At 60.9% G+C, this 56,731-nt stretch carries 53 protein-coding genes (2 of these 53 cut by a window edge); 23 read left to right on the top strand and 30 right to left on the bottom strand.

The genetic code is table 11. The features are described from left to right. The 3 genes in view from GGD57_RS19465 to glpD are tightly spaced (at most 43 nt apart) and all read right to left on the bottom strand, a layout consistent with a single transcriptional unit that may run on beyond the window. Positions 1–967, bottom strand: the 5' portion of a protein-coding gene (locus GGD57_RS19465) for an ABC transporter ATP-binding protein (protein ID WP_184471932.1). 104 nt of this gene lie to the left of the window's left edge; only the first 967 of its 1,071 coding nucleotides appear in the window; the start codon lies at positions 965–967; the stop codon falls past the left edge of the window. A 9-nt stretch (positions 968–976) separates the two neighbouring features. After that, positions 977–2,053, bottom strand: coding sequence for an ABC transporter ATP-binding protein (locus tag GGD57_RS19460; RefSeq protein ID WP_184471931.1), 1,077 nt, complete (start codon positions 2,051–2,053; stop codon positions 977–979). Positions 2,054–2,096: 43 nt separating this feature from the next. Then, positions 2,097–3,611, bottom strand: coding sequence for a glycerol-3-phosphate dehydrogenase (gene glpD, locus GGD57_RS19455; protein ID WP_184471930.1), 1,515 nt, complete (start codon positions 3,609–3,611; stop codon positions 2,097–2,099). A gap of 304 nt (positions 3,612–3,915) precedes the next feature. On the opposite strand from glpD, the gene GGD57_RS19450 reads away from it, so the two are divergent. Continuing rightward, on the top strand, positions 3,916–4,173 hold the full coding sequence (locus GGD57_RS19450) for a ribbon-helix-helix domain-containing protein (RefSeq protein WP_184471929.1): 258 nt from the start codon (positions 3,916–3,918) through the stop codon (positions 4,171–4,173). Next, positions 4,173–4,544, top strand: a complete 372-nt coding sequence (locus GGD57_RS19445; RefSeq protein ID WP_184471928.1) for a type II toxin-antitoxin system RelE/ParE family toxin — start codon at positions 4,173–4,175, stop codon at positions 4,542–4,544. The genes GGD57_RS19450 and GGD57_RS19445 overlap by 1 nt, the downstream gene beginning before the upstream one ends. A gap of 75 nt (positions 4,545–4,619) precedes the next feature. Here GGD57_RS19445 and GGD57_RS19440 read toward each other — a convergent pair whose 3' ends face one another. The 4 genes from GGD57_RS19440 to GGD57_RS19425 all read right to left on the bottom strand — a co-directional run bounded on the left by GGD57_RS19440 (position 4,620) and on the right by GGD57_RS19425 (position 10,568). Then, positions 4,620–5,393 (bottom strand): DeoR/GlpR family DNA-binding transcription regulator, encoded by a 774-nt coding sequence (locus GGD57_RS19440; protein WP_184471927.1) that lies wholly within the window; start codon positions 5,391–5,393, stop codon positions 4,620–4,622. Positions 5,394–5,611: 218 nt separating this feature from the next. Next, complete coding sequence (locus GGD57_RS19435) at positions 5,612–5,872, bottom strand: DUF4242 domain-containing protein (protein WP_184471926.1); 261 nt, start codon at positions 5,870–5,872, stop codon at positions 5,612–5,614. Between the two features lie 40 nt (positions 5,873–5,912). After that, a complete protein-coding gene (locus GGD57_RS19430) occupies positions 5,913–9,440 on the bottom strand; it encodes an ATP-binding protein (RefSeq protein WP_184471925.1) in 3,528 nt (1,175 codons plus the stop codon). A gap of 210 nt (positions 9,441–9,650) precedes the next feature. Beyond that, on the bottom strand, positions 9,651–10,568 hold the full coding sequence (locus GGD57_RS19425) for a DMT family transporter (protein ID WP_184471947.1): 918 nt from the start codon (positions 10,566–10,568) through the stop codon (positions 9,651–9,653). 73 nt (positions 10,569–10,641) lie between these two features. On the opposite strand from GGD57_RS19425, the gene GGD57_RS19420 reads away from it, so the two are divergent. Continuing rightward, complete coding sequence (locus GGD57_RS19420; RefSeq protein ID WP_184471924.1) at positions 10,642–11,571, top strand: LysR family transcriptional regulator; 930 nt, start codon at positions 10,642–10,644, stop codon at positions 11,569–11,571. A gap of 14 nt (positions 11,572–11,585) precedes the next feature. On the opposite strand, the gene GGD57_RS19415 is transcribed toward GGD57_RS19420, so the two are convergent. Both GGD57_RS19415 and GGD57_RS19410 read right to left on the bottom strand, forming a co-directional pair. Beyond that, positions 11,586–12,059, bottom strand: coding sequence for a GNAT family N-acetyltransferase (locus GGD57_RS19415; protein WP_184471923.1), 474 nt, complete (start codon positions 12,057–12,059; stop codon positions 11,586–11,588). Between the two features lie 93 nt (positions 12,060–12,152). Beyond that, positions 12,153–12,674: a DUF992 domain-containing protein gene (locus GGD57_RS19410; protein ID WP_184471922.1), complete on the bottom strand. Its 522-nt coding sequence runs from the start codon at positions 12,672–12,674 to the stop codon at positions 12,153–12,155. A gap of 577 nt (positions 12,675–13,251) precedes the next feature. Here GGD57_RS19410 and GGD57_RS19405 point away from each other — a divergent pair. Both GGD57_RS19405 and GGD57_RS19400 read left to right on the top strand, forming a co-directional pair. Continuing rightward, positions 13,252–13,500, top strand: a complete 249-nt coding sequence (locus GGD57_RS19405) for a hypothetical protein (RefSeq protein WP_184471921.1) — start codon at positions 13,252–13,254, stop codon at positions 13,498–13,500. A gap of 18 nt (positions 13,501–13,518) precedes the next feature. After that, entirely contained in the window at positions 13,519–13,875 is a 357-nt protein-coding gene (locus GGD57_RS19400; protein ID WP_184471946.1) for an EF-hand domain-containing protein, read from the top strand. Between the two features lie 75 nt (positions 13,876–13,950). Here the strand turns inward: GGD57_RS19400 and GGD57_RS19395 are convergent, their stop codons facing one another. The 3 genes from GGD57_RS19395 to GGD57_RS19385 form a co-directional block, all read right to left on the bottom strand. Continuing rightward, on the bottom strand, positions 13,951–14,115 hold the full coding sequence (locus GGD57_RS19395; protein WP_085739096.1) for a DUF1328 domain-containing protein: 165 nt from the start codon (positions 14,113–14,115) through the stop codon (positions 13,951–13,953). A gap of 96 nt (positions 14,116–14,211) precedes the next feature. Then, entirely contained in the window at positions 14,212–14,802 is a 591-nt protein-coding gene (locus GGD57_RS19390) for a hypothetical protein (protein ID WP_184471920.1), read from the bottom strand. Between the two features lie 76 nt (positions 14,803–14,878). Then, on the bottom strand, positions 14,879–16,501 hold the full coding sequence (locus tag GGD57_RS19385) for an ABC-F family ATP-binding cassette domain-containing protein (protein WP_184471919.1): 1,623 nt from the start codon (positions 16,499–16,501) through the stop codon (positions 14,879–14,881). A gap of 146 nt (positions 16,502–16,647) precedes the next feature. Here GGD57_RS19385 and GGD57_RS19380 point away from each other — a divergent pair, with 146 nt between their 5' ends. Next, on the top strand, positions 16,648–16,977 hold the full coding sequence (locus tag GGD57_RS19380) for a DUF6665 family protein (RefSeq protein ID WP_184471918.1): 330 nt from the start codon (positions 16,648–16,650) through the stop codon (positions 16,975–16,977). 96 nt (positions 16,978–17,073) lie between these two features. Beyond that, positions 17,074–17,943, top strand: a complete 870-nt coding sequence (locus GGD57_RS19375; RefSeq protein WP_184471917.1) for an aldose 1-epimerase family protein — start codon at positions 17,074–17,076, stop codon at positions 17,941–17,943. Positions 17,944–18,001: 58 nt separating this feature from the next. Here the strand turns inward: GGD57_RS19375 and GGD57_RS19370 are convergent, their stop codons facing one another. Next, positions 18,002–19,609 (bottom strand): DHA2 family efflux MFS transporter permease subunit, encoded by a 1,608-nt coding sequence (locus GGD57_RS19370; RefSeq protein WP_184471916.1) that lies wholly within the window; start codon positions 19,607–19,609, stop codon positions 18,002–18,004. Between the two features lie 23 nt (positions 19,610–19,632). Then, positions 19,633–20,820 (bottom strand): HlyD family secretion protein, encoded by a 1,188-nt coding sequence (locus GGD57_RS19365; protein WP_184471915.1) that lies wholly within the window; start codon positions 20,818–20,820, stop codon positions 19,633–19,635. A 135-nt stretch (positions 20,821–20,955) separates the two neighbouring features. On the opposite strand from GGD57_RS19365, the gene GGD57_RS19360 reads away from it, so the two are divergent. After that, positions 20,956–21,603 (top strand): TetR/AcrR family transcriptional regulator, encoded by a 648-nt coding sequence (locus GGD57_RS19360; RefSeq protein ID WP_184471914.1) that lies wholly within the window; start codon positions 20,956–20,958, stop codon positions 21,601–21,603. Positions 21,604–21,647: 44 nt separating this feature from the next. On the opposite strand, the gene uxuA is transcribed toward GGD57_RS19360, so the two are convergent. From uxuA to GGD57_RS19345, 3 genes are all read right to left on the bottom strand, one after another. Continuing rightward, positions 21,648–22,835 (bottom strand): mannonate dehydratase, encoded by a 1,188-nt coding sequence (uxuA, locus tag GGD57_RS19355; RefSeq protein ID WP_184471913.1) that lies wholly within the window; start codon positions 22,833–22,835, stop codon positions 21,648–21,650. 45 nt (positions 22,836–22,880) lie between these two features. After that, positions 22,881–23,600 carry a GntR family transcriptional regulator gene (locus tag GGD57_RS19350; RefSeq protein ID WP_184471912.1) on the bottom strand — a complete coding sequence of 240 codons (720 nt, stop codon included), beginning with the start codon at positions 23,598–23,600 and terminating at the stop codon, positions 22,881–22,883. Positions 23,601–23,805: 205 nt separating this feature from the next. Continuing rightward, on the bottom strand, positions 23,806–24,186 hold the full coding sequence (locus GGD57_RS19345) for a DUF5086 family protein (protein ID WP_348645990.1): 381 nt from the start codon (positions 24,184–24,186) through the stop codon (positions 23,806–23,808). 285 nt (positions 24,187–24,471) lie between these two features. On the opposite strand from GGD57_RS19345, the gene GGD57_RS19340 reads away from it, so the two are divergent. After that, positions 24,472–25,746, top strand: coding sequence for an O-antigen ligase family protein (locus GGD57_RS19340; protein ID WP_184471910.1), 1,275 nt, complete (start codon positions 24,472–24,474; stop codon positions 25,744–25,746). 135 nt (positions 25,747–25,881) lie between these two features. On the opposite strand, the gene GGD57_RS19335 is transcribed toward GGD57_RS19340, so the two are convergent. The 9 genes from GGD57_RS19335 to GGD57_RS19295 all read right to left on the bottom strand — a co-directional run bounded on the left by GGD57_RS19335 (position 25,882) and on the right by GGD57_RS19295 (position 36,459). Then, positions 25,882–27,876, bottom strand: coding sequence for a polysaccharide biosynthesis protein (locus GGD57_RS19335; protein WP_184471909.1), 1,995 nt, complete (start codon positions 27,874–27,876; stop codon positions 25,882–25,884). 122 nt (positions 27,877–27,998) lie between these two features. After that, entirely contained in the window at positions 27,999–28,565 is a 567-nt protein-coding gene (locus GGD57_RS19330) for a sugar transferase (protein ID WP_184471945.1), read from the bottom strand. 183 nt (positions 28,566–28,748) lie between these two features. Continuing rightward, a complete protein-coding gene (locus GGD57_RS19325) occupies positions 28,749–29,342 on the bottom strand; it encodes a shikimate kinase (RefSeq protein WP_184471908.1) in 594 nt (197 codons plus the stop codon). A gap of 248 nt (positions 29,343–29,590) precedes the next feature. Beyond that, positions 29,591–30,883 (bottom strand): plasmid replication protein RepC, encoded by a 1,293-nt coding sequence (repC, locus tag GGD57_RS19320; protein WP_184471944.1) that lies wholly within the window; start codon positions 30,881–30,883, stop codon positions 29,591–29,593. Positions 30,884–31,032: 149 nt separating this feature from the next. Beyond that, positions 31,033–32,085, bottom strand: a complete 1,053-nt coding sequence (gene repB / locus GGD57_RS19315; RefSeq protein ID WP_184471907.1) for a plasmid partitioning protein RepB — start codon at positions 32,083–32,085, stop codon at positions 31,033–31,035. A 42-nt stretch (positions 32,086–32,127) separates the two neighbouring features. After that, entirely contained in the window at positions 32,128–33,342 is a 1,215-nt protein-coding gene (repA, locus tag GGD57_RS19310) for a plasmid partitioning protein RepA (RefSeq protein WP_184471906.1), read from the bottom strand. Positions 33,343–33,652: 310 nt separating this feature from the next. Further along, positions 33,653–33,892 (bottom strand): hypothetical protein, encoded by a 240-nt coding sequence (locus GGD57_RS19305; protein WP_184471905.1) that lies wholly within the window; start codon positions 33,890–33,892, stop codon positions 33,653–33,655. Positions 33,893–34,021: 129 nt separating this feature from the next. Further along, entirely contained in the window at positions 34,022–35,974 is a 1,953-nt protein-coding gene (locus tag GGD57_RS19300; protein WP_184471904.1) for an SARP family transcriptional regulator, read from the bottom strand. A gap of 26 nt (positions 35,975–36,000) precedes the next feature. After that, positions 36,001–36,459: a helix-turn-helix domain-containing protein gene (locus GGD57_RS19295; RefSeq protein ID WP_085739255.1), complete on the bottom strand. Its 459-nt coding sequence runs from the start codon at positions 36,457–36,459 to the stop codon at positions 36,001–36,003. Positions 36,460–36,818: 359 nt separating this feature from the next. On the opposite strand from GGD57_RS19295, the gene GGD57_RS19290 reads away from it, so the two are divergent. The 5 genes from GGD57_RS19290 to GGD57_RS19270 all read left to right on the top strand — a co-directional run bounded on the left by GGD57_RS19290 (position 36,819) and on the right by GGD57_RS19270 (position 41,674). Beyond that, entirely contained in the window at positions 36,819–38,021 is a 1,203-nt protein-coding gene (locus GGD57_RS19290) for an MFS transporter (RefSeq protein ID WP_281423759.1), read from the top strand. A 195-nt stretch (positions 38,022–38,216) separates the two neighbouring features. Next, the gene (gene msuE / locus GGD57_RS19285; RefSeq protein WP_184471902.1) at positions 38,217–38,777 is read left to right on the top strand and encodes an FMN reductase; all 561 of its coding nucleotides are present in this window, start codon (positions 38,217–38,219) and stop codon (positions 38,775–38,777) included. Between the two features lie 245 nt (positions 38,778–39,022). Next, the gene (locus GGD57_RS19280) at positions 39,023–39,862 is read left to right on the top strand and encodes a MetQ/NlpA family lipoprotein (RefSeq protein WP_184471901.1); all 840 of its coding nucleotides are present in this window, start codon (positions 39,023–39,025) and stop codon (positions 39,860–39,862) included. Positions 39,863–39,951: 89 nt separating this feature from the next. Next, positions 39,952–41,040 (top strand): methionine ABC transporter ATP-binding protein, encoded by a 1,089-nt coding sequence (locus tag GGD57_RS19275; protein ID WP_184471900.1) that lies wholly within the window; start codon positions 39,952–39,954, stop codon positions 41,038–41,040. Continuing rightward, entirely contained in the window at positions 41,021–41,674 is a 654-nt protein-coding gene (locus GGD57_RS19270) for a methionine ABC transporter permease (protein ID WP_184471899.1), read from the top strand. The genes GGD57_RS19275 and GGD57_RS19270 overlap by 20 nt, the downstream gene beginning before the upstream one ends. A 1-nt stretch (position 41,675) precedes the next feature. Here GGD57_RS19270 and GGD57_RS19265 read toward each other — a convergent pair whose 3' ends face one another. Continuing rightward, a complete protein-coding gene (locus GGD57_RS19265; RefSeq protein WP_184471898.1) occupies positions 41,676–43,034 on the bottom strand; it encodes an LLM class flavin-dependent oxidoreductase in 1,359 nt (452 codons plus the stop codon). Between the two features lie 97 nt (positions 43,035–43,131). Here GGD57_RS19265 and scpA point away from each other — a divergent pair, with 97 nt between their 5' ends. Then, positions 43,132–45,270: a methylmalonyl-CoA mutase gene (gene scpA / locus GGD57_RS19260; RefSeq protein WP_184471897.1), complete on the top strand. Its 2,139-nt coding sequence runs from the start codon at positions 43,132–43,134 to the stop codon at positions 45,268–45,270. Between the two features lie 58 nt (positions 45,271–45,328). On the opposite strand, the gene GGD57_RS19255 is transcribed toward scpA, so the two are convergent. Continuing rightward, positions 45,329–46,489, bottom strand: a complete 1,161-nt coding sequence (locus tag GGD57_RS19255) for a fumarylacetoacetate hydrolase family protein (protein WP_184471896.1) — start codon at positions 46,487–46,489, stop codon at positions 45,329–45,331. Positions 46,490–46,848: 359 nt separating this feature from the next. Between GGD57_RS19255 and GGD57_RS19250 the strand changes: the two genes are divergently transcribed. Genes GGD57_RS19250 through GGD57_RS19240 form a run of 3 tightly spaced genes read left to right on the top strand, consistent with a single transcriptional unit; the run spans position 46,849 to position 49,377 of the window. Next, complete coding sequence (locus tag GGD57_RS19250; RefSeq protein WP_184471895.1) at positions 46,849–47,859, top strand: Gfo/Idh/MocA family protein; 1,011 nt, start codon at positions 46,849–46,851, stop codon at positions 47,857–47,859. 10 nt (positions 47,860–47,869) lie between these two features. Further along, the gene (locus tag GGD57_RS19245; protein ID WP_184471894.1) at positions 47,870–48,964 is read left to right on the top strand and encodes a Gfo/Idh/MocA family protein; all 1,095 of its coding nucleotides are present in this window, start codon (positions 47,870–47,872) and stop codon (positions 48,962–48,964) included. A 17-nt stretch (positions 48,965–48,981) separates the two neighbouring features. Continuing rightward, positions 48,982–49,377, top strand: coding sequence for a VOC family protein (locus GGD57_RS19240; protein ID WP_184471893.1), 396 nt, complete (start codon positions 48,982–48,984; stop codon positions 49,375–49,377). Positions 49,378–49,393: 16 nt separating this feature from the next. On the opposite strand, the gene GGD57_RS19235 is transcribed toward GGD57_RS19240, so the two are convergent. Further along, a complete protein-coding gene (locus GGD57_RS19235; RefSeq protein ID WP_184471892.1) occupies positions 49,394–50,314 on the bottom strand; it encodes a helix-turn-helix domain-containing protein in 921 nt (306 codons plus the stop codon). A gap of 86 nt (positions 50,315–50,400) precedes the next feature. On the opposite strand from GGD57_RS19235, the gene GGD57_RS19230 reads away from it, so the two are divergent. From GGD57_RS19230 to GGD57_RS19210, 5 genes are read left to right on the top strand one after another with little or no spacing between them, the layout of a single operon-like run. Beyond that, positions 50,401–51,675 (top strand): extracellular solute-binding protein, encoded by a 1,275-nt coding sequence (locus tag GGD57_RS19230; RefSeq protein WP_184471891.1) that lies wholly within the window; start codon positions 50,401–50,403, stop codon positions 51,673–51,675. Between the two features lie 59 nt (positions 51,676–51,734). Beyond that, positions 51,735–52,595 carry a carbohydrate ABC transporter permease gene (locus GGD57_RS19225; protein WP_184471890.1) on the top strand — a complete coding sequence of 287 codons (861 nt, stop codon included), beginning with the start codon at positions 51,735–51,737 and terminating at the stop codon, positions 52,593–52,595. Next, positions 52,592–53,428, top strand: coding sequence for a carbohydrate ABC transporter permease (locus GGD57_RS19220; protein ID WP_184471889.1), 837 nt, complete (start codon positions 52,592–52,594; stop codon positions 53,426–53,428). The genes GGD57_RS19225 and GGD57_RS19220 overlap by 4 nt, the downstream gene beginning before the upstream one ends. A 13-nt stretch (positions 53,429–53,441) precedes the next feature. Then, complete coding sequence (locus GGD57_RS19215) at positions 53,442–54,524, top strand: ABC transporter ATP-binding protein (RefSeq protein WP_184471888.1); 1,083 nt, start codon at positions 53,442–53,444, stop codon at positions 54,522–54,524. 37 nt (positions 54,525–54,561) lie between these two features. Continuing rightward, positions 54,562–56,565 (top strand): aldo/keto reductase, encoded by a 2,004-nt coding sequence (locus GGD57_RS19210; protein ID WP_184471887.1) that lies wholly within the window; start codon positions 54,562–54,564, stop codon positions 56,563–56,565. 44 nt (positions 56,566–56,609) lie between these two features. On the opposite strand, the gene cydX is transcribed toward GGD57_RS19210, so the two are convergent. Continuing rightward, positions 56,610–56,731: the 3' portion of a cytochrome bd-I oxidase subunit CydX gene (gene cydX, locus GGD57_RS19205; protein WP_184471886.1), read on the bottom strand. 1 nt of this gene lie beyond the right edge of the window; the window shows 122 of its 123 coding nt (coding positions 2–123); its start codon straddles the right edge of the window (only 2 of its three bases are visible, at positions 56,730–56,731); the stop codon is at positions 56,610–56,612.

Raw genomic sequence — 56,731 nt, 5'->3', positions numbered from 1 at the left:
CGATCGCGATCGGCTGGCCGGCAAATTGCGCGCGGACGATCTTCTGCCGGCCGATATCTTCCACCTTGCTGACCGTCACAGGCATGCCCTCGCGGCCGACCCGGATAAATTCGGGCCGGATACCAAGCTCTACCTTGGCCGTGGCGGAAGTCTTGGGCGCATAGTCGAGCGTCAGCGTGTGCTCGCCGACCCGAACCGTGCGGCCTTCAACCTTGGCCGGCATGAAGTTCATGCCCGGAGAGCCGATGAAGTAGCCGACAAAAGTATGGCTCGGACGCTCGAAGAGTTCGGCCGGCGTGCCGATCTGCACGATCTCGCCATCGTACATCACCACGACTTTGTCGGCGAAGGTCAGCGCCTCCGTCTGGTCATGCGTGACATAGACCATCGTAAAACCGAACTGCTTATGCAGCCGCTTCAGCTGCGACCGCAGCACCCATTTCATATGCGGATCGATAACAGTGAGCGGCTCGTCGAAGAGAATCGCGTTCACATCCGAGCGCACGAGGCCGCGGCCGAGCGAAATCTTCTGCTTTTGGTCCGCCGTCAACCCGCGGGCGCGACGCTTGGACCAGTCTGCAAGGTCGATCATCTCCAATATTTCGCGGACACGACGATCAACATCGGGCTCCGCGACGCCGCGGTTGCGCAACGGGAAAGCCAGATTGTCATAGACGGTCATCGTGTCGTAGATGACCGGAAACTGGAAGACCTGCGCAATATTTCGCTGCTGTGTCGGCAGGTTCGTCACATCCTGCCCGTCGAAAAGAATTCGCCCTTCGGACGGCTGAATAAGGCCCGAAATGATATTGAGCAGCGAGGTCTTTCCGCAGCCTGAAGGTCCGAGCAGCGCATAGGCGCCGCCATCGTTCCACTCGTGGTGCACTTCCTTGAGAGCGTAGTCTTTCTCGCTCTTCGGGTTCGGCCCATAGGCATGGCGAATATGATCGAGGGTGATGCGTGCCATGATCTTCTCCTAGCCCCTCTGCCCGGCGGTAATCGCCCGGCCGTCCGCGCCGAACGCCATCAGGTGGCGCGTATCGATGAAAACGGAGAGGTCCGTGTCCGGCTCGATATTGTGGATGCCGTGCGCGAGCATCACCCAGCGGGTGTCGGCAAATTGCAGATGCACGAAACTTTCCGACCCGGTGATCTCCGAAATCTGCGTCCGTGCCGTCAGCCGGGCCGAATCAGCCGTCTGGGCAGTTGGTGCAAGGTGATGCGGGTGAAACGCGATCGTTGCCGGCCCGTCCGGTACGTTCTGAAGATGCGGCGGCACGGCAAAAATAACAGCGCCATCGCGCAGGAAATTGCCTGCCGATTTGACCAGATCGATAAAATTCAGCGGCGGATCGGCAAAGGTTTTCGCCGTCGTCAGATCGAGCGGATTGCGATAAACCTCGATCGTCGGGCCGAACTGCGTGACGCGGCCTTCGTTGAGCGCTGCCGTATTGCCACCCAGCAACAAGGCTTCGGAGGGTTCCGTCGTAGCATAGACGAAGATCGCGCCGGACTGAGCGAAGATGCGCGGCAATTCCTGCCGCAGCTCCTCGCGCAGCTTGTAATCGAGATTGGCGAGCGGCTCGTCCATCAGCACCAGACTGGCATTCTTGACGAGGGCGCGGGCAAGTGCCGTACGCTGCTGCTGGCCGCCGGACAGATTGAGCGGCGTGCGGTCGAGATAGGGCGTAAGCTTCAGAAGCTCGGCAGCCTTGCGCACCTCGCGGTCGATCGTCGCGGCATCCTTGCCCGAGATACGCATCGGCGAGGCGATGTTCTCGTAGACGGTCAGCGCCGGATAGTTGATGAACTGCTGGTAGACCATGGCGACGTTGCGCTTCTGCACCGGCATGCCGGTGACATCGACGCCGTTGAAATGAACGGAGCCGCCTGTGGGACGGTCGAGCCCGGCCATCAGCCTCATCAGCGACGTCTTGCCAGACAGCGTCGGCCCGAGCAGGACGTTCAGCGAGCCGCGCTCGAGGACCAGATCGGTCGGATAGATATGATAGTCCGCCCCCACCATCTTGGCGGCGTTTCGCAGTTCCAGCATTCCGATTCCCCTGCCTCCACGCAGCCGGGACCACACGCCGCCTCTATCCGGCCATCGCCGGTCTGGCAGCCATGTACTCCTCCAGTGACTGAGCCTGCTCCTTGGAAAGGCGCAGACCATCCTTTGTTCTCCTCCACAGCACGTCTTCGCCGTGCCGGGCCCATTCATGTTCGACGAGATATTTGACTTCTGCCTCGTAAAGATCGCCGCCGAACAGCCGTCCGAGATCGTCGATCCCGCGGGCGTCGCCGAGCAGCACCCCGGCCTTCGTGCCATAGCGGCGCACCAGCCTGCGGGCATGCGGATCTGCAAGGAACGGATAACGCCGCTTCAGCTTGGCGACCTCGGCCTCATAACCCTTGACCGGAAAATCGCCGCCCGGCAGATGGCTCTTTGCCGTCCACGGCGCGCCCTTGACGCCGATCGCAGCGCCGATCTTTTCCAGCGCATGTTCGGAAAGCCGGCGATAGGTGGTGAGCTTGCCGCCGAAGACGTTGAGCAGCGGTGCCGCCTCACCTTCGCCTTCCAGTTTCAGCACGTAATCGCGCGTTGCCTCCTGCGCCTTCGAGGCGCCGTCGTCAAAAAGCGGCCGGACCGCCGAATAGGTCCAGACGATATCCTCGGGCCTCACCGGCTCCTTGAAATATTCAGACGCCGCATTGCAGAGATAGACGGTCTCCTCCTCGGAGATCCGGACATCCTTGGGATCGGCCGTATAATCGCGGTCGGTGGTGCCGATCAGGGTGAAATCCCCCTCATAGGGGATGGCGAAGATGATGCGGTTGTCGGGATTTTGGAAGAAATAGGCTCTGGGATCGTCGAATTTCTTCCTGACGATGATATGGCTGCCCTGAACGAGGCGGACATGGCGAGCTTCGTTCTGACCGAAAGCAGCGCGGATGACGTGGTCGACCCAGGGGCCGGCAGCATTGATCAGCATGCGGGCCTGATGGCTGTCATTGCGGCCGGTGACCGTATCGGTCGTCTCGATATGCCACAGGCCATTCTCACGCCTTGCCGACACCACTTTGGTGCGCGGCATGATGGACGCTCCCTTGTCGGCGGCGTCGCGGGCATTCAGTACCACCATGCGGGCGTCGTCGACCCAGCCATCGGAATATTCGAAGGCCTTGGCAAACAACGCCTTCAGCGGCTTGCCGGCCGGATCCCGGCGCATGTCGAGCACTGATGTCGCCGGCAGCAGCTTGCGGCCGCCGAGATGGTCGTAGAGGAAGAGGCCGAGCCGGATCAGCCAGGCCGGGCGGATACCGCCCTTGTGGTAGGGCAACACGAAACGCAGCGGCCAGATGATGTGCGGCGCCATCGCCCAGAGGATCTCGCGCTCCATCAGCGATTCACGCACCAGGCGGAACTCGTAATGCTCGAGATAACGCAGGCCGCCATGGATCAGCTTGGTGGCGCCCGACGAGGTGCCGGAGGCGAAATCGTTCATCTCCGCCAGAGCCACGGAATAACCGCGCCCAACGGCATCGCGCGCAATGCCGCAGCCGTTGATGCCGCCGCCGATGACGAATATGTCGTAGATCTCCCGGCCCAATATCCCCTCCGAGCCCGCTGCGGATTTCGCATCGCACAAAACCTGCGCAATTGCGAAAGTACCATCAGTTAAAACGAAAGCAATACGAATGTCAAACGAATGCTTCGAAGATCCACACTTGGACGACCCTGGCAATGTGCGTCGCGGCTTTGTGGCTGCTTTGCCTGTAAACAACCAAGAAAAACGCCAAGGCCTGTAGGGCGCCGCCTTACGGATCGGCAGGCACTGAACGGAATGTCAAATATTGACATCGCAACTCGAATACAGAACAATTCATTCAGCAATCTCGATCAGGAGGGCGGTTATGACCAGCAGCCTGCATGTCAGCTTGCCCGATGAAATGCGCGCCTTTGTCGATATGCGCGCCAACGGGAAGAGCCAATACACGACGCCGAGCGAATATGTGCGCGCCCTTATTCGCGAAGATATGGCTCGCGAAGAAGATCGACGCTACGCCATCCGCTCGCTGCTGCGGGCGGAAGAGGAATTCCGGCGTGAGGAGATGCTGCCGCTCTCCGCGCTGGACGCCGTCGATGCCGAGTTGGATGAAGAGCTGCGTTAGTGGCTCCTCGCGTTCTCATCCTGCCGACCGCACTCGATAACTATCGTCTGGCAGTCCGCGAAACAGCGCGGAAATGGTCTAGCGAACAGGCAAAGGCATACGGCCGCCTGCTGAGGGCGGGATTTGAAGGCATCCCTGAAGCCCATGCTCGCGTGAAGACAAGGAAAGACGAGCGTGTCGGGAAGTCACTCTTCCGGCTCCACAAGATCGAGCATCATTATGCCGTCTACATTGTCGTTGACGATGCAACCTTCGTCATTGCCGCGGTCCTGCACGAACGAATGGACATTCCCGCACAGCTGCAAACAATCGAACGATTGACCGACAGAGAGTATAAGGCGCTGATGGGACATCCCCGGCCGAAGTCCTAATGCAGGTTGCCCCGGAGTACGCAAAACGAAAGACCGGAAGTGTGGGCCAAGCGGCTCTGAAAGATGGCGACGCGCTTAGCGCGATCTACCGTTCGTTTCGATCAGTTTCACATTGTTTTCGAGGCAGAGATTGCGGATCGAGGCCACCGGACAGTGGTCGGTAATGAAGGTGTGAACCTGCGAAAGCTGGCCGATCCTGACCGGTGCGGTACGTTCGAACTTGGTGGAATCGGCAACGAGAATGACGTGTCGAGCATTGGCGATGATTGCCTGGGCGACCTTGACCTCGCGAAAGTCGTAGTCGAGCAGCGCACCGTCCATGTCGATCGCCGATGCGCCGATGACGGCATAGTCGACCTTGAACTGGCGGATGAAATCGACCGCCGCTTCGCCGACGATGCCGCCGTCCGAACCGCGCACGACGCCACCGGCGATCACCACCTCGATCGCCGGCAGCAAGCGTAACCTGTTGGCGACATTGATATTATTTGTGATAACCATCAACTCGTGATGATTGGCGAGCGCTTCGCCCACTGCCTCGGTCGTCGTTCCGATATTGATGAATAGCGAGGCTCCGCTCGGGATCAGCTCGACCGCAGCCATGCCGATCGCCTGTTTCTCGGACGCAGCGATCTGGCGGCGCGCCTCGTATTTGACGTTCTCGGTGCCGCTCGGGAATGTGGCGCCGCCATGGATGCGCGTCAGTACCTGCGCATCGCAGAGATCGTTCAAGTCCTTACGGATCGTCTGCGGCGTCACCGAAAAGCGGGAAGCGAGTTCTTCGACCAGGACCCTGCCGCTCGATTTCGCTATCGCCACGATTTCAGTTTGCCGGTCGGTCAAGAACATGAGCACGCACCTTTCGATCTGCTTTCGTTTTAAAGAAAGCGAACGCCTGCGCAATGCTTATCTGTTATCTGATCTCGCCTTCCATTTAATTTCAGACTGACCACCCGAAATTCTGGACCTGCAGCCTCTGAAAGGAGACAAGGCGGATGTCGACCGGCGAGCAGTTCGTCCCGTCAGCCTTCGCGGTAGCGCCTACGCCGATGCTTGGCGCAGGAGCGCTAAGCAAACATATTGGGACCGATCTCCTCGCTGACCTCGATGATGACATCCGCGGGGACATTGTTCCTCCGGGCCGCGGCAAGAATGGCTTCGGTACTCGGCGCCTCGTAAAGGCAGTAAGTCTTTTTTCTGTCCGCGCTGAGGAACGAAAAGATCCACTTCACTCCCTCCTGGTCGTTGATCAGGTTGATCTGCTCGACCCCCTCTTTCGATAGCTCGAGTTGTTCTGCAAAGTTTCGTTCGATGATGTAGCGTGGCATGAGGAGACCTTCTTCCCACCAAAGCAGCGAATTGTTGGTTCTAATGAATCGTCGATTTCAGTCGCTGTTGCAGCCGGGCCATTCCCAGTTCGGCCGCGGTTGACCAGGCATGCTCGGATAGCGACATTGCTCTCTTTATCGCGGCCGGGCTACCTTTTTTCATTAGCAACTCCGCATAATCTGCCTGCGTGTGCGCGAGCCACGGCCGCGAGCCGATCGCCGCGTTCATCTCGAGCGCGTGCTCAAAGTGCTCCGACGCTCTGTCGAATTCACCCAAAGCCGCTGCCAACACTCCCAGATAGCGGCTTGCCGCGCCGAAGCAAACGGTTGCCATCCCTATGGTGACGGTCATCTCCTTGTAGTCGAGCATAAGCTTATAGAGGGTTCCGGCAGCATCCGCGTCGCCGAGACCGGCGGCGACTTCTGTCAGGAACGAGAGAGACGCGCTCCGCTTTCCGTCAAGTGGAAGGGCAAAACGGGCGCGGGCAAGTTCGCTCAACCTTCGTTGGGCCGCTTCCCGATAGCCCAAGTCAAAGGCAACCAACGCAAAACCCGGCAACCAGGTGGTCTCCTCCGGGTTTTCCTCAATCAGCAGCTTCATGACCGGTGCGACCTCCGAGAGACGGCTCTGCTCCCGTCGGATCGCGAACATCTGCATGCCGTAAACGCCCTCAGGCGCAGCACCAAGGGTCCGCATGCCCAGCTTCAGCGCGTCTTCGGCAAGCTCCTCGGCGGCGGCGAACCTTCCATCGAGGATAGCCATCATCGCTCTCGCGATGCGAGCGTAGAACTGGATATTGAGATGCTGCCGGTTGGTACCAATTTCATCCAGCGCGTCAACCGCCCGATCGGCGCGTGCGCGATCGCCGAGCTCCGTGGAGACATAGGCTTCGACCGAAAGCGCTCGGCTTTGCACATCGTCATCATCGATCTCAGCCGCGAGGCGTCTTATTTCATCCAGGCGAGCAATCCGCTCGTTTCTCTCCATAACGGACTTGACCGGTGCCGGCGTCAGGAATGGCAGTGCGGAGAGCTCCAGGAGGGAAGTCTTGTCGCCAACCCGTCGGGCCAGTTCGATACCTTCGTCATGGCATTTTGCGGCGTTCTTGCTGTCGCTCAGGTAGGTATATGCCCGCGCAAGGCGGCTGAGAAGCTGGCACCGTGAACTCTGGTCCGCTGGTTCAACCATCTCGAGGGCTTCCTCGAGAAGCGGCACCGTTTCGATAAGCGAATTCGAGGAAACGAATTTGGAGCCGTCAAGACCGACCACCGCGCGAACAAAGGCTTGCGTGTCGGCTGCCTTTCGCGCCAATGGGGCGGCCAGTCTGTATTTCGCCAGCGAATCCGTCATGCGGCCCGCAGCGAACAGGGCGTCGCCGAGTTTCAGGATCGCGGCGAGCAGGTCCCTCTGCCGCTCAGGTCCTTCAGGCAACTGCTCTGCGATTGCCAAGGCGTTCTGGAAATGGTCGACCGCCTCGTAGTTGGCTGATCGTGCGAGAGCGCGTTCTCCGGCCTTCACCCAGTAGGGAAGAGCGAGCTCAATGCGTTGCGCTTTCTCGTAGTGCTGGGCGATCAGCTCGGGCTGCGTGGCGGCGACATCGTCATACTGTTCGACGAGAGCCCTGGCGATCTTCTCGTGGAAATGGCGCCGGCGCCGGTTGAGGAGCGATTGGTAGGCCGCATCCTGAATGAGCGCGTGTCGAAAAACGAGAGCATCGTGCAAGACGCCGCCTTCGACGACAATCTGGCTGGACTCGAGCTGGTGCAGCGCTTTCTCGAGCGCTCGATCGTCGAGGCCTGCGATCTTCGAAAGAAGGCCGCGATCGAATTCCCTGCCTATGACGGCGGCAATTTGCGCAACCTCCTTGGCCGTCGTCGCCAAACGGTCGAGACGTGTCATCAGGGAGCCTTGCAGACTGTCCGGGATTTCTGCGTCGAGGCCCGATGGTTTGCCGCTCTCCACGACCGAGCGGGTCAACTCCTCGGCAAACAGCGGCACTCCGTCTGTTCGCTCTGCAATTTTTTCGGCGAGCTGTTCGGGAATGTCGCAAGCCATGGATTCGATCAGCTCGCGCATCTGCGACCTGGTCAGGCGCCCAACGGAGAGTGTCGTCGCCTGCGCCAGTCCGCTTGCCCAGTTCGCGCTCCATTCCGGGCGGTGGGTCACAACGACAAGGGCGGCAGCGCCGTGAAGACGGCTGACGAGTTCTCTCAGCACTTCGCCGGTGGACGGATCCATCCAGTGCGCGTCTTCGAAGACCATGAGCACCGGTGCGATCCTGGCCGCAAGCAGCAAACGGTTCACCAATGTACGGACGAGAAGTTCCTTGCGCTGGTGGGCGGAGAGATCCGGCGGCCTGAACTCGTCGCCGACGTCGAGCGAAAGCAGCTCGGCATAGATCGCGCCAACTTCGGAGGGATCTTCGCCGTAGCGGCGAACAAGGGTGCGAAACTTTTCGACGCGCGTGTTCCGGTCATCTGCCGGCGCAAACGACGCGACCCGGCTCAGTCGCTCGACGATCGGGTAAAAGGCCGATGTAAGGTGATAGGGTGAACACTGCAATCGGATGAGTTCATGCTGTGAGCCTTGCAGATGTTCTTCGAAAGCCTCGATAAGGCGCGATTTTCCGATGCCAGCCTCCCCCGACAGGAAGACCGCCTGGCCTTGCCCGGCCTTCGCCAACTCCCACCGGTCGAGCAGCAGGCCGATCTCGCTCACGCGGCCGACAAATTTCGAAAGTCCGCTCGCATGCGCAGCTTCGAAACGACTATCCATCTCGCGCTCACCGCGGACTTCGAACAGCGCAACAGGCGAGGTGAAGCCTTTGAGCTCCTGCGCGCCAAGGCTCTCGATTTCGAACGACTGCCCGGCGAGCCGGCGGGTGCTGTCGGAGATCACGATCTGGCCCGGGGCGGCCGCGGCCTGCAGGCGTGCGGCCAGGTTGGGAGTGTCGCCCGCGATCGACGCACGCTCCTTGGCGCCGCCGTCGGTGTTGCCAACGACCACGCGACCGGATGCAATGCCGATGCGAGCCTTCAATCGCTGTGCATCGGGCGACTGCAGGGCGTCGACGGCGGCCATCGCCTCAAGGCCGGCCCGGATTGAACGCTCGGCATGGTCCTCGTAGGCCATCGGCCATCCGAAGTAGGCCAGCACGCCATCTCCGAGATATTTTGCGACATAGCCCCCGAAGCGCGTGACTGCGCCGGCGACGCTATCCTGATAATGGCGTGTCAACTCGTGCATGTCTTCCGGGTCGAGCTGCGCGGACAGCGCTGTCGACCCGACCAGGTCGCAAAAGAACACGCTGAGCAGCCGCCGGTCAGCCCCGGCTTCCGATCCGGCCTCGGCAGCGGCTGAGCCAGGAGGCTGTTCGTCCGGGCCCTGATGCGCAAGCCCGTTTATAGCAGCGAGAAGAATCTTCCGGTGCCCAAGCGAAACGCCGAGCGCCTGGAGATCGGATTCGGCAAGATGAGGGAGCGCTCTCAGATCGACGTCATTCTCGGCGAAGGCGTCGGCGTACTTGCCGAGTCCGAGTTGACCTAGCCAATCCTCAATCGTCTGCATCGACGTTGATCCCGCTCCACCGTTCTCAAAAAATACCACGAACGCCGGCGTCGTACCACGCTGTGGCGCAGGAGCTGTTCGTTTTGGCGGGGGTCGAGGAGGTCGACATATAAGCGCCGTGACCTCGTCAAAGAAACGCCCGCAAAGCGACGGGATTGGGAAGAGTTTGGAGGAGACGGGCTGCTCCGCCAGGCCCAGCAGAATTTGTGTCTATCGCTTCCGCATCACATTGACGACGAGCACGCCGAGGATTGCCATGACGCCGCCGACCGCGCCCAGTAATGTCGGCGTCTCGCCGAGCCAGACGAACCCGATCAGCGTTGCGACCGGCGGAACGCCATAGAGAAAATTCGAAGCGCGCGCGGCCGACAGCCGCTTCAGCGCGATCGCCCAGGTGAGATAGCCGATCGCCGTGGGGAAGATGACGAGATAGGCAACGCCCCAATTCACGTCGGCGGGTGCGGCCGCCAGCGCATGGATCGTCGCCGGAACAGCCGGAAACAACGGCACGGAACCGATCAGCAGGATCCAGGCGGTGACGGCAAGTGCAGGCAGCCGCCCGAGCAGCGGCTTCTGCAGCACGCTGGCGATCGCCGAGCAGAGCGCCGCACCAAGGATCATGACGGCATTCGGATCGAGCTTGAAGCCGTCGTCGGAGGCGACCGCAATCAGCGCCACACCGCCGAAGGAAACCGCAGTCCCCACCCAGCCCCAGCGGCCGAAGCGCTCGCCGAGCGCGAATGTCGCAATGAGAGCGGTGAAGACGGGCATGGTGTTGATGATGAAGCTCGCCGGTCCTGCCGAGACGGTCTGCTCGCCGGTGTTCAACAGCACCGCATAGGCGGCGATGAACAGCACGGCGGCAATGGAGAGGCGGGCGAAATCGCGTTTTTTCGGCATCGGCCGGTAGATGACGAGATAGACGAGGGCTATGGCGCCGGCTGCCACATAACGCGCCGTCGCCAGTTCGATCGGTGTCAGCGGCCCGAGACAGATGCGGATCACCACGAAGGAGGACGCCCAGAAGAGGATGGTGACGATGATCGCCGCAAAGGCCACCAGATCGAACTTGCCTTGCTCTTTCGCCGAAACCGGTGCGCTTGCCGCCATGCTCATCGTCCCCTCCATATGTGCTTGCGACAACGGTTTAGGCCTTCGATGCGTGCTTGAAAAGCATCGCAATCGATGATCAACTGTGCTTATGGTTCACAGCTCACCCGTGCTTCCGCCCCTCGACACGCTCGAGACCTTTGCCCGCGCCGCCCGACTCGGCTCGTTTTCCGCCGCGGCCGAAGAAAGCGGCATCACCCATGGCGCGGTGTCGCGACAGGTCTCGCGGCTCGAGCGCTGGATGGGCGTGCGCCTGTTTGCGCGCGAGGCCCGCGGCGTTCGCCTGACGCCGGAGGGCATCCGGTTTTTCGCGCGGGCGGAGGAAGCGCTTGCCCTGCTCGGCAATAGCGGCGAACGCTGGCTGCCTCGGCCGAACAAAGCGGTGGTGCGTCTTTCGGTGACGCCGTCCGTCGCTTCCCTGTGGCTGTTTCAGCGCCTGGCGAAACTCGAAGGAAACGAACTGCATGTCGAACTGACGCTGGAACACCGGCTGGCGGATTTCGGCGAAGGCACGGATCTCGCCATTCGCTGCGGCAAGGGGCCGTGGGCCGGCGTACGCGCCCTGCCGCTGTGGCAGGAGAAGTCGTTTCCGATCGCCGCCCCGACTTTGGCGGACCGGCTCGGGCAGCGCTCCGACGCCCTTTCGCTGCTCGACCTGCCGATCCTCCACGATTCGAATATCGAAGGCTGGCGCCGCTGGCTCTCCCGCGAGGGCGTCGACTATACGCCGCGCGGCCAGGACCGGCGCTTCGAGGATTATAATCTGGTGATCGATGCCTGCGTGCAAGGGCTCGGCATTGCGCTTGCACGCCCACCGCTCTCGGATGCCGCACTGGTAGCCGGGTGCGTCGTCGCCGTGTCGGAGCGGACGCTCGACTATCACGTGGCCTTTCACCTGATCCGGCCGGACGACGCACTCAGAAGCCCGGCCATCGAATTTGCCGGCCGCTTCCTGCGCGAGGCCGGCCATGACGAGGCGACGATCGCCGCCTTCACCGCGCCCGGCCGGGCAAAAGCCTAGAGCGCCGTGCGTCCTTAGCTCGACTCCGGAAACTTCAAGCGCATTTCCTTCGCCAGTTCGAAACCGACGGTCCGGTAGACGGGTTCGCCGGCATCCGAGGCGTGGATGACAACGGTCGTGCAGCCGATCGATTTCAGATAGCCGACCGCTTTGTCGGTCAGCGCCTGGGCGATGCCGCGCCGGCGGAAGGCGTCCGCGACATAGACGGACCAGATGTAACCGTGCAGCCGCTGCTCTTCCCGGATGACTTCGGGAAACGGCGATTGATGCAACTGGCAGGAGACGGAACCGGCGATCTCGCGGTCGACGACGGCAAGGAACGTGGCCAGGCGACGCTCCTCGCGGCCGCTTCTGATGAAAGACAATATCCGCACCGCCGCATCCGGCCGGTAATGCTCCGGCGGCGTGCCGTAGCTGTCCCAGATCTTCAGATAGTGCCCTACCAGGACCTCGTCCTCGCCGGGCGTTGCCATTCGAATATCGATCATGTCGTGATCCGGCTGAGCTACGAGGGCGGGAAATCGCCCTCAACGAGGTAACGCCCCCTGCCGCGATCCGGCAGGGAGCGTCAAAGGGACATATCAATTGTCCGCCGTCAGCGTCATCGATGCACTGCCGGCGGCAACGTTGAGGCCGAGCTGGCCGGTCAGACTGACCGTCTGCAAATGGATCGAGCCCGAGGTCCCGCCGACGAGGAGATTGGCGCCGACGCCGGCACCGAGTGTCGCTTCGGCGGTGGCGCCGACATAGAGGCCGGCGAGCGACCCGCGATGATAACCCGCCGTCGGCGCGAACACGGCCCAGATCAGCCGGCTGCGCGTGGTGAAGCCGAGGTCGATGCCGAGCTTTCTCACTTCGCCGATATAACGATCCGAAAGCTCATAGCCGACCGTCGACTGGAAGATGCAATCGGCCTCCTTGGATGAACCGAGCACATAACCCGTGCCGCCGCCAATATCGCAGGTGAGGTAACCGATCTTCACGCCGTTGCGCAGGTCCGGCTCTTCATAGGTCCTGGTGACGGGGTCGGCGGCATTGACCGCCCCCGCGCCGATGAGGCTCAACGAAACCGCGGCAAACGCCGTTGCAAAAGTCTTTTTCATAAGGGTCTCCTTCTCAAATCGTGACGGGAGCAAATGCCCGGCTACTCGCCACCAGATTCGGCTACAGACAACGGATGGAACCGCAAAACGATCCCGAACCGGCATCCTTTTCGCATCGCCTGTCGAAGCGCATGGGAGGGCACAAACGACAAGCATGCCTACGGTTCAGCCCCCATTGGGACATTTCGAAGGCACTAATTCACGTCATCCGGTTATTTCATGATCTTGTCAGGAATGGTTGCCAGAAAGGCACGGTCGCGATTGCCGTCGTCTTTCCGGACAAAGGCTGGCGCCTTACTGCATAAGCGATCGATGACCGTGCAGGTTGCCATGCTGTCTCTATAGCTGTACTATTTGGCAATAATTCCCCTCGCAAGACTGTAACGGAGAGGGAAACGGCATGACTGCTTTGCATTGCCACAGAATGTCCGGGTGTTTTCCGGAATTCTCCTTCTGTTCGAACAGAAATAAAGTCTGAACTCGAGAAATATAATCAGGCGATATTTTCGCAGGGGCCGAGCAATCGTACGCCTACCGATCTCTATTGGAGATGGCGGGCCATTATCGGGAGGAAAAAATGCGTTTACGCACGACAAACATCACACTGGCGGCATGCCTTGCCGTCTCCGCTTGCCAGTCCGCGCCGACATCCCAGAGCGTCTCGGATCACAATTCCGAATTCGGCTGTATTGCGGGAACCGTCGGCGGCGCGATTGTCGGCGGCCTGATCGGCAGCACGATCGGGGCTGGAACCGGGCAAGTGCTTGCTGTCGCCGCCGGCATCGGCGGCGGCGGTTTCGTGGGCAATCGCCTGGCTTGTCGATAGTTGGAGGGATATCGAGTGATGAAAATCTCGGCTTTAGCGACGACACTCATCCTGTGCCAATGCTTTGGGGCAGCGGCGCAACAACAGCAGCCCGGATCGATGTATCAGGGTCAGATGGACCGGCTCGACGGCAATGGCAGCAAGACGGTCGATCGCTCCGAATACGAGACCTTCATGGGCACGGCCTTCGGGAGTCTCGACAAGAACAAGGACGGCAGCCTGCAGTCCGATGAGACGGTTCAGATCCTGACTGTCGAGCAATTCACCTTGACCGACGCCGACCACAACGGCCGCATCAGCCGAAGCGAATTCATGCAGCGGGTCATGGCGGATTTCGCGACGGCCGACCACGACCGCAACGGAAATCTTCAGTGATGGTGACGCCGGATGCGGCAACAAGAAAAACCCGGCGATTCGATTTCGCCGGGCCTTATAGTCGATCTCTGCGCACTATACTCTTCGCATCAGGCGCATGACGATCGATACCACGAAGAGCACCAGGAAAATAAAGAACAGAACCTGGGCGATGGAAGCTGAAGCCCCTGCTATACCGCCAAATCCGAGGACGCCGGCAATCAAGGCCACAACGAGAAACACCAGAGCGTAATAAAGCATCGCAATCTCCTTTTACGTTGCTGCGGAGATAACGGAAGCCGCCCGATTTGGTTCCCTGCCTGCCCTCACGGCCGGCACATGCAACGTCGCAGCGGCTCAGCCGAAATGAAAGGCGCCGCTATAGGTTCGGTCGCCTTCATTCGGCTCGGGAGGCTCGGCCGCATCGAGATAGGCCTTGAGCGGCCCGGTCAATACGAACCAGATGCTTGCTCCCAGCATGAAACAGGCTCCCACCGGATCGTCGATGCGAGCGATGAAGGGAAGACAGGCGGAGGAAAACAGGACGATGATCCGCACCGACCACTCCGCCTCACGTTTGGCGATGGCGCGCGCTCTCAGCGACTTGTATTCCCGAGCGCCATAATTGCCGCCCCTCACCTTCATCGCTGAAAGCAGTTTTCGCGCCGATGGCAGCGCCAGCATGATCAGCGCCGCAACACTCAACGCAAAAGGTCTGCCGGCCATGACCTGCCCGCTCGCGATCAGGAGAACGGAGAGAACGACGAGATTCCATGTCGGCTCCAGCAGCTCCGGCGGCTGCCGCGTGCGGATGTGCCAGCCCCGCAACAAGCCCGCCGCCCCGTGCAGCAGCGGCTGATCGATATAGCGATTGATCCAGTCCATGCCGATATGCGCGTCCCCGATTGCATGAAGAGGGCTCCGAACACCACGGAATTTGGTCATCATCGTGGCGACGAGCGCCGAATCCGTCCTTCGGACCGTCGAAGCCGCCTGACGGCTTCGACGGTCCGAAAAATATCGGTCAGCTCCGCAGACCCGGCGCTTCCTGGCCGGTGCGCGCCACATATTCGGTATAGCCGCCGCCATATTGGTGAACGCCTTCGGGCGTCAGTTCCAGCACGCGGTTGGAAAGGGCGGCCAGGAAATGCCGATCGTGCGAGACGAACAGCATGGTGCCCTCATATTGCGAGAGCGCCTTGATCAGCATTTCCTTGGTGTCGAGATCGAGATGGTTCGTCGGCTCGTCGAGGACCAGCAGGTTCGGCGGATCGAAGAGCATCATCGCCATGACCAGCCGGGCCTTCTCGCCGCCCGAAAGCACACGGCACCGCTTCTCCACATCGTCGCCGGAAAAGCCGAAACATCCGGCGAGCGCCCGCAAGGGCCCCTGCCCTGCCTGGGGAAACCGATCTTCCAGCGATTGGAAGACGGTGTGCTCCCCGTCGAGAATATCCATGGCGTGCTGGGCGAAATAACCCATCTTGACACTGGCGCCGAGCGCGACACTGCCTTCGTCAGGCTCGGCAGTGCCGGTCACCAGCTTCAGCAGCGTCGATTTGCCGGCGCCGTTGATGCCCATGATGCACCAGCGCTCCCGCCGCCGCACCATGAAATCGAACCCTTCATAGATGCTTCGGCTGCCGTATTTCTTGTGCACATTCTTCAGGCTGACCACATCCTCGCCGGAGCGCGGGGCCGGCTGAAATTCGAAGGCGACCGACTGCCGGCGCTTGGGCGGCTCCACCCGATCGATCTTCTCCAGTTTCTTCACGCGGCTCTGCACCTGCGAGGCATGCGAGGCGCGCGCCTTGAACCGCTCGATGAACTTGATTTCCTTGGCGAGCATCGCCTGCTGGCGTTCGAACTGGGCCTGCTGCTGCTTTTCGTTCTGCGCCCGCTGCTGCTCGTAAATTTCATAATCGCCGGAATAGGCCGTCAGCGTGCCAGCGTCGATCTCGATGATCTTGGTGACGATGCGGTTCATGAATTCTCGGTCGTGCGAGGTCATCAGCAGCGCGCCTTCATACCCCTTCAGAAATTCCTCCAGCCAGATCAGGCTTTCGAGATCCAGATGGTTGCTCGGTTCGTCGAGCAGCATGACATCGGGCCGCGCCAGCAGAATGCGGGCAAGCGCCACACGCATCTTCCAGCCGCCCGACAGCGCACCGACATCGCCATCCATCATCTCCTGGCTGAAGCTTAAGCCCGCAAGCACCTCGCGGGCACGGCCTTCGAGCGCGTAGCCGTCCAGTTCCTCGTAGCGCGCCTGCACCTCGCCGTAGCGCTCGATGATCTCTTCCATGTCGTCGGCCCTTTCGGGGTCGGCCATGGCGGCTTCGAGTTCGCGCAACTCGCCGGCAACGATGCTGACCGGACCGGCGCCATTCATTACCTCGGCAACGGCGCTATGGCCCGCCATCTCGCCGACATCCTGGTTGAAGTAGCCGATGGTGACGCCCTTCTCGCAGGAGACCTGGCCTTCGTCGGGCAGCTCTTCCCCGTTGATCATCCGGAAGATCGTCGTCTTGCCGGCGCCATTCGGGCCGACGAGACCGATCTTCTCGCCTCTGTTCAGGGCCGCCGATGCCTCGATGAAGAGGATCCGGTGACTGAGCTGCTTGCTGATATTCTCGATACGAATCATGATGTGCGCTGAGCCTGGGGGAAAGTTTTTTCGGCGCCCTTATGCCACGCATGGAAATGCCGGGATAGGCCCCGTTTCGCACCCTCTCGATCTGTCGAGCCGGATTGGCTAAGATTAAGGCCTTCACTGACAAGGAATCCGCGCCAATGAGCGTTCGTCCGCCGCAGTCCTTCAGACAATCCCAGCAGGATAGAAAGGGCTTCAACGTCCTCGAATACGAGCTGATGTCGGAACGGGCCGATTCACTCGGGCGTCACGGGCTGAAGGTGGAGGCGGCGCTCGCCGGCCTGAAGGCCTGGACTCCCGAGCGCCAGAGTGCCGAGGAACGCGAGAAGCTTCTGAATGAAGCGTCCGACGCCGTCTGGGCATTCTTCATCCAGCGCGAGATGTGCGGGCTGCGCAACAATCGCGACGCCGTTCAGCGCTACGGCATCCCGAATGAGGTGATCGCACGATTGGGCGCGGTGCGGAAATAGCCTGTCGCCGGTACCCGGCCCTTCCACCTATTGGCTGGAAATCCCCGCTGGGGAAAGGTATGGCTTGGTACCGAACCAGTGCGAAAGGGAATTGCGATGCCAACCTTGATCCGGATCGGTAATCAGGACCTCACCGTCGACATCTCTCCTCTCGGCGCCGAGATGCAGGCGCTCACCTCAAGCGACGGACGCTCCTGGTTGTGGACGGGCGATGCAGCCTTCTGGACCGGGCGGTCACCGATCCTGTTCCCGATCGTCGGCAAGGCTCCGGATGACAAGACCGCGATCGACGGCACGGTCTACCCGATGGCCCAGCATGGTTTTGCCCGCCGGAGCGAGTTTACGCTTGCAGCATCCACGGCAACGATGTGCCGGCACGAGCTGGTCGCCTCCGAAGCCTCGAGAGCGGTGTATCCATTCGATTTTCAGCTGGCCCTGGAGCATGCGGTCGAAGGCCGCGCTTTGACGGTAACGGCAGAGGTGAGCAATCGCGACCAAAAGGCGATGCCGTTCGGGCTCGGTTTTCATCCGGCCTTCGCCTGGCCGCTGCCCGGTGCTGCCGGGCAGGCCCACACGATTATGCTCGAGAATGCCGGCGAGCCCGTGCTCGTGCGGCTGGAGGGTGGTCTCATCAATCCTGCGGCGCTGCCCTCGCCGTTCAAAGCCGGCCGGCTGGTGCTGGATCACGCAATGTTCGAGCAGGACGCGATGATCTTCCCGCAAGGCGCAGGCGAAGGGCTGCATTACGGCGCCGAAGGCGGGCCGAGCTTGCGGTTTGGCTTCAAGAACCTGCCCAATCTCGCCTTGTGGACCAAACCGGGCGCCCCCTTCATCTGCATCGAGCCCTGGCATGGAACGGCTGCGGAAGCTGGAAGTTCGAACGAACTGTCGAAACGTCCCTCCACGACGATTCTGGCGCCGGGTGCCGTGGCAAGCTTCGCCTTTACGGTCGAGATTCCGCAATAGGCTTGCGCTGAAAAGCCCTCCTTCGCGCGAAGAAGGGCTTTCTCTGGAAAAGAGGTCGTCAGTGGGCGCCGGCGCCCCCGCCTGAGCGTGGCTTCTGGGCAAAGAGCAGGGCGATCGCAGCAATGGCAAGCACGGTCCCGATAACGGCGAAGGTATCGCTGAAGCCCATGATCAGAGCCTGGCGTTTGACGATCTGCCCAAGCGCCACGACCGCTTTCTGCGTTGCGACCGCGTGGTCGGAGACCCCGTGCGACATGAAGTAGCCGGTCACCTGGTCGAGACGGTTGCGGACCTCGTCGCGGCCGAGCGTCACCGACTGGCCGATGATGTTGGAGTGGAACTGCTCGCGTTTGGTCAGCACCGTGCCGAGCGTTGCCGTGCCGACCGCGCCGCCGAGATTGCGCAGCATGTTGGTCAGGCCCGAGGCGGCGGCCGCATCGGCGGGCGCGATGTCGGCTGTGGTGATGGCGGTGATCGGCGTCAGCACCAGCGCCTGGCCGATGGCGCGAACGATGTTGGGGATCCAGAACTGGTCGCCGGCGGTATCGGCCGAAAGCATGACGTTCATGAAGCAGCTGATGGCGAAGATCGAGATGCCGAGGAAGCCGATGTAACGGGCATCGAAGCGCTTCATCATCAACGGCACGAGCGGGATGAGCAGCAGCTGCGGCAGGCCGGTCCAGGCCAGCACATTGCCGATCTGCTCGGCATTGTAGCGCTGCGCCTGGCCGAGATATTGCGGCAGGATATAGACGCTGCCGAAAAGCGCGACGCCGACCAGAACGTTGACCGCAACACCGATGCCGAAATTGCGCTGCTTCAGTAGGCTAAGCTTGACCAGCGGTTTCTTCACCGTCAGCTCGATCCAGATGAAGGCGGCGAGAAAGACGAAGGCGACGAGACTCAGCTTGACGATGAAGGGCGAGGAGAACCAGTCCTCCTTGTTGCCTTCTTCGAGCACCGTCTGCAGCGCCGAAAGACCGATCGCCATGGTGAAGATACCGGCCCAGTCGCCTTCCCTCAGCAGACCGAGCTGCATCGGCTGCTTGTCGAGCGTCAAGGCAAGCGCCGCTACCATGATCGCACTCGGGATGGCGTTGATGAAGAAGATCGTCTGCCAGCCATAATTCTCGGTGAGATAACCGCCGATGGTCGGGCCGATCGCCGGTGCGAAGGTCACCGAAAGCGCGAAGATGGCGAGGCCGAGCGCCTGCTGCGATTTGGGCAGCTTGGTCAGAACCATGGTGAATGCCATCGGGATCAGCACACCGCCGGCAAAGCCCTGCAGGCCGCGCAGCACGATCATCGTGCCGAGATCGTGGGCGAAGGCACAGGCGATCGAGAACAGCGGGAACAGGACCGAGTTGACCAGGATATAGCGGCGGAACGAGAAGACGTTGCTGAAATAGGCCGTCAGCGGAATGACGATGATCTCGCCGATGAGATAGGAGGTCGAGATCCAGGCGCCGTTGTCGACGCCCGTTCCAATGCCGCCCTCGATCTCAAGGAGCGAGGCATTGGTGATCTGGATGTTGAGGATCGCCATGAAGGCGCCGATCATGCCGGCGAGAACGGCGATCCATTCCCTGGTGCTCGCCCCGGTGCTGGACCTTGTGCCGACGCGCGGCTGCGATGTGGCTGAGGCTGTTGCTGCGATGGTGGACATGACACGATCTCCTGGCCCTGCGCTTATGTGCGGTCGGCATCGGCCTTGGTGTCGATGCTCGGCTGTACGGACATGCCGGGGCGCAGGTCGCCGCTCACGGCGGCGTCGCCATCGAGCACGATCTTGACCGGGATGCGCTGGACGACCTTGGTGAAGTTTCCGGTGGCGTTGTCGGGCGGCAGCAGGGCAAATTCCTGGCCGCTTGCCGGAGCGAGGCTGTCGACGCGGCCGTGATAGATACGGCCCGGGAAGGTATCGACCTCGATTTCCACCGGTTGGCCGGCGCGGACGTTGGTGAGCTGCGTTTCCTTATAATTGGCAATCACATAGACCGCGCTCGTCGGCACGACCGACATCAGCTGGGTGCCGGCCTGGACATACTGGCCGACACGCAGCGTCCGGTTGCCGACGGTGCCGTCGACAGGTGCGGTGATCGTCGCATAGGAGAGATTCAGCTCAGCCTGATGTTGAACGGCCTGGCTGCGGGCAAGCGCCGCCTTCGCCTGGGCAAGCTCGGCGTTCAGGAGATCGACCTGCTTGACGGCGGCGTCGAGCGAAGCGCTGTCGCGAACAATCGTGGCTTGGGCGGCAGCGATCTGCGAGGCGGCCTGCTGCGCCGTCTGGACGGGGGCATAACCGCTGGTGGCAAGGTTCGAATAACGCTTGTTGTTCTGCTCGGCGAAAGTCTCGTTCGCGCGGTCGACGTCGACCGTCGCGCGGGCAGCGGCGATCGTCGATTGCTGGATATCGAGCGAAGCCTGCTTGGCGTTGAGCGTCGCTTCCGCCGCGGCGACATCGGCCCTGGCCTGGTCAAGGGCAGCCTTGAAGTCGCGGTCGTCGATGCGAGCAAGCGGCTGACCAGCCTTGACCACCTGGTTATCGCTGACGAGCACTTCGGCGAGATAGCCCGAAACCTTCGGTGCGACGGTCGTGTTGTCAGCCTTCACATAGGCATCGTCGGTCGAGATGTGGAAGCGGCCGACCGTCCAATAGTCGTGGCCGAAATAGGCGCCCGCAGCGATCAGGACGATCGCGGTTGCACCCAGCAGCAATCCGCGGCCGCGGCCCTTGCGAACGGCAGGCTCCGATACGACGGCAGCCTCAGTGATGCGCGGCGTGTTGCCGGCGTCAAGGGTTGCGGGTGCGGCTTCCGCCGTGGTTTCCGAGGCAGGCGCGTTGTTGTTCAGAGCCTGCAGCGTTTTGATGGACATTGTCTCTCTCCTGGGAGTGGTCGCTGTCGCTATCGGCCGCGGCCTTTGAATTCGTTGGAATGGACTTTAGGAAACTTGATATTTTCCAAAATATGTATTAGAAAATGGATGTCAATCAGAATTTGGAAAATAACCATGGTCCAAAATCACGAAATCGAGAAAAGGCCGCGAGGCCGGCCGCAGGTCCGTTGCGATGACGATACGAGAAGCGTGATTATCGAGGCGGCCAACCGGCAATTTCACGAGAACGGCTATGCGGCGGCAAGCATCGCCGCGATCGCCCAGGAGGCGGGTGTCTCGACCAAGACGCTCTACCGCCTGTTTCCGACGAAGGCGGACCTCTTTTCCGAGATGGTCACGGAGCGGACCGGGCGCTTTCTCATGGCGCTTGACCCCGGCACGCTCGCCGTGGCGGATCTCAGACAGGGGCTGGAACGTATGCTGACGGCCTATGGCATGTTGACGCTGTCACTGGATACGATCACCGTCACCCGGCTCGTCATCAGCGAGTCCGACCGCTTTCCGGAGATCGCCAACAGCTTTTATGAAAAGGCGATCGTCAGAACCAACACGCTGATGGAAGATTGGCTGCGCAGGCAGATCGACCGTGGGCTGATTGCGCTCGACGAACCGCATGCGGCCTGCGGCATGCTGCGCGGCATGATGATCATGGAGCCGCAGCGCGCCGCGATGCTGCGCCAGGAGCCGCCGCCGAAGATCGACGCGATCGCGGCGCGGGCAAAGATGTGCGCCGATCTATTTTTGAAGGGATGCGCGCTCTAAAGTGCTGCTTGAGCTCCAGAGCGCGACACCGCCTGGGAACGCCCTCAGTTCGGCGGGGCGCCCAGCGCGTGCAGGATGCCGCGCAGTTCGGCAAGGCCGCGCATGCGGCCGATGGCGGGGTAACCGGGCGTGACTGTTTTATCGAGATCGTCGAGCATCCGATGGCCGTGGTCCGAGCGGAAGACGATCGTGTCGTCAGGGCCGCGGCGGCGGTCTTCCGCCACCAGTTCCCGGAGAACCGCGACCATATCGACGTCACCTTCCAGATGCGCGCTTTCATGGAACGTGCGGCCGTCCCCCTCGCGCGTCGTGGCGCGCAGATGGGCGAAGTGGATGCGCGAGGCGAAGCGCCGGGCAATCGCCGGCAGGTCGTTGTCGGCGCGCACGCCGAGGCTGCCGGTGCAATAACACATGCCGTTCGCCGCCGACGGCACCGCATCGAAGAGAGCGGCATAATCCTCGGCCGACGAGGCGATGCGCGGCAGGCCGAACAGCGAACGCGGCGGATCGTCGGGATGCAGCGTCAGCTTGACGCCGCGCGCTTCGGCAGCCGGCGTCACCGCTTCCAGGAATTCGATCAGGTGGCGGCGCAACCTTGCGGCATCGATACCGCTATAGGCGACCAGCTTTTCCCGGAAGGCCGGAATGGTCAGAGGTTCGGTCGTCGAGCCGGGCAGAGCCGAAGTGATGATCCGGGTGATGTCGGCGATCTCGTCGTCCGACATGGCTTCGAAGACGATATGCGCCCGTTCGCGGTCTTCCGCGGAATAGTGCTGTGCCGCATCCGGCCGTTCCAGAATGAAGAGGTCGAAGGCTGCGAAACGCTCGTGATCGAAGCGCATGGCGGTCGCACCCGTCGGCGTCACGAAATCGAGTTCGGTGCGGGTCCAGTCCACGACAGGCATGAAATTATAGCAGACGATCGGAATGCCGCAGGCGGCGACCGCTTCGAGGCTGGCGATCCACGCTTCGATTTCGGCCCTCGCCTCCCCACCCTTGCGCTTGACGGCATCGGGGATCGGGATGCTCTCGACCACCGACCAGACGAGCGGCGAACGATCGCCGGGCGTCGTCTCGATCAGCGACTGGCGGTCGCGCACTTCCTTCTCCGTCCAGGCCCTGCCGATCGGCACCTGGTGCAGCGAAGAGACGATATTGGTCGCGCCCGTCTGACGGACATCATCCAGCGTCACCGGCGCTTCCGGCCCGAACCATCTCCAACCTTGCCGCATTTGTCTTCCTTCTCTCGCCTTTTCGTTTCGTGTCTGGATCTGCCGTCAGCAGAAATAATCGGGATAGCGCGAGCGCAGCTCGTCGACATCGGGAATGACGGCACTCAAATGATGGATCATCGCGTTGCGCGCAGCCGTCGCATCATGGGCGGCGAGCGCATCGCGGATGATCATGTGTTCGTGCACCACATTGTCCATCCGCGCCAGCACCGGCAGCGTCAGCCGCCTCGCCCGGTCGATCTGCACCTTGACCGTTTTCAGAATCGTCCAGATTCCGGGATATCCCGATATCTGTGCGATCGCCTCGTGAAAGGCCTCGTCTTCCTCATGGAAGCTTGACGTATTGCCGGTCGCGGCATGCGAGTGCTGGCGGGCGATGATGCTATCGAGACGGGCGATGTCCGCAGCGGTGGCGATCAGCGCTGCAGTCTCGACGGTCGTGCCTTCGAGAGCCTTGCGCACCACGACCGCCTCGGGAATCGCAGAAACCGGCACCCGCGACACGACCGTACCCGATTGCGGGTAAATATCGACCAGTCCGCCTTCGGAAAGCCTAAGCAGCGCCTCACGCACCGGCGTGCGGCTGACACCGAAATCGTCGGCGATGCGTTTTTCCTGCAGCAGCATGCCAGGCGGCATTCGCAGCGACACGATATTGGCATGCAGGCGTTCATAGATGGCTCCGGCCGTGGTGACACGACGCAGCCTGCCGGTCTCCTGCGTCGCCGGGCCGAGCAAACCTTCGCTTTCTGATGCGTGTCGCATGGGGATACCGGGGCGAGGAAATTTCTGGAATACTAGTATACCAGTTATTTCGCTTTGCCAATATGTGCGGCCGAGAGTGACGGAAGGCCCTCCGGTGGCCGCAGGCGCCGCAGATCGAAAACAGGAGCCCGCCAATCGCGCGTCAGAATTCCCACATGCCGATCGCCCGGCCAAGCCACGTGGGAAATGCGTTCAGCTTTTGTCGTCATCTCCTCAGACAACTCAAAATGTCGGTGATGCAAACTGGAGTTCTGGCACGTACCGTAGGATCTTCGAGCCAGTGACGGTAGGCAATGCGGAACTCGACGTCCTTATAAGCGTAGATCTTCGCGTGCTGTTTGGTGCGGCTGGCCGCCAATGCCTCAGGGGTGACGACCAGATGAGGAGCCCGTTCCCTGAAGGCCCAAGGCGGCGTACCTTTGTCCTTCTCAAAAACCCGTACATGAAAATAGGGATCCGCCAGCCTCGATCCGGCGCCTTTGTAGACGTCGGCCCATCGCACCGTCTTCGGGGATACAGACAGGATGATGCTGTCCATTTGTTCCTGCGGCCGCGCGGATGTGGAAGCCAGCAGGTAAACCAGCACCAAGCATCCAAAAATCCTCGAATAACCTTGCATCTTGTCCCTCGCCCCTCATCGGCTATTGATTATCACCCAGGCTTCCTCGGTCGGATTGTCTCAAAAAATATTGCCAAATAAATTCGCGAAACTCATGCGGTTCCTTCGCTCAGGGCGGGGTCATGCGTGCATCGTTTCTGTTGCCGGAATACCACGACGAATAAAGCCATAGATTGCATCCAATCCCCGGTCGCTTGACAGCAGTGATTGCGATCCTTAGCGAGACGGCATCGGCATGGTCAGGATCGGCACGTGAAATACCTGAGACAACTGAAAATAGCAGTGCTTTATCCCGACAATGGGGCGGGAAGCGCGCTCGATCGAAACAACCGCATCGCGGTCTTTCTCTTTGCAATCCTGCCCGGACTTTCGCCGAACTTTAACTCCTTCATTCTTCTGGCGTCGATGGTGTGGGGAATCTACTGTCTGGCGACGGGCCGCCTGGCCTTGAACCTGTCGAGATCCGACCGGCTGGTTGCCATTGGCATGTCGGTCTACCCTCTGGTGATGATCGCAAGCATATTCATCAATCCGCCCTACTCCGAAGAACTGAACTGGATATTCCGGCTGCTGCCTTTCTTTTCGGTCTGGCTGATATTGCCGCGAATGCGCCAGTCTCCCGATGGCCGCCTGGTGCCGCTGTTTATCCTCAGCGCCGGGATCGGCATGATCGTGACCTTTCTCTTCAGTCTGCTGCAGATCATGTTTCTGATGGAGAGGGCAGAGGCCGGGACGTCGAACGCCGCACTGCTCGGCGTGATAGGCGTTCTTTTCGGCGGTATTTCGCTTCTGAACGTTCAATCACCCAAGAGTGTCGAGCAAAGAATTGCCATACTGGGATATGCCGCCGGTCTGGGCTGCGTCCTGCTTTCCGGAACGCGCTCGGCCTGGCTGGTCATCCCCGTCCATATCGTCATCTTTCTCTGGTATTTTCGCAAACACAGCTTCCATCTGAGTTTACGCAGCCTCGCCATCACCGGCTCTTTGCTGTTTGCGGGACTGATTGCCCTCGGCAGCGGCCAGATCCTCCATCGCATCGAGGCGTTGCAGGACAATATGGCATCGCTCGAACGCAGCGACGGCGAAGTTACATCGCTGAGTGCACGGTTTGCTCTGTACAAGGGTGCAGTGTCAGCGATCAGCAAGGACCCGCTGACCGGTTATGGCCCGCAAAACCGGATGGCTTCCGTGCTGGCAGAGCTGCCCGAGAGCATAAGGCCGCAACTGACCTATTCGCATGTCCATAATGGTTTTCTCACCGCGGGGATCGACGCTGGCATTTTCGGCATTGCAGCGCTTTCGCTGATGCTCGCGACACCTCTGATCGGCGCGTGGCGAAAGGAAGCCGGGCCGGGCCGGGACTTGGCCATCGCGCTCGCTCTTCTGCTCGTCAGCAGCTACGTCATAACCGGCAGCTTTGGCATCATGTTCAATCAGAAGGCCTTGGACCCGATCTTTGCCTATCTGGTCGCCCTGATTTGCGTAGATCGCGGCAGCACAGGTTTTGCGCCCGTTGTTCGCGACTGACGCGATGGACTAAAGCGCGTCGCGCAAAAGCGTGCAGCGGTTTTGCGGCAACGACATGCGGAAAACAAAGACCTAAAGCGCGAAGAGCGAGTTTGGAAGATCGCGACGCGCTTTAGGAGCACGATGCTCGATTTCTCAGGCAGCCGTAGTGGTTTCAGCGCCGGTGAACGCGAGGTCCGAAACCTCGCCTGTTGATGAATAGCCCGAAACAAGCTCCGCCAAGGTCGCCCGTGCGGCGATCATATCGTTCCGATCCAATGCTGCATTGAGGGCGTTGAGCTTTTTCAAAAGCTCCGGCCAGAACAGGAAATCCTCACGCGCTTTCATGATCCGCGGATGTTCGGTTGTTTCCGGATTATCCCCGATCAGCAGCTCTTCATAGAGCTTCTCGCCGGGTCTGAGACCGGTAACGGAAAGCTCGATATCTCCTTCGGGATTGATCTCGTCGCGGACGGTCAACCCGGAAAGCTCCACCATCTTGCGGGCAAGATCTGCAATGCGAACGGGCTCTCCCATATCGAGCAGGAAGACATCGCCGCCGTCAGCCATCGCGCCGGCTTGTATGACGAGCTGCGAGGCTTCCGAAATCGTCATGAAATAGCGGGTTATCTTGGGGTGTGTCAGCGTAACGGGGCCGCCATCCTTGATCTGCTGCCTGAAAAGCGGCACGACGGACCCGGAGGAGCCGAGGACGTTTCCGAAGCGGACCATGGAAAAATTCGTCCGCATTCTGTCGGTCGTCAGTTCAGCTGCGAGCGCCTGCAGAACCATCTCCGCCAGCCTCTTGCTGGCGCCCATCACATTAGTCGGCCGCACGGCCTTATCCGTACTGATCAGCACGAAATTCGAGACGCCGCATTTATGCGCCGCGCGCGCGGTGACCAGCGTGCCCATGACGTTGTTCTTGATGCCTTCCACGGCATTATGTTCGACAAGCGGTACATGCTTGTAGGCGGCAGCATGGTAAAGCGTCTGAGGTCGCCAGCTCTGCATGATATGCTCCATACGATCCTGATCGCGGACGGAACAGAGGATCGGCACGATCTGCAGATTTTCATGTTCGTACAGTTCGGCCAGCTTCAGCAATTCGGCATGGATGTTATAAAGCGCAAACTCGTTCTGATCGAGGAGGATCAGACTGGAAGGCTTGTTGCGCAGAATCTGGCGGCATAACTCGCCGCCGATCGAGCCGCCGGCGCCCGTGACCATCACCACCTTGTTGCGCATTGCCTTGTCGAGCAGCTCCTGGCGCGGCGCAACAGCTTCTCTCCCCAGCAGATCTTCGATCTCCAGCTCACGAATGTCGGAGACGGCGACCCGTCCCTGAGCGAGCGCCGTGAGGTCCGGCAATGTGCGCACATTCACCCTGGCTTTGCGGATATGCTCCAGGATTTCGTTGCGCCGCTGCCGGGAGGCCGATGGAAGAGCAAGAAGCACATTGTGCACCCCAAGCGCTTCGGCAAGCACCGGAAGATCCGAGGGATCGTAGATCGGCAAGCCGCCCATGACGCCGCCCTTGAGGCGCGGATCATCATCCAGATAGCCGACGACATTGAGTTCGGCGCTGTTCGTCAAGGCGGCGGCCAGTTGCCGGCCGGCCTTGCCCGCCCCATAGATCAGCACCTTCGCGAGCATATTTTTGTGAAGGATCCGCTGGTAGGCATCGCCCAGCCAATAGCGGATGCCCAATCTCGACAGACCGATTCCGATCAGCAGCAGGAAGGGCTGGAGAATACCGACGGTTCTCGGAACACCCGGGACGCTCAGCGCCGTAAATATCGTCATGAAGGCGAAGCCGTAGATTGCAATCGCTTTCAGAACAGTAATGAAGGCAGCCAGATTGGCATAACGGAAGATCGCCCGATACATGCCCATGACAATGAAGATCGGAAGGGCCATGCACAGAGAGACGAAGACCGGCAGCCACTGCACGCCGGTCAGCACCGTCCATTCGTTCAGCCGGAAGCAATAGGCCAGCCAGATCGTCAGAACACAAAAGCTGGAATCCACCAGCAAAGCCAGCGCGCGTTTGGCAACCCGCGGCATCGCCAGCAAGGGAGCGACGAGCGCTTGCATCGGCACTAAGAACCATCTTGAGCGCGGTGTCTCAGAGGGAGAATGTTCGGACATTGCTTACCAGCGTCTCGCAGATCAACAGACAACCACCTTCTTGTCGCTTTCTGCAATGAGCGCAACTGAAATAATCGGAAATCAAGGCCTTCCGTCCCGCTTATCTATCAGAAGTAGGTCGGTTAATGCCTGATTCCCTTACGGCGTATGACCTTCTCTGCGGTCAGAAAGAGGATGCGCATATCGAAGCCGAATGAACGCCGCGCGAGATATTCGACGTCGAATTTCACCTTCTCCGGAATCGGCAACTCGTCGCGGCCGTTGATCTGCGCCCACCCGGTCAATCCGGGCAGGAGCTGATCGACGCCATGGGCCGTCCGCAGCTCTATCAGGTCATCCTGATTATAGAGCGCCGGCCGGGGGCCGACGAAGCTCATTTTTCCCTCGAGGATGCACCACAGTTGCGGCAGTTCGTCGAGGCTGGATTTGCGCAGGAACGAGCCGATGGGGGTTAAAAACCGATCCGGATTTTCGAGCAGATGCGTGGCAACCGTCGGTGTGTCGACGCGCATGCTGCGGAATTTCGGCATCAGGAAGATCTGATTGAAACGGCCGACGCGTTTCGACCAATAGAGGATCGGTCCGGGCGAGGTTAGGCGAACGCAAAGAGCGACGATAAGGATCGGAACGAGCAGGATCACCGACGCCATCAAAGCCAGGAAAAAATCCACCGCCCGTTTCAAACCCATGCTCCGCAGCTCCCCCTGCCCCACGGCGGTTCCCGCCAATTGCGCTATCGCCTGCCGTATCGTCAAAAACCATTTCGCGTCAACTGCAGCACATCGTGTCGAGCGCCGACAACCATCGGTCCAACATTTCGATCCATGATCGTAGTCTTCACGTCCGGCACCGCCGATCACGCCGACGTACATTCATGGCATTTTGCCTTCTGCTGCCTTCCCCTCGACGATGGCAGCCAGGATTTCCTTGACCATGATGTCCTTGCCCACGTTGCGGGAGAGAACCGTGAGATCGGCTTCCTCATAGATCGGATAACGCGCATTCATCAGGTTCTCGAGGGTTTGCTTCGGATTCTCGGTCTTGAGCAGCGGTCGTTCGTCATGTTTGTTGACGCGGTTCCACAACACGTCGAGATCGGCCTTCAGCCAGACGGAAAGGCTGCCGCGCTTGACGTGCTGGCGCGTGCTCTCGTTGATGAAGGCGCCGCCCCCGGTCGAAACAACACGTGGGCCACCCTCAAGGAGGCGCTTGACGACACGCGTTTCCAGCGCCCGGAACTCCGGCTCGCCATAGGCGGCAAAGAGTTCGGTGATCGTCATATGCGAAACACGCTCGATCTCGACATCGGTATCGACGAAGGGAATGCCGAGCTGCTGTGCAAGAGGCCGGCCAATCGAGGACTTCCCGACCCCCATCAGTCCGACCAGGACAAGATTACGCTGACCCAGCGCAAGGCGGGCCTGATCTTTGAGACTTTCGGCAGGAGTCAAAACTTGTTCACTCATCGGCCCATTCGCAACGTCTTAAAAGAGATCATCAAATCAGTCCATAGCGTCAAGGCGCCGGCGGAGAATACGCAAGAGAAGCAATCGAACCTGCTCCAGTGGCCTTTTCCCTCCGGCTTCACGGATCCGCGCAGCCATTTAACTCCGTGATCTTAAAGCGAGAAGCCCCCAATCAGAAGTTATATCCGCCTTCATTTCCGTCACATTTCATTAACCATAACAGTTACCCACAGACCCGAAGCGAACCTTCACCCCACCTTCCCTCTCACCGGCGAATTGGTGCGGGCAAGGGCCATCAACATTGGACCGATGGCAAATTCTCCTCTCTCGGCGCGGCGTGTCAGATCGCGCAGGTAACCGCCGGCGGAGTTGATATGCCCTGCCCTTTCGAGGACACAGGCCATGACGGTGGCGGCATTTTCCGCGCCCATGATTTCGCAGGCCTGCTCATAGGCCGATGGGCTGACGCCGAGCATCGAACGAACGACCACAGCGGCCGCCATCAGATCGCGCCAAGTGCCGACCGAGCCCTGGGGTCCATAGGCCGCAATCTCGGGGCAGGCCTGCAGTACCAGCCCCAGCGGGAAGGACTTGAGCGTACCATGAGCAGCGGAGGCAGCGCGTGCGCCCGAGACATGCTCGTTCTTCTCCCCAACTTGCTGTATTTCAGCTATCGGTTCGGCCCGACCTGCCGATCGATCATCCGCCGTTGCGCCCTGCTTCGGTTCGAAGCTTGGTTCAAGTTCAGTAATGGAGTGTGGATTTGAATTCTGTATGTGCCGCTCAGAATGTTGGGCATTGCCGCTTTGATTTTGAGTTTTAACCTGCATTTCCAACTGATTGGTGATCTCTTCGCGCAGCAGCTCCAATTCGTCGAGCGCGGCTGCGATCTGTTCGGCGGATGGCGACCGCGGCAGGTGTTCGACGACATTGCGAAAATGTAAGTGAACAGCACTCCAATCGCCGGCAGCCCCCTCCTCCAACGCCATCTCGATAAGCTTGGCGACGTCGCGGCGGCACAGTGTCAGACGCTCTCTGAGCCGTTGCAGGTGCAATCGATCCGCAACCACCTCCGCCGCCAGCCGCTCGATCTCCTCAGCGCGCGCAAGCAGCGGCGCCAGCGAGAAACCGAAAGCCTCGCGCAGTTCCCCACCCTGCTGCTTGCGGGCATAACGCTTGCCATTCGGGCTATCCCTACGGATCAGCAATCCGGCCTCGATCAAGGACGCCAGATGCCGACGGATCGTCTGCTCCGCCATTCCATGCGCACGCAGGGAGAGCTGCGCATTAGAAGGAAACACGACAAGCCCGTTGTCTTCGGAAAGCTCCCCCTTCGGATAAAAGCTCAGCAAGGCGTTCAAGATGGCGAGCGCCCGATCGGTAACACCGAGCAGCGGCCTGGCTTCGCACAAGGCACGATAGAGTTTCCACTTATCAATCGATTGGCCTGGCTCGATTTTTCGAGCCGCCGCCTGGCTTGCCAACATGCCAAACGTCATCGGCCGCCGCCCGAAGGGCGTCGTCACACTTCCGCTTTCCATTTTCTTCGCCTTCTTCAAGGCAAAAGATCACGGCTCACCAAATTCGGTGCCAAAGACTCTTGACTATGATTCGCGGAAATGTGATTCTCTGGGTGTCTAGATCAGAGAGGGCTTCCGCGACGGCAACGTTCGGGGGCCTTTTCTTTTGCTTATTGATCTCCGTTCTTCGTCAAATCCTGTGTCTTCTCGAACGCCTCGTAGAGACGATCCAGATTGCTGGCGATATAGGCCCCAAAGGCAGACGCCTTTTCCGCCTTCAGCGCGATGGTGAACTGTTTCCCGTCATCCCTAATCTTCGCCTTGACCGCTCCGTCCTTGCGCTGCCAGGCGCGTGCCGCGGGCTGAAGCGCCGCGATGGACGAGGCCGCTTGCTGCCTCCTGCTGATGAAGGCAACCAGCATATCGAAGCGGGCATCCGGTTCCGCCGCCTTGAAATCCGCCGAGCTGCTGAACTCGATCGCCCGAGCGGAGATGTTTTCGGTCTCGAATTTGACCGACAGATCATGCCAGCGGTCACGGCCGGTGGTCTTCGCCGCACCGATCGCGGTCAGGACTTCGGCCGGGATTCGCTTCGTGACGGACAGCATCTTGGAAACCGTCGTCTTGTCGGCGCTCAAGGCCGACATGATCGTTTCCCTGTCGAAGCCAAGCGTGTCGAGCTTGTCGGCGAACATCGTCCTCTCGATGAAGGAGAGATCGGCGCGCGCCGAATTCTCCTGTCCCTGCGCAATGACGTGATCGCGATCGTCGAGCTTCTTGACCACGGCGCGGACAGGTCTGCCGAGTTCTTTGGCGGCCCGTGCGCGGCGATGGCCGAAGGCAATCTGATATCGGCCGTCCTTCTCAGGATGCGGGCGAACGAGAATCGGCGAGTCCTGGCCACGCAGGCGGATCGCCTCGACCAATTCACGAAACTGTTCGTCGGTATGTGCCAGGCGGTCCGTCACGAAGGAATCTTCGATGAGGGCAGGGTCGAGGTCGATCACCGTCTCGCCGGTCGCCAGCTTCTCCTCGATCGCTTTGGCCGCATCCGCCTTGGCAGCCAGCGCATCGATGCTGCGCGTGACGGCGCCGAGAGCGCCAATCCCCTTATAGGTGATCTGCTGTTTCTCGTCCCGATGGAGGGCTTCGTCCTCATTGTTTACCGCAGTAAACTTCTTGGAATCGTCCATCAGTCCGGAAAGGAGATTCTTACGCGCCATCGGCCCGCTCCTTGCCTCGGTTTACCGCAGTAAACTTCTCGCTCATTTCCGCCCCCAGGCCTTGTGAATGAGATCGCCGATCTCATTGTTGACGGCATCCATCGCCTCCATGGCGCGGTCATAGGTCGCGCGGGTAAACTGGCTCCGCTCGACCTCATAAAGCGTCTGATTGGTCATCGCCGCATCGGAGATCGCGACGCTGCGCAACATCGGATTGGTCAGCACATGGTTCTTGAACATCGAACGCATGAAGGCGACCATCTGCGTCTGCGGCCCGTCCTGCGGGTCGTAGCGGGTAACGAGATAACGCAGCCAATCGAGGTTCATGTCGCCGCCGGCGCCTTTCAGCGTGTTCAGCACCTCGCCGAGCATCTGCAGGAATTGGCACATCGACATGACATCGAGCATCTGAGGATGGACGGTGATCAGAACCGCCGTTGCGCCGCAGATGGCGCTCATCGTCAGAAAGCCGAGCTGGGGAGGGCAGTCGATGATGACGACATCATAGTCGTCGGCGACCGAGGACAGCGCTTCGTCCAGCCGGGCGAAGAAGACGCGCCCATAATCGCCTGCCTTGCCTTGAGCAAGCACGCGCGGCGTATCATGCTCGAATTCCATCAGTTCAAGATTGCCCGGCACCAGATGCAGGTTCGGGAAATTCGTCGGCCGGATGATCTCTCGGAGCGGCCGCCGTTGATCGTCATAGCGGATGGCGGCGTAGAGCGTCTCATTCTCGTTGACGTCGAACTCAGGTTGAAAGCCGTGGATCGCGGAGAGAGACGCCTGCGGGTCGAGATCGACGGCCAGGACACGGTGGCCGGTCAGGGCAAGGTGCTGGGCAAGATGTGCCGCACTCGTCGTCTTGCCGCTGCCCCCCTTGAAATTGACGACGGCAACGACCTGCAGATGCTCGTTGCCGCGGCGACGAGGCACATAATGTGTTCCGGCCCGGGCGTTGTGCTCCAGGAAGGTGCGCATCTCTCCCATCTGCTCCGCCGTATAGGATCGACGGCCCGACGGTGTGACCTGAGGAAGGGCACCCTTGCCTTCCAGGGACAGATTGCGAAGATAGCCGCTGGTCACGCCGAGAAAACGCGCCACTTCGGCAAGCTGAAATTCCCTGAGACCCTTCAGCGCGCGCGGCGGAAACATTTCGAGCCGATGCTGCTTCAGCTTGTCGGATAGTTCCTGCGCCTGACCAATGATCAGTTGGTCAACATCGGAAATTGCTTTTTCTATCTGCGGTGCCATATTCATGGAAATCTCGAAAATGCGATTTAAAAGCTCTACGCGCTTTGAAACCGCATTTAGCGCCGATTCTGGAAGAGTGGCAAGGCAAATAGGGTTAACAAGACCCTACTGCGGGGTTGTCCAATCTTTTTCAAAGGCTTGGACATGCCTTCGGGTGGCGTTGCCCACGCAGCAACCGGGTATTGACGGACCGAATCGCCAGCACCGGGACCGCATCGGCATCATAGCCGATCGGAAAAAGTAAGAATCGAAATATCGGTGCGTGCCGCTCTGCGAGGCGGGCCTGCAACGGCGAGGCGTCGACGGCAACGGCCGTTCAGTGCCGCGTGCCGAGCAGATAACCGTCCTGGCCGCTTTCGTGGGAAAAGGACACGCCGCTTCTGTCGAGGTCCTGCAGCAGGGCGCCGAGCGCAAGGTCGAGACAATAGGCGGAGAATTCGGCGTTCAGATCCCTGGCGTTTTCTCGGGCATAGGCAACGAGTCTGGCGAGCGATACCAGTTCCTTGAGCTCTTCATCACTTTTCGGCGTGGGCGTTGCTTCGGCTGCGTCGTGCATTTGAGAATTCTCCGCTTCCCCTGCCAGGCGCATGCCGACAGAGCAAAGGCAGTTTAATCCTCTCGAACGAAAGACGCGCGTGACACAGGCGTGACAGGATTTGTCGGCGTACACTTTTCGGTGTCAGACTCAGAAGCCGGCCCGGCGCAGGGCCTCACGATATTGTTCCTTCTGCCATTGCTCCTTGAAAGGAACAACGGAAAGCCATTTGTCGACATCGAAGTCCGGGTAGATCTCGCGCACCTTGCGCATATAGATCCGCGCGTTTTTCATATCGCCGAGCATGGCCCAGCAAGCAGCCGAAAGCCGGTCGGCCGGCGTTCGGTCGTCCATCAGAGCGATCTGCTCGAGTGCCTCGGCATAGTGGCCAAGGGCGAAATTCGCGCCGGCTGCCGTCCATAGATAGTCGGTCGGGCTCAGCGGATTGAGTGAGATGGCCCGCTCGATCTTGGCCAATGCGTCGGCAGGGCGCGACGCATGAACAAGCGTATCGGCATAACTCGCAATGCCGTCGGCATAATGCGGGCTCAGTTCCTCCGCAAGCTTCAACGCCAGGACGCTTTCATCGAGGTCGCCGAGATAAAGTTTGGCAACGCCGAGCTCACGAAAGCCGGCGGCAAAGGAAGGATCGGCGACGATCGCCCGGTTGGCATAATCCTCCGCAAGTCCGAGCAGCTCGCTGTCGCCGCGCGCCGTCAGCAGCCACTCGACAAGAAACGTCCGCGACAATCCGCTCAGCGCCGGAGCAAAATCTGCGCTGTGTTGAAGCGCTTCGCGGAAAGCCTTTCGGGAGCGGCGCACATCGGGGAGGGCAAGCCGCTTCACATCCCGCAGGCCGAGAAGGTAGCTGTGATAGGCGGCCGAATTACCCGCGAAGGAATCGCGCATGGCTTCATGCCGGCGGACCTGCCCGGCGAGTTCTCTGGCGATCTGCCGGGCGATGTCGCGCCGGTGGCTTATCAATTCGTATTTCTCGAGGCTGAAACGCTCGGCCCAGATGACCTCATCGCTGCCGGTATGAATCAGCTGGACAAAGAGCGCGCGAACGCCCGCATTATCGGTCAGCCGCGTGTCGAGAACATAAGAAATCGAATGACGCTGGATCAGTTCAGCCTTGTCGGCATTGCGCGCGATCCGATCGGCCGTATGAGGCGCCACCACCGAAACCGTATTCAGCGCGCAAAGTCCGATGGTCACGTCCTCGATCAGCGCTGCAGAGAGCATCGGCAGCGCACCGGCCGCTTCCGTGCCTCCCGGCGGCAGCAGTACCAGACGGGGCAGGGGACCGGAAACGCGAACGCCGCCGTCGTTCAGCGGCACCGCAGGGCTTTGTTGCGGTGGTTGGCCGCCGGCAAAGATTTTGCGGATCTCTCCGAGAGCCTGGACGTCGAGGCCGATATCGAATGCGCTTTCCAGTCCATGCTTGTTCGTCTCGAAAAGCCGGCGCGCTTTCTCCAGCTCTCCTTCGGACTCATAGGCTCCGAGAAGGATACGACGAATATTCTCGTCATCCGGTGCCTCGCGGAAAATCCGGAGCGCCGCCTCCTTGATCAGGCTCACATCCTCCCGCGACCTGGCCATCGGCAGCGCCGTCTTCAGCGCATCCACCAGAACTGCCATGTGCCTGTCACGCTGACCGGCGATCCATTGCCGCGTACTGACGCTTTGATCGGCGAGCCCGGCCAGGAAATCCTGGCGAAGGATCGCAACGAGCCGCCGCAGCTTGCCAACTGCGCCTTCGCCGCCGGGGTTGACGAGTTCGGAGAGATCGTCGACGAATGCATCCGGCCTGACCCGCACACCGGTCGCGGTGAAGACCAGAAGCTCGGTGCCGAGCTCGGCCTGACGCGCCTGGATGCGCGATATGGTTTTGCGGAGGTTGGCCATGATGTCGGAATTGTCATGGCTATCCCACAAAAAGCGCGCCAGCGCCGAGCGCGGATATTCGCTTCCCGCCCCATCTCGCAGATCACGGTCCAGCAGATAACAAATCGACAGCAGGCCCTTTTCCGGGAACGCCGCCGGCCGCCCGGCCGGGTCGATCAACCGCAACTCACCAAATGACTCGAGCCTGAGCTTCATGCGGATATTGCCTGCCGACTGCCTGACTATTCTCCGAGCGGAAGGGTGATATCCGCAACGGAGGCGCCCAATGTTACACCGCGGCTTTCCGCCTGCGCCATCGCATTTACCAGTGCGATGATCGTTTCACGGACATTCCGGTCGGCGATCTTCAGAAAGGCGCGATTAAGCACCAATCCCTCTTTCGTACGCAGGAATTCGGCGACCGGATCGGTATTTGCGGGCAGATCCAGCCCCTGCAACGTCAGCGGCTCGGAATTTTCCTGTTCGAAGAAGAAGCTCGGCGACGTGTGAAGCACCTCGGCGATTCGCTGCAGACGGCTTGCGCCGATGCGGTTGATGCCCTTCTCATATTTCTGAACCTGCTGAAAGGTGACGCCGATTTGTTCGGCAAGCCGTTCCTGGCTCATTCCGAGCAACTGCCGGCGCGTTCTTATGCGCGCTCCGACATAGCCGTCTATTGCATTCGGTGTCTTGACATTCATCGCGTGTTTTCAGCCTCGATCGCATTTTCAATCAGCGAAGCTGTAGTATTCCCCGCCTCGGTTTTCCATGGTTGTTTTCGCATGTCATACTCTATGGGCAACGATCGCGGCTGACTGTGGTATGAAAGCCCCCGTCCGGAAAGGGGCCAAGCGAGGCGGGAATCAGCGGCAAAAAAGGGCAAATCGCGCGAAAGCCGTACCGATCCGGATGAAACTGGGCTGTGATTGCCCCCCGGCTTACGCTAAATGCATTTCAGCGACCGCCGCTTGATCGTCTTCCCCAGCCCCGATCGCCCGAAATCCATCGAACAAAAGCGACGCGGCGCGGCAACCAACCGGGCCGTCCAGGAGAAATGTCCATGGCAACCGTTGCCGAGAGCGCGCCTCGTTTCGAAAAAACAACGATGTCTATCCTGGTGGCGGTCAGCTTCTGCCACATGCTGAACGACATCATGCAGTCGCTGCTCGCCTCGCTCTATCCGCTGTTCAAGGCAAATTACGATCTCACTTTCGTGCAGATCGGCCTTCTGACCATGACGTTCCAGGTCACCGCTTCGCTGCTGCAGCCAATGGTCGGCATCGTCACCGACCGCTGGCCGATGCCCTATTCACTGCCGGTCGGCATGGCGAGCACCTTCTGCGGCCTCATTCTGCTCGGCAATGCCGGCAGCTTCGAACTGCTGCTCGTCGCCGCCAGCCTGATCGGCTTCGGTTCGGCCGTCTTCCATCCGGAGTCCTCACGCGTCGCCCGTCTTGCCTCCGGCGGCCGCCACGGTTTCGCCCAGTCGTTTTTCCAGGTTGGCGGCAATGCCGGCCAGGCGATCGGTCCGTTGCTCGCCGCCTTCATCGTACTGCCGCTCGGCCAGCACAGCGTCTCCTGGTTTTCCGCCATCGCCATGATCGGCATGGTCGTGTTGAGCTGGGTTGGCAATTGGTACATCAGCCACAGGCGTCAGAATGCCAGCAAACCGGCAGTGAGCAGGACCCTGCCGCTGCCTCGCAACAGGGTCATCTGGACGCTTGCGATCCTCGTGCTGCTGACGGCGACGAAGAACGTCTATATGGCGAGCGTGTCGAGCTACTTCACCTTCTATGTCATCGACAAGTTCGCACTCGGCGTGCAGCAGGCGCAGCTGATGCTCTTCCTGTTTCTTGGTTCGGTCGCCGTCGGCACTTTCCTCGGCGGGCCGATCGGCGATCGCTTCGGCGCCCGTTTCGTCATCTGGTTTTCGATCCTCGGCGTCATTCCCTTCGCGCTTCTCTTACCCTATGCCAACCTTTTCTGGACGGGCGTGCTCAGCGTCGTCATCGGCCTGATCTTCGCTTCGGCCTTCTCGGCGATCGTCGTCTTCGCACAGGAACTGGTGCCGGGGCGCGTCGGGCTGATTGCCGGCGTCTTTTTCGGCTTCGCGTTCGGGGCAGGGGGGCTTGGTGCAGCGCTGCTCGGTGATTTCGCCGATACTCACGGCATCGATTTCGTCTATCGCATCTGCTCCTACCTGCCGCTGCTCGGCCTGCTGACGATCTTCCTGCCGCGCATTCCGAAGCAAAGACCAGCCTGAGGAGATATCACCGCGGACAATGCATCGAGCCCGGATGTGGCGGGCTCGATGCATCATGCGGTCACCGACAGCATGAACGTATTTTTCTCTCCCCATGGGGCAAGAGGGATCGCCATTCCTTTAATCCACTATTTTTATAGATAATATTCATCCCATAATGACGTCGGTCACGGGATGATATTGGAAGGAAACGGCATGTCTGCTTACAAACTGGTCGGCCTTGCGGGTAGCTTCAACCGCCCCTCGAAGACCTCCACGCTGGTCGAACACGTTGCCGGCCTCGCCGGCGAGAAATACGGCTTCGAGAACACCATCTACGATCTGACCGATGTCGGCCCTTCGCTTGGCCAGGCGCTGCGCCGTGACGATCTCGACAGGCGCGCCAAGGCAGTCATCAATGACATCGTCAATGCCGATCTGTTGATCATCGGCGCGCCGACCTATAAGGGCAGCTATCCCGGCCTCTTCAAACATCTGATCGATCTGATCGACCCGCATGAGCTGCGCGCCAAGCCGGTCATCATCACCGCGACAGGCGGCGGCGACCGGCATGCGCTGATGGTCGAGCATCAGCTGCGCCCGCTCTTCGGCTTCTTCATGTCTCACACGCTGCCGACCGCCGTCTACGCCTCCGACCGCGACTTCACCGATTACCGCGTCTCGTCCGAACCGCTTTCAAAGCGGATCGGGGAAGTCATCGGCGAACTCGCGGCCTTCTTTCCCAGCCGCCATCAGGCTCTTATCGCTGCCGAATGAAGAGTGTTCAAGCGGCTTGGAAACGGCGCCCCGGAGGCGCCGTTTCGTTTTTTAGAACATTCTCACGAGCCGCAATTAATCCATAAATTTGATGGAAATTTATCCTGCCGATATCAATGGCGGAGCAAGAGTTTTTCCGCCCCCTCCCGCACATCGGACGTTCGTACTTCGCTCCCGATACGCACCTTTGCCATGATCGGCCTGCTCGGGGCGATTGGCCCCATTCAGTCAGACGGGATAAAAAAATGACCAAGAACAAAAATCTTCACGGCTTCCATCTTTCGCGCCGCGCGGCTCTTGCCGCGGTCGCCGTTTCCGCTGCGACACTCTTTTCCTTCGCAGCACCTGCCCCTTCTTTTGCCGAGGACAAGTCGATCAAGGTCGGCATCATGGCCGGCGAGGAAGAGGATATCTGGCGCGTGGTCGCCAGCGAAGCCGCCAAGAAGGGCCTCAAGATCGAGACCGCTATCTTCAACGATTACACGCAGCCGAATGAAGCGCTGGAGCGCGGCGAGGTCGATGCCAATGCTTTCCAGCATCAACCCTATCTCGACAATCAGATCAAGCAGCACGGCTATCACATCACCCGCGTCGGCTATACCGGCGTCTGGCCGATCGGCCTCTATGCCAAGAAGTACAAGTCGGTCGCCGAGATTCCGGAAGGCGCCGTCATCGGCGTGCCGAACGATCCCTCGAACGAAGGCCGGGCGCTGCGCGTTCTTCAGAGCCAGGGCTTGATCAAGTTGAAGGACGGCACCGGCATTCTCGCAACCGTCGCCGACGTCACCGACAATCCGAAGAAGATCGAGATCAAGGAACTCGATGCCGGCATCGTCGGCCGTTCGATCGACGATCTGGATGCCGGGGTCGTCAATACCGACTGGGCCCTGAAGAGCGGCCTTTCTCCGGCCGAGCGCATTGCGCAGGAGCCGATCGCCGACAATCCGTATCGCAACTTCATCGCCGTCAAGGACGACAACAAGGATGCCGACTGGGTCAAGACGCTCGTGTCTTCCTATCAGAACGACATCGTCAAGGCCGAGTTCGACAAGGTCTACAAGGGCACCGGTCTCAGCGCCTATTGATCCGAAACAGGGCCGGGGTTAAGGCCTGCCGAGAGGCGGCCTGGGTGTTTTTTGCCCGGGCCGCCTTCGGTATTTGTAAGGAAAAGCACATGAATTCCTTTGTTTCCGCCACAGCGATCGAGGCACGGCCGCAAGCAGCGGCGGGTGAAGAGGTGGTGAAACTGACCGAAGTGAAGCGGCGGTTCGGGACTACGCCCGCCCTCGACGGTATTTCGCTGACGGTGAGGAGAGGCGAGATCCTCGGCATCATTGGCCGCAGCGGTGCCGGCAAATCGACGCTGATCCGCTGCCTGAACGGCCTGGAGCGCGCCGACAGCGGTGAGATCCGGATCGAAGGTCGCGATATCACCGCGCTTGCCGAACAGGAATTGCAGCCGCTGCGCCGCCGCATCGGCATGATCTTCCAGCATTTCAACCTGCTTTCCGCCAAGACCGTCGAAGAAAACGTGGCGCTGCCGCTGAAGATCGAGGGTGTTCCCAGAAACGAGCGGTTGAAACGGGCGCATGAGCTGCTCGATCTCGTCGGCCTTGCCGACAAGGCGAAAGCCTATCCATCATCGCTCTCCGGCGGCCAGAAACAGCGCGTCGGCATCGCCCGCGCGCTGGCGGCACGCCCGGCATTGCTGCTGTCCGACGAGGCGACATCGGCGCTCGACCCGGAAACGACCCGGTCGATCCTGGCATTGCTCAAGGATATCAACCGTACGCTCGGCCTGACCATTCTGCTGATCACGCACGAGATGGAAGTGGTGCGCGGCATTGCCGATCGCGTCGCGGTCATCGATGAAGGGCGGATCGTCGAGGAGGGGCAGGTCTGGTCGGTCTTTGCCGATCCTGAGGCAGCCATCACCCGGAGCCTTCTCGGCGGCATCCGCCCGCAGCTGCCCGACCATATCGCCGCCCGGCTGTCGGCGACGGCGGGCAGCGAGGCGATCCTGAGCGTCGATCTCGCCGGGCCGCAGGCACAGGGCGCATTGTTTGCCGAACTCTCGGCGTCGCTGCCGCACTCCTTCCGCCTCGTCCATGGCGGCATCGACCACATCCAGAACCAGCCGGTGGCGCGGTTCTTCATCGCCGTTCCCACGCGCGACCCCGCGCTTGCCGGAAAGGTCGAACAATTTCTGACGGCCCGGTCCGCCCGGGTGGAGGTGCTGGGTTATGACACCGATCATGCTTGAACTGCTTATCCGCTCGCTGTGGGAGACGATCCTGATGACCGTCGCCTCAGGAGTGATCTCGCTCGTTGCCGGCCTGCCGCTCGGTCTTGCCCTTGTTGTCACGGCGCGTGGCGGCATCGCTGAAAACCTCTGGATCAACCGCGTTCTCGGCGCCGTCATCAACGGCTTCCGCTCGGTGCCCTTCATCATCCTGCTGGTGGCGCTGATCCCCCTGACGCGGCTGATCGTCGGCACGGCGCTCGGCACCTGGGCGGCGATCGTGCCGCTCGCCATCGCCGCCACGCCCTATTACGCCCGCATCGCCGAAGTGTCGCTGCGCGAAGTCGACCGCGGGCTGATCGACGCCGTGCGCGCCATGGGCGGAAACCGCTGGACGATCATCCGCGAAGTGCTGGTGCCGGAAGCGCTGCCGGGCATCGTCGCCGGTTTCACCGTCACGCTGGTGACATTGATCGGTGCTTCGGCCATGGCCGGCGCGATCGGCGCCGGCGGCCTCGGCGATCTCGCCATCCGCTATGGCTATCAGCGTTTCGAAACCAGCGTGATGATCGCGGTGGTGGCCGTCCTCATCATCCTCGTCTGCGGCATTCAGTGGTTTGGCGACAGGCTCGTCGCCAGGCTGGACCGAAGATAGGTCAGCGGCGGAAGAGCGCGGCGGGATGAGCGGCCGGCAATCTGCCGTTCCCGCCGCCGAAAAGCTTCTGCCGCAGCGGCCCTTGCGCATAGTCCGCCTTGAAGAAGCCGCGCTCCTGCAGCACCGGCACCACCAGGTCGACGAAATCGCGCAGGCTCTCCGGCGCCACCGTCCGCGCCAGGTTGAAACCGTCGATGTCGCCTTCCCCTACCCATGTCTGGAGCCGATCGGCGATCTGCTCCGGCGAGCCCACCATGGGCTTCATCCGGCTGCCGAGCACCATCTGGTCGACGATCTCTCGCTTCGTCACCGGTTTTGCCGCCTGCTTGGTGATGGCCGCAAGCGCCGATTGATTGGCGTTGGTCGAGTTCTGGCCGATGACGTCATCCAATTCGTACTTCGAAAAGTCGATGCCAACAGAGGCGGAGTAATGCGCAAGCGAGGCCTCGACGCTCGCATGGCGGCGATAATCCTCCAGCTTCTCCTGCGCCTGCTTCTCCGTCTGCCCGACGACAACGGTGATCAGGTTCAGGATCTTCAGGGCGCCGGCGCCACGGCCGAATGCCGCCGCCTTCGCCCGCAGCGCATCGACGGTCGGCCGGGCCGCCCCGGGGGTCGGGCTGGCAATGAAGACACATTCGGCGTGGCGGGCGGCAAAATCCTGCCCGCGGGCCGACGCGCCGGCCTGAAAGAGCAGGGGCGTGCGCTGCGGCGAGGGCTCGGCAAGATGGATGCCCTCCATTCGGTAATATCGGCCCGCGTTACTGACGGCGCGCACTTTCGACGGATCGGCATAAATGCCGGCCGCCTTGTCGCCCAAGACCGCATCGTCGTCCCAGCTACCTTCCCAGAGCTTGTAGAGGATCTGCAGATATTCCTCGGCTGCGTCGTAACGCGCATCATGTTCCGTCAGCTTCTCGAAACCCATGCTGCGGGCGGCGCTGTCAAGATAACCGGTGACGATGTTCCAACCGATCCGCCCCTTGGTCAGATGATCGAGCGTCGACATCCGCCGCGCCAGCAGGAAGGGCGGTTCGTAGGTGGTGTTGACGGTCACGCCGAAACCCAGATGTTTCGTGACATAGGCCATCGCCGAAATCGGGATCAACGGATCATTGACGGGGATCTGCGCTGCCGTCTCGATCACCGGCGCCGCGCTGCCTTTATAAACGTCGTAGACGCCGACGATATCGGCGAGAAAGATGCCGTCCAGCTTGCCGCGCTCGGCGGTCCTGGCGAACTCCGTCCAGTAATCAAGATCGGTATAGCGCGCCGACTGATCGCGCGGATGTGTCCATCGGCCGTGGTTGATATGCCCGACGCAATTCATGTCGAAGGCATAGATCTGCATTGTCTTCATGAGCGGAGTCCTGAGCCGGGAATAAAAATCAAGGATTTGTATCGCACGGCGATCCTGTGAAATGGTAGGGTGCGGATGAAAAAGCCGGAGGAAAGGCATGACTGAGAAAACGCTGTCGGATTGGGCGGAGCTGGCGCAGAAGGAGTTGCGCGCCGCGCCCGAAATGCTGACCTGGCAAACCCCGGAAGGCATTGCCGTCAAGCCGCTCTATACGGCCGGGGATATCGAAGGCGTCGAGCATCTCGGCTCACTTCCCGGTTTTTCGCCCTTCACCCGCGGCCCGCGCGCGACGATGTATGCCGGCCGGCCCTGGACGATTCGCCAATATGCCGGCTTCTCGACGGCGGAAGCGTCGAACGCTTTCTATCGCCGCAACCTGGCCGCCGGCCAGAAGGGCCTGTCGGTCGCCTTCGATCTTGCCACCCATCGCGGTTATGACAGCGACCACCCCCGCGTCGAAGGCGATGTCGGCAAGGCCGGTGTCGCAATCGACAGCGTCGAAGACATGAAGATCCTGTTCGACGGCATTCCGCTCGGCGACATGTCGGTATCGATGACCATGAACGGCGCCGTCATCCCGATCCTCGCCTCCTTCATCGTTGCAGGCGAGGAGCAGGGGGTGCCGAAAGCCGATCTGTCCGGCACCATCCAGAACGACATTCTCAAGGAGTTCATGGTCCGCAACACCTATATCTACCCGCCGGAACCCTCGATGCGGATCGTTGCCGACATCATCGAATATACGGCAAGGGAGATGCCGAAATTCAACTCGATCTCGATCTCCGGCTACCACATGCAGGAGGCCGGCGCGACGCTCGTGCAGGAACTCGCCTTCACGCTGGCCGATGGCCGCGAATATGTCAGGGCGGCCATCGCCAAGGGCCTCAACGTCGACGATTTCGCCGGAAGGCTTTCTTTCTTCTTTGCGATCGGCATGAACTTCTTCATGGAGGCGGCCAAGCTTCGCGCCGCCCGGCTGCTCTGGACGAAGATCATGGAGGAGTTCCAGCCGAAGAAGGCGTCCTCGCTGATGCTGCGCACCCATTGCCAGACCTCCGGCGTCTCGCTGCAGGAGCAGGATCCTTATAACAACATCATCCGCACCGCCTTCGAGGCGATGTCGGCGGTGCTCGGCGGCACACAGTCGCTGCACACCAATTCCTTCGACGAGGCGATTGCACTGCCCACGGAATTTTCCGCCCGCATCGCCCGCAACACACAGTTGATCCTGAGCCACGAAACCGGCGTCACCAAAGTGGTCGATCCGCTCGCCGGCTCCTATTACGTCGAGAGCCTGACGAAGGAGCTTGCCGACAAGGCCTGGGCCCTGATCGAAGAGGTGGAGGCGCTCGGCGGCATGACGAGGGCTGTTAGAGAGGGGTTGCCGAAACGGCTGATCGAGGAGGCAGCCGCGCGCCGCCAGGCAGCCGTCGACAAGGGCGAGGAGGTCATCGTCGGCGTCAACCGCTACAGGCTCGACAACGAGCAGCCGATCGACATTCTGGAGATCGACAACAGCGCGGTGCGCGCAGCGCAAATCAAACGCATCGAGGAAACCAGGCGGCGCCGCGACGGCAGTGCCGTGCGCGAGACGCTGGCCGCCCTCGCTGAGACCGCACGCAGCGGCCGCGGCAACCTGCTGGAAGCCGCCATCGAAGCGGCGCGGGCCCGCGCCACCGTCGGCGAAATATCGGACGCCATGCGCGCAGCCTTCGGCGATCATGCCGCTACACCCGAAGTCATCACCGGCGTCTATGGCGAGGCCTATGACGACGAGCCGGAACTCGCCGTCCTCAAGGGACGTATGACGGAGGTGACGGAAGCTATGGGGCGCCGGCCGAAGATCATGGTCGCCAAGCTCGGCCAGGATGGGCACGACCGCGGCGCCAAGGTGATCGCTTCGGCCTTCGGCGATATCGGCTTCGATGTGCTCGCCGGTCCGCTGTTCCAGACGCCGGATGAGGCTGTCGAGATGGCGCTTGGAGAAAAGGTCAATGTCGTCGGTGTCTCGTCACTGGCGGCAGGTCACAGAACGCTGCTGCCGCAGTTGATCGACAGGCTGAGGGAAAAGGGCGGTGAGGATATCATCGTCGTCTGTGGCGGCGTCATCCCGCGGCAGGACTACGAATTCCTGCATGAACACGGCGTTGCGGCGGTGTTCGGTCCGGGCACCAACGTGCTGGAGGCGGCAAACTCCGTCCTCGACCTGCTGCAGGGCAGGCGGCGAAATCAGTAATTTATCGCATTTGCGCAATTCCGGGCGCCGATCCGCCGCGCGCTTTTGCTGAATTCGCTTACAGCAATCCACGCTTTGCGAGATTGCGCATCAACGCCGAAATGCCGAAGGTCCAGGGTGGGCATTCGGTGGAAAGCTGCACGGTGTTGACGAGCACGCCGAGGCCGGCCGAGGAAATTTCGACGACATCGCCGATCTTGTGCGTGAAGCCCTGCTTCGGCGCGCCGCGATCCTGCGTCGGCGCAAACAGGGTGCCGAGAAACAGCATGAAACCATCGGGGTACTGATGATGGGCGCCCACCGTCTGTTTCACCAGATCGGTCGGGTCGCGGCTGATCTGCGACATCGAGCTCTTGCCGTTGAGCACGAAGCCATCCTGCCCTGACACCTTCAGGTCGAGTTCGGCGCAGCGCACGTCATCCAGGCCGTAGCCGGCATCGAACAGGCGGACGAAGGGGCCGATCGAGCAGGAGGCATTGTTGTCCTTGGCCTTGCCGAGCAGCAGCGCCGAGCGGCCTTCGACGTCGCGCAGATTGACGTCGTTGCCGAGCGTCGCCCCCTTGATCTCACCGCGGCTGTTGACCGCGAGCACGATTTCCGGCTCGGGATTGTTCCAGGTCGAGATCGGATGCAGGCCGACATCCGCGCCCCAGCCGACCGAGGAGAGCACCGGCGCCTTGGTGAAGACCTCGGCATCGGGGCCAATGCCGACTTCGAGATATTGCGACCACATGCCCTCGTCGATCAGCGCCTGCTTGACCTTGGCGGCTTCAGGCGAACCGGCCTTGAGATTGGTGAGGCTGCCGCCGATCAGGGTGCTGACGCGCTCGCGGATTGCGGCGGCGCGATCGGGATTGCCGGCAGCCTTCTCTTCGATGACCCGCTCGATCATCGACTGGGCGAAGGTGACGCCGCAGGCCTTGACCGCCTGCAGGTCGACGGGAGCAAGCAGAAAAGGACGCGCCGCATCCGGCGTCCCGGTGCTGTTGGCGGCAATCTCGTCGAGCGAGCCGATCGCCTTGCCGCCTGCCGCGCGGACGAAGCCCGCAGCATCCTCTCTCTCGAGCAGGGCGCTCAGCGTCGGCGCTTCGCGCGAGGTGATGTCGATGAGCATCCCGTCGCGAAGGGTCACAATGCCAGGGCCGGCGACTTCCGGATTCCAGACGCGGCCGACAAAAAGTCCACCCGAAGCGGCAGCATCGAGAAGGGGATGAGACATGGTGATCCTCCGGTACAGGCAAGCGGAAAGCGCTCTTGAAAGAATTTCGAGATTGTTGCCGCCCTCCAGCCCGGCGGCGGCCAAAATCGATCACATTCATCGAGATGGAGCAAGATACGCAGGGGAAAAAGACTTTCGCCCGATTGGATGGGAAGGGCGCCTTCCCAATCACGAAAAGCCGCAAAATAACTATTTAGATACAAAATAATCGTTATTTTTCATATGCTTAATCTTCTATCTAGGCGATTTCACCCCTGATCTCGCCTTGACAGGCGCCAGCTTTCGTTATCTGTTTTGCCCGATATGGAGGATGCCGGCCCCAGCCGGTGCTCAAAAAATCCCGGGAGGATATTGCAGCGATGTTGAGATTTGCCGTCGTCGGAATCGACCATGGGCATACGTTCGATCACGTGAAGGGATTGCTTGCCTCGGGCGGCGAATTTGTCGGCTATTGCCCGCAGACCTCAGTGCCGGCATTGCGGGAAGCCTTCGAGAAGACCTATCCCGATGCCCCGCAGATCGACCGGGAGAAACTGTTCGACGATCCGTCGATCGACGTCATCTGCATTTCCGCGATCCCGCGTGACCGCGCCGGACTTGCCATCCGCGCGATGAAAGCGGGCAAGGACGTCATGACCGACAAGCCCGGCGTGACGACCTTTGCCCAGCTCGAAGAGGTCAGGCGCACCGTTGCCGAAACCGGCAAGATCTTCTCTATCTGCTTTTCCGAGCGTCACTGCGTGCGCTCCGCCGTCAAAGCCGGCAAGCTGGTAAAGGAAGGCGCGATCGGCAAGGTGATCCAGACGCTCGGCGTCGGTCCGCACCGGCTGCAGCTGCCGACCCGGCCGGACTGGTTCTTCGATCCCGAAGCCTTCGGCGGCATCATCGTCGACATCGCCTCGCACCAGGTCGATCAGTTCCTGTTCTATACCGGCTCGACCTCAGGCGAGGTCATCGCCAGCTCGATCGGCAATTTCGGCATGCCGGACAAACCTGCCTTTCAGGACTTCGGCGAGGTGCTTCTGCGTTCCGACAAGGCAGCGGGTTATGTCAGAGTCGACTGGTTCACCCCGGAGGCGCTGCCGACCTGGGGTGACGGGCGCCTGACCATCCTCGGCACCGAGGGCTATATCGAGCTGCGCAAATATATCGATATCGCCGGCCGGCCGGGCAAGGATCACCTCTTCCTCGTCAACGGCAAGGAAATGACCCATATCGATTGCAGCGATGAAAAGCTCGACTATTTCGATGCCTTCACCGCCGACGTCGCAAACCGCACACAGACGGCGATGACGCAGGATCACGTTTTCGAAGTCTGCCGTCTGTCGCTCGACGCACAGGCGAAAGCCGCGCGCATCGGCGCTCGCTGAGGAGGATATCATGACGAGAAAATTGCGCGTCGGCGTCATCGGCGCAGGCATTGCCGCGCGGCATCTGGCCGGCTTCGGCTGGAACAAGGATCTCTTCGAGGTTCCCGTGCTCTGCTCGCTCGACGAGGAGCGCGGCAGGGCGCTGTGCGAGGAATATGGCATCGCCGAATATACCCAGGATACCGATTCGCTTTTTGCCCGCGACGATCTCGACATCATCGACATTTCGACGCCGCCGAGCTCGCATTTCGAACTCTGCCGCAAGGGCATTGAATCCGGTAAACATGTGATCTGCGAAAAGCCGCTCTTTGGCTCGATCGCCGAGGTCGACGAAATGGGCCGCATCCTCGCCCGTTTCCCCGGCCGCAAGCTGATGCCGATCTTCCAGTATCGTTACGGCTCCGGCCTGCAGAAGCTCAAGCTGCTGATCGAGCAGGGCCTCGCCGGCAAGCCGTTCCTGACGACGATCGAGACGCATTGGTGGCGGGGTCCGGATTATTACGCCGTGCCGTGGCGCGGCAAATGGGCGACCGAGCTCGGCGGCGGCCTCCTCGGCCACGCCATCCACGCTCATGACATGCTGAATTATGTGCACGGTCCCTGCGCCGAGGTGTTTTCCTATGGCGCGACGCTGGTCAATCCGATTGAGGTCGAGGATACGGCGGCCCTTTCGGTGAAGATGCAGAACGGCTCGCTGGCGACGCTGTCGATGACGCTCGGCTCGCGCAAGGAGATCTCACGGCTGCGCTTCTGCTTCAGCGATCTCGTCGCCGAAAGCATCCTCGAACCCTATACGATGGGCCGCGATCCCTGGGTCTTCACCGCGGGAACGGAGGAGCATCAGGCGAAAATCGACGCCGCGCTCGCCGCCTATGTGCCCGGCGAAGACGGTTATACCCGCCAGTTCGAGCTTTTTCATAAAGCGATCGTCGAGGACAAGGAGCCGCCGGTGACGCTGCAGGATGCCCGCAATTCGCTGGAACTGGTGACAGCAGCTTATTTCTCCCAACGCACCGGCCGGCCGACGCCGATGCCGATCGCTGCCGATCATCCGCTCTACCGCTCCTGGCTTCCGCAAGAAGAACGGCACACGACCAGCGCCTGAGCAGGGGAGGGCACTCCATGCTGAAATCCTTCGAGCATGTCGGCATGACGGTGAGCGACATGGATCGCACGGTCGCTTTCTATTGCGGCCTGCTCGGGCTTCGCCTGCATCTGCGCAAGGTCATGGCCGATGGCGGAGAGATCGCCTTTCTCGATGCCGGCGGCGGCATGCTCGAAATCGTCGCACCGGCGGGCGGCGCGGCAAGGGCGGTCGATGTGCCGGAGAGTACGGCCGGCCTGCGCCATCTGACCTTCCTGTTCGACAGTGTCGACGAGACCTTTGCCCGGCTGGAAAAGGCCGGCGTCGAGATCAAGGAGCGGCCGCGCCTGGCGATCAATGCTGAGGTACTGCACAAGGTCGCCTTCCTGCGCGATCCCGACGGCATTCAGATCGAGCTCGCGGAAAAACGGTAAAGCGAACAATCCGGAGCTAATTGCGGAAGGCGCCGGCGGGGATCGTCGTCACGAGACGGATATCGCGGCGGAAGTCCGATGGCGACATGCCGGCGATATGCCGGAAGGATTTGTTGAAGGCGCTGATCGAGCCGAAGCCACTGTCCATCGCCACCTGCAGCACGTTGGCGCCCTCGCTCATCAGCATCGCCTGGGCCCGCGACAGCCTGAGCAGCGTCACATATTTGCTGAGCGTCATGCCGGTCGAGCGCTTGAACAGGTTCATCGCATATTTCGGATGCAGGTCGGCGGCGCGGGCGATATCGACCGAATCGATGTCCTGCAGAAAATTGGCGGCGATGAAATCGCACATGCGCGCGACGCTGCGCGAGGAATTCGGATGCGGCTGATCGCCTTCCAGACTGGCGACCGCCTTCGATGTCATTATCGAATAGGGTTCGAGCGCGATGCGCTCGATGCGCAGCAGCAGTTCGTCGACAGCATGCTGGGCCTTGGCGGAATCGCCCGAGTTGACGTAGCGGAACCAGCGGGTGAAGTTCTCGTTGTCGGCGGCATCCGTTGCCGATGTCAGCAGCGTCTCGCCCTTCATTAGCCGGCTGGAAATGCTGACCGGCAGGCGCAGCCGGAAGAAATAGACGAGCGGCAGATGCGCGCCGGCATAGAGCGAATCATCCGAGGATTCGTCCATCTGATGTGGCTGCCCACCCCAGAAGAGGCACATTTCCCCGGCGTTCAACCGGAATTCGTGATCGCTCATGCGGTAATGCACGCTGCCGCGCATCACGTAGTTGACTTCGACCTGCGCATGCCAGTGCGGCATGACCATGATAGGCGGATGGGCGTGGAACATCTGCAGCGTTGTTGGCGAGCCCTCAATGCTGCTTGCGCCGGGCTGATAGATTGCACGCGTACCGACCTTACTTTCCGCCAAATCCATATTCCCTTTTTAGGAGACAGCCGCTCCCTTGCGGATAGTGTAACCGCGTTCGTGAAAGATCGGCAATTGAAAAGGGAGGATTTTCAATGCGCTTCAAACTTCTCGCTGCGACCGCAGCTGTCGCACTGCTTGCTTCCGGCTCCGCCTTCGCTGAGTCGGCCAATCTGACCATCTGGAGCTGGAACGTCGCCGCATCGGCGTTAAAGTCCACGCTTCCAGGCTTCAACAAACAGTTTCCCGATATCAAGGTGACCGTCGAGGATCTTGGAAACAGCCAGGTCTTCGACAAGACGCTTGCCGCCTGCGCTGCCGGCGGCGACGGCCTGCCCGATATCGTCAGCATCGAGAATTTCGAAGCTGAAATCTTCTGGAGCCGCTTCCCGGATTGCTTCGCCAATCTGAAGGAGCTCGGCTACACCGCCGATATCCAGGCAAAATTCCCCGACTTCAAGCGCACCGAGCTTGAGGTCGGCGACGTCGCCTATGCCATGCCGTGGGATTCCGGTCCTGTCGCCGTCTTCTACCGCCGCGACCTCTACGAAAAGGCCGGTGTCGATCCGAGCACGATCAGCACCTGGGACGATTTCATTGCCGCCGGCAAGAAGATTTCCGCCGCTAATCCCGGCACCGTCATGGCCCAGGCAGACTTCAACGGCGACAGCGAATGGTTCCGCATGATCGCCAACGAGCAGGGCTGCGGCTATTTCTCGACCGACGGCCAGAACATCACCATCAACCAGCCGGCCTGCGTCGCCTCGCTGCAAAAGGTGAAGGAGATGAAGGATGCCGGCACGCTGACGGCGGCCAACTGGGACGAAAAAATCCAGGCCAATACCGCCGGCAAGGCGGCGAGCCAGCTCTATGGCGGCTGGTATGAGGGCACCGTGCGCTCGACCTCACCCGATCTCAAGGGCAAGTGGGGCGTCTACAAGATGCCGAGCCTGACGGCCGATGGCCCGCATGCGGCCAATCTCGGCGGTTCGTCGCTCGCCATTTCCGCAACCTCCGCCAACAAGGAAGCTGCCTGGAAATTCGTCAACTACGCCCTCGGCACCAATGAGGGTCAGGTGACCATGCTGAAGGAGTTCGGCCTGGTTCCGTCGCTGCTTTCGGCAGAGAAGGATCCCTTCGTCAACGAGCCGCAGCCCTATTGGGGCGGCCAGAAGGTCTGGGCCGATATCCTGGCGACGCTGCCGAAGATCGTGCCGAGCCGCGGCACCGCCTTCCAGAGCGATGCCGAAGCCATCTTCAAGGCAACGCAGACCAAGTTCTTCGCCGGCGGCTATCCCGACGCGAAGGCTGCTCTCGACGACGCCGCCAAGCAGATCGCTTCGGCGACCGGCCTCCCGGTCGCGCAATGAATGACGATGCCGGGCGCTTCGGGCGCCCGGCTTTCCGTTCATTGTGAGGAGAAGGCCCGATGCCGTTCAGAACCCGGAGCGCCTATGCGTTCCTCGCCCCTTATCTGCTGGTCTTTGCCGCCTTCTGGGTCTGGCCGATCATCGATTCATTCCTGATTTCCTTTCAGAACACCCGCATCAATCCGTGGAAATACAGTTTCCAGGCGAATTGGGGCCGGCTCTTCTACGACCCGGCATTCTATAACGCCCTTTATAACACGCTGATCATTCTGGTGATCCAGGTGCCCGTCATGATCGCGCTTGCGACCGTCATGGCGGTGCTGCTCAATTCGCCGCTCCTGAAAGCGCGCCCGCTTTTCCGCTTCGCCTTCTTTGCGCCCGTCGTCGTCGGCGAGGTCGCCTATGCCGCCGTGTTCCGGCTGATGTTCAGCCTCGATTTCGGCATCATCAACAAGCTGATCTCCGCCGTCGGCCTCAGCCCTGTTTCCTGGTTTGACAATGCCAATGCCGCCATGGCGCTGATCATCCTCGCCGTCACATGGCGCTGGGCCGGCTATAACGCCATCATCATCCTTGCCGGCCTGCAGTCGATCCCCGAGGACGTCTACGAGGCCGCGACACTCGACCGGGTGAGCAAGGTGCAGCAGTTCTTTCATATCACCCTGCCGCTTCTGAAACCGATCATCCTCTTCTGCGTCGTGCTGTCGGTGATCGGCACCATGCAGCTCTTCACCGAGCCCTTCCTCATCACCAATCGCGGCGGTCCGGGCGGCGGCACCGAAACGCTCGGCCTCTTCCTCTACCGCCAGGGCTTCACCTCTCTGAACTTCGGCTATGCCTCGGCGATCGCCTATACGATGGCGGCCATTGCCGTGGTCATCTCGCTTCTCAATCTCTGGGTCGGGAGGGATCCAAAATGAAATCCAAATCGCAATCCCTCCTCATGCGCCAGATAGCCCTGCACGCCGTGCTCGCTCCGCTTGCGCTGATCTGGCTGTTTCCGCTGTGGATGATGTTCGTCTTCTCCACGATGCCCGACAACGGCATCTTCAGCCCCGACATCGTGCTCTGGCCGTCGACCAACTTCGTCGCGAATTTCAAGAACCTGCAGGCCGATACCGATTTCATCGGCGCAATGACGATCTCCGTCGGCGTCGCGCTCATCTATACTTTCCTGTCGGTACTGCTGACCTCGATGGCGGGCTGGGCGCTGGCGCGTTACCGTTTCATCGGCCGGTCCGTCGTCATCGCCATCATCCTCGGCACGATCACGCTGCCTTTCTCGGTGGTCGTCATCCCGCAATTCATCATGGTGGCGCGCGAGTTCCGGCTCGCCAACACCTGGGTGGCGCTGATTGTGCCGCCGCTCTTCAATTCGCTCGGCGTGCTGTTCATGCGGCAATCCTTCTCGATGATGCCGGGTGAACTCTTTGATGCGGCCCGTGTCGAAGGCGTCAAGGAATGGCAGATCTTTCTGCGCATCGCTTTGCCGCTGGCGCGGCCGACCATGGCGGCGCTGGCAATCATTCTCTTCCTTCATTCGTGGAACAACTACCTCTGGCCGCTGCTGATCAATTCCAAACCGGGAATGATGACAGCGCCGGTGGCATTGGGAACGCTGATCGGCCTGACCAAGGTCTCCTGGGGCGGCATCATGGCCGGCGCGGTGCTGCTGACGGCGCCGATCCTCGTCGTCTTCGTGGCTCTCCAGCGCCATTTCATCGCCGGCATCGCGGCCGGCGCAATCAAATAATCGGGGAGCCCGCATGGCAGAGCTTTCACTCACCAACATCATCAAGCGCTTCGGCGGCTTCGAGATCATCCACGGCGCCAATCTGGAGGTGAAGGACGGCGAGTTCGTCGTCTTCGTCGGTCCTTCCGGTTGCGGCAAGTCCACGCTGCTCAGGATGATCGCCGGTCTCGAGGACATCACCTCAGGCGAGCTTCGGATCGGCGGCAGGGTCGTCAACGACGTCGAGCCGGCCGACCGCGGCATCGCCATGGTCTTCCAGTCCTATGCGCTCTATCCGCATCTGACCGTCGAAGAGAATCTGAGCTTCGGCCTGCGCATGAACGGCAATCCGAAGGCCGATACCGAGCGGCGGGTGCGTCATGTCGCCGAAATCCTGCAGATCACCGAGCTGATGAAGCGGCGGCCGAAGCAGCTTTCCGGCGGTCAGCGCCAGCGCGTCGCGATCGGCCGCGCCATCGTCCGCGAACCCGAAGTCTTCCTGTTCGACGAGCCTTTGTCGAACCTCGATGCGGAACTGCGCGTGCAGATGCGCGTCGAAATATCAAGGCTGCATAAGCAGCTCGGCACGACGATGATTTACGTCACCCACGACCAGACGGAGGCGATGACGCTTGCCGACAGGATCGTCGTGCTGCGTGCCGGCAATATCGAACAGATCGGCGCGCCACTCGACCTTTACGACGATCCGGCCAACCAGTTCGTCGCCGGCTTTGTCGGCTCGCCAAAGATGAATTTCCTCAAGGCCGTTGTGGTCGAGGCCCAGCCGGGCAGGGCGGTGATCACGCTGGAAAACGACGCCAATACGCGCTTGCCGCTGCCGATTGCCGATCCCGTCGAAGCCGGCGCGAAGGTGACGCTCGGCATCCGTCCCGAACATTTCGTCGATGCAGGTGCCGGCGATGCCGATCTCACCGTCGCCATCGACGTTGCCGAGCATCTCGGCAACACCAGCTACATCTATGCCGCCATTGGCAGCGAGCAGTTGATCATCGAGCGGCCGGAATCGCGCACATCAGGCAATCGCGAGACGCTGACCGTCGGCCTTCCCGCCAACCGCACATTCCTTTTCGACGGCGCCGGCAAACGGCTTCGCTAAACCGCAATCCCAAGGCAGAAAGACGAAAGAGGTTTCCATGACTTCCGATCAACCGATCCGCTGGGGCATCATCGGCCCCGGCACCATCGCCCGCACTTTTGCGGATGGCGTTGCCCATTCGCGCACCGGTAAACTGGTAGCGATCGCCACCCGCAATCCTTCCAAGCCGGGCCTTGCCGAAAACTTCCCCGGCGCCCGCATCGTCGATGGTTACGAGGCGCTGCTTTCCGACCCCGAGGTCGATGCGGTCTATATTTCCGTGCCCCATACCGGCCATGCCGAATGGGCGATCAAGGCCGCGCGCGCCGGCAAGCATATCCTCGTCGAAAAACCGATCGCGCTTTCGGCCTATGATGCCGAAGCCGTTTACTACGAAGCCAAGAAGGCCGGCGTCTTTGCCGGCGAGGCCTTCATGTACCGCGTGCATCCGCAGACGGAGAAACTGGTCGAGCTCATCAAGAGCGGCGTCATCGGCACCGTCCGCATCATCCGCTCGAGCTTCGGCTTCAACATGGGCAGCTACAAGCCGGAACACCGGCTTTTCGCCAACGATACCGCCGGCGGCGGCATTCTCGATGTCGGCGGCTATCCGGTCTCCATGGCGAGGCTGATATCAGGCGCGGCGGAAGGCAAAGCCTTCCTCGAACCGGAGAAGGTGTCGGGTGTCGCTCATCTCGGCCAGAGCGGCGTCGACGAATGGGCGTCCGCCGTGCTGAAATTCCCGAACGAGATCATCGCCGAAGTCTCCTGCTCGATCATGGCCCAGCAGGACAACGTGCTGCGTATCATCGGCTCCGAAGGCCGGATCGAAGTGGCAGACTTCTGGTTCGCCTCCGGTCACAAGGGCGGCGTTGGCAAGATCGAGATCTTCAAGGGCGGCAAGCAGGAAACCATCGAGGTCAAGGAAGAGCGCTGGCTCTATTCCTTCGAGGCGGACGCGGCGGGCGATGCCATCCGCGCCGGCAAGACCGAGTTCAGCACTCCCGGCATGAGCTGGGCGGATTCGATCGGAAACCTGCGCGTGCTCGACCAGTGGCGCGCCTCTGTCGGTCTCGAATATGGCGTCGAGAAAGCCGTCAAGCGCACGGCCAACATATCGGGCAGCACCGTCAAGCGGGGCAACAGCATTCCGCAGCGACAGATTCCGGGCATTTCCAAGCCCGCTTCGGTCGTCACGCTCGGCTTCGAGTTCTTCCCGAATTTCGCCGCCGCCTCGCTGACGCTCGACGCCTTCTACGAGGCCGGCGGCAATGCCTTCGATACGGCCTTTGTTTATGGAGCCGGCAAAACGGAGGCGATCTTCGGAGACTGGCACACCAGCCGCAAAGTGCCGCGCGAAGAGATCGTGCTGATCGGCAAGGGCGCGCATTCGCCGCTCTGCTATCCCGACATGATCGCCAAGCAGCTCGACCAGTCGCTCGCCCGGCTGAAAACCGACTATGTCGACATCTATTTCATGCATCGCGACAATACCGACGTACCCGTCGGCGAATTCGTCGATGCCATGGATGCCGAGGTCAAACGCGGCCGCATCCGCGGCATCTTCGGCGGTTCGAACTGGACACGGGCGCGTTTCGACGAAGCGATCGCCTATGCAGAGAAAACCGGCAAGGCTGCGCCGGCAGCACTTTCCAACAATTTCTCGCTTGCCGAGATGCTCGATCCGATCTGGGCCGGCTGCGTCGCCGCCTCCGATGACGACTGGAAGAAATGGCTGAACGAGAAGCAGATCCCGAACTTCGCCTGGTCGAGCCAGGGCCGCGGCTTCTTCACTGACCGCGCCGGCCGCGACAAGCGGGATGACGAGGAGATCGTACGGGTCTGGTATTCCGAGCGCAATTTCGGACGCCGCGACCGCGCCATCGAGCTCGCCAACAAGCTCGGCCGCAATCCGATCCACATCGCGCTCGCCTATGTGATCGCTCAGCCTTTCCCGGTCATTCCGCTGATCGGGCCGCGCACCGTCGCCGAATTGGAGGACAGCCTCTCGGCGCTCGACATCCGGCTGACACCCGATGAGGTGAAGTGGCTGGAAGGCTGATGAACGAGGGGAGGGGCGCGGCTCAGATCGCGCCCCTCTCATATTTACTTGCGCGCTTCGGACGCCTTCTTTCTGGCTGCGTCATCCATCAACTCATACCACATGGCGTTGAGGACGGCGAAGGCGGCTGCAAGCGGCAGGCCGAGAATCCATGCGAAATACCACA

The organism is Rhizobium esperanzae (genome assembly GCF_014197615.1).
In the GTDB taxonomy this organism is placed as follows: domain Bacteria; phylum Pseudomonadota; class Alphaproteobacteria; order Rhizobiales; family Rhizobiaceae; genus Rhizobium; species Rhizobium esperanzae_A.
This window is presented reverse-complemented; position numbering and strand designations above follow the sequence as displayed.

Excerpts from the sequence above, each read along its gene's own strand:
- GGD57_RS19460 (WP_184471931.1), bottom strand. The coding sequence starts at position 2,053 with ATGCTGGAACTGCGAAACGCCGCCAAGATGGTGGGGGCGGACTATCAT.
- GGD57_RS19450 (WP_184471929.1), top strand. The coding sequence starts at position 3,916 with ATGACCAGCAGCCTGCATGTCAGCTTGCCCGATGAAATGCGCGCCTTT.
- GGD57_RS19440 (WP_184471927.1), bottom strand. The coding sequence starts at position 5,393 with ATGTTCTTGACCGACCGGCAAACTGAAATCGTGGCGATAGCGAAATCG.
- GGD57_RS19435 (WP_184471926.1), bottom strand. The coding sequence starts at position 5,872 with ATGCCACGCTACATCATCGAACGAAACTTTGCAGAACAACTCGAGCTA.
- GGD57_RS19430 (WP_184471925.1), bottom strand. The coding sequence starts at position 9,440 with ATGCAGACGATTGAGGATTGGCTAGGTCAACTCGGACTCGGCAAGTAC.
- GGD57_RS19425 (WP_184471947.1), bottom strand. The coding sequence starts at position 10,568 with ATGGAGGGGACGATGAGCATGGCGGCAAGCGCACCGGTTTCGGCGAAA.
- GGD57_RS19420 (WP_184471924.1), top strand. The coding sequence starts at position 10,642 with ATGGTTCACAGCTCACCCGTGCTTCCGCCCCTCGACACGCTCGAGACC.
- GGD57_RS19415 (WP_184471923.1), bottom strand. The coding sequence starts at position 12,059 with ATGATCGATATTCGAATGGCAACGCCCGGCGAGGACGAGGTCCTGGTA.
- GGD57_RS19410 (WP_184471922.1), bottom strand. The coding sequence starts at position 12,674 with ATGAAAAAGACTTTTGCAACGGCGTTTGCCGCGGTTTCGTTGAGCCTC.
- GGD57_RS19405 (WP_184471921.1), top strand. The coding sequence starts at position 13,252 with ATGCGTTTACGCACGACAAACATCACACTGGCGGCATGCCTTGCCGTC.
- GGD57_RS19400 (WP_184471946.1), top strand. The coding sequence starts at position 13,519 with ATGAAAATCTCGGCTTTAGCGACGACACTCATCCTGTGCCAATGCTTT.
- GGD57_RS19395 (WP_085739096.1), bottom strand. The coding sequence starts at position 14,115 with ATGCTTTATTACGCTCTGGTGTTTCTCGTTGTGGCCTTGATTGCCGGC.
- GGD57_RS19390 (WP_184471920.1), bottom strand. The coding sequence starts at position 14,802 with ATGATGACCAAATTCCGTGGTGTTCGGAGCCCTCTTCATGCAATCGGG.
- GGD57_RS19385 (WP_184471919.1), bottom strand. The coding sequence starts at position 16,501 with ATGATTCGTATCGAGAATATCAGCAAGCAGCTCAGTCACCGGATCCTC.
- GGD57_RS19380 (WP_184471918.1), top strand. The coding sequence starts at position 16,648 with ATGAGCGTTCGTCCGCCGCAGTCCTTCAGACAATCCCAGCAGGATAGA.
- GGD57_RS19375 (WP_184471917.1), top strand. The coding sequence starts at position 17,074 with ATGCCAACCTTGATCCGGATCGGTAATCAGGACCTCACCGTCGACATC.
- GGD57_RS19370 (WP_184471916.1), bottom strand. The coding sequence starts at position 19,609 with ATGTCCACCATCGCAGCAACAGCCTCAGCCACATCGCAGCCGCGCGTC.
- GGD57_RS19365 (WP_184471915.1), bottom strand. The coding sequence starts at position 20,820 with ATGTCCATCAAAACGCTGCAGGCTCTGAACAACAACGCGCCTGCCTCG.
- GGD57_RS19360 (WP_184471914.1), top strand. The coding sequence starts at position 20,956 with ATGGTCCAAAATCACGAAATCGAGAAAAGGCCGCGAGGCCGGCCGCAG.
- uxuA (WP_184471913.1), bottom strand. The coding sequence starts at position 22,835 with ATGCGGCAAGGTTGGAGATGGTTCGGGCCGGAAGCGCCGGTGACGCTG.
- GGD57_RS19350 (WP_184471912.1), bottom strand. The coding sequence starts at position 23,600 with ATGCGACACGCATCAGAAAGCGAAGGTTTGCTCGGCCCGGCGACGCAG.
- GGD57_RS19335 (WP_184471909.1), bottom strand. The coding sequence starts at position 27,876 with ATGTCCGAACATTCTCCCTCTGAGACACCGCGCTCAAGATGGTTCTTA.
- GGD57_RS19330 (WP_184471945.1), bottom strand. The coding sequence starts at position 28,565 with ATGGGTTTGAAACGGGCGGTGGATTTTTTCCTGGCTTTGATGGCGTCG.
- GGD57_RS19325 (WP_184471908.1), bottom strand. The coding sequence starts at position 29,342 with ATGAGTGAACAAGTTTTGACTCCTGCCGAAAGTCTCAAAGATCAGGCC.
- repC (WP_184471944.1), bottom strand. The coding sequence starts at position 30,883 with ATGGAAAGCGGAAGTGTGACGACGCCCTTCGGGCGGCGGCCGATGACG.
- repB (WP_184471907.1), bottom strand. The coding sequence starts at position 32,085 with ATGGCGCGTAAGAATCTCCTTTCCGGACTGATGGACGATTCCAAGAAG.
- repA (WP_184471906.1), bottom strand. The coding sequence starts at position 33,342 with ATGAATATGGCACCGCAGATAGAAAAAGCAATTTCCGATGTTGACCAA.
- GGD57_RS19305 (WP_184471905.1), bottom strand. The coding sequence starts at position 33,892 with ATGCACGACGCAGCCGAAGCAACGCCCACGCCGAAAAGTGATGAAGAG.
- GGD57_RS19300 (WP_184471904.1), bottom strand. The coding sequence starts at position 35,974 with ATGAAGCTCAGGCTCGAGTCATTTGGTGAGTTGCGGTTGATCGACCCG.
- GGD57_RS19295 (WP_085739255.1), bottom strand. The coding sequence starts at position 36,459 with ATGAATGTCAAGACACCGAATGCAATAGACGGCTATGTCGGAGCGCGC.
- GGD57_RS19290 (WP_281423759.1), top strand. The coding sequence starts at position 36,819 with ATGGCAACCGTTGCCGAGAGCGCGCCTCGTTTCGAAAAAACAACGATG.
- msuE (WP_184471902.1), top strand. The coding sequence starts at position 38,217 with ATGTCTGCTTACAAACTGGTCGGCCTTGCGGGTAGCTTCAACCGCCCC.
- GGD57_RS19280 (WP_184471901.1), top strand. The coding sequence starts at position 39,023 with ATGACCAAGAACAAAAATCTTCACGGCTTCCATCTTTCGCGCCGCGCG.
- GGD57_RS19275 (WP_184471900.1), top strand. The coding sequence starts at position 39,952 with ATGAATTCCTTTGTTTCCGCCACAGCGATCGAGGCACGGCCGCAAGCA.
- GGD57_RS19270 (WP_184471899.1), top strand. The coding sequence starts at position 41,021 with ATGACACCGATCATGCTTGAACTGCTTATCCGCTCGCTGTGGGAGACG.
- GGD57_RS19265 (WP_184471898.1), bottom strand. The coding sequence starts at position 43,034 with ATGAAGACAATGCAGATCTATGCCTTCGACATGAATTGCGTCGGGCAT.
- scpA (WP_184471897.1), top strand. The coding sequence starts at position 43,132 with ATGACTGAGAAAACGCTGTCGGATTGGGCGGAGCTGGCGCAGAAGGAG.
- GGD57_RS19255 (WP_184471896.1), bottom strand. The coding sequence starts at position 46,489 with ATGTCTCATCCCCTTCTCGATGCTGCCGCTTCGGGTGGACTTTTTGTC.
- GGD57_RS19250 (WP_184471895.1), top strand. The coding sequence starts at position 46,849 with ATGTTGAGATTTGCCGTCGTCGGAATCGACCATGGGCATACGTTCGAT.
- GGD57_RS19245 (WP_184471894.1), top strand. The coding sequence starts at position 47,870 with ATGACGAGAAAATTGCGCGTCGGCGTCATCGGCGCAGGCATTGCCGCG.
- GGD57_RS19240 (WP_184471893.1), top strand. The coding sequence starts at position 48,982 with ATGCTGAAATCCTTCGAGCATGTCGGCATGACGGTGAGCGACATGGAT.
- GGD57_RS19235 (WP_184471892.1), bottom strand. The coding sequence starts at position 50,314 with ATGGATTTGGCGGAAAGTAAGGTCGGTACGCGTGCAATCTATCAGCCC.
- GGD57_RS19230 (WP_184471891.1), top strand. The coding sequence starts at position 50,401 with ATGCGCTTCAAACTTCTCGCTGCGACCGCAGCTGTCGCACTGCTTGCT.
- GGD57_RS19225 (WP_184471890.1), top strand. The coding sequence starts at position 51,735 with ATGCCGTTCAGAACCCGGAGCGCCTATGCGTTCCTCGCCCCTTATCTG.
- GGD57_RS19220 (WP_184471889.1), top strand. The coding sequence starts at position 52,592 with ATGAAATCCAAATCGCAATCCCTCCTCATGCGCCAGATAGCCCTGCAC.
- GGD57_RS19215 (WP_184471888.1), top strand. The coding sequence starts at position 53,442 with ATGGCAGAGCTTTCACTCACCAACATCATCAAGCGCTTCGGCGGCTTC.
- GGD57_RS19210 (WP_184471887.1), top strand. The coding sequence starts at position 54,562 with ATGACTTCCGATCAACCGATCCGCTGGGGCATCATCGGCCCCGGCACC.